The organism is Halarchaeum grantii (assembly GCF_014647455.2).
GTDB classification, from domain to species: domain Archaea; phylum Halobacteriota; class Halobacteria; order Halobacteriales; family Halobacteriaceae; genus Halarchaeum; species Halarchaeum grantii.
On the sequence record NZ_BMPF01000003.1, the window covers coordinates 222019 to 276579 of the forward strand.

Here is a 54561-nt window from a genome sequence, read left to right on the forward strand (position 1 = left end):
TCGTCTACCTCGCGCTCGTCCTCGCCTCGGCCCGTCTGCGCGCGAAGGCCCGGGGCGTCGTCGCCAGCCTCGCGTGAGGAAGCAACTCCGAAACGCGTTAGTAATCCCCACACCTCTCTCGAACGGAAATGAGTGAGACAGTGCGAGTCGGAATCGTCGGCTGCGGCGGCATGGGACGGACGCACGCACACAACGCCCGCGAGCACGGCCATCACGTCGTCGCCGGCGCGGACGTCGTCGAGGACGTGCGCAACGCGTTCACCGACCAGTTCGACGCGGCGGGTTACGCGAACCACGAGCGGATGTACGACGCCGAGGACCCCGACGCCGTCATCATCACGACGCCGAACAAGTTCCACGAACCGGCCGCCGTCGACGCCCTCGAGCGCGACATCGCGGTGCTCTGCGAGAAGCCGCTCGCGCACAACCTCGACTCCGCAGCACGCATCGTCGAGGCCGCCGAGGCGAGCGACGCGTTCTTCATGGTCGGCTTCCACAACCGCTTCACGACCCCGGCGGACGTCTTCACGACGCGCCGCGACGCCGGCGAGTTCGGCGACGTCGACCACGTCGAGGCGAACTACCTCCGCCGGCGCGGCATCCCCGGCCTCGGCTCGTGGTTCACGAACCGCGAGCTCTCCGGCGGCGGCGCGCTCATCGATCTCGGCGTCCACGCCATCGACCTCGCGCTCTACCTCGCGGACTACCCCGAGGTCGTCGAGGTGTCGGGCGTGACGCGCGCCGAGTTCGGCACGCGCGACGAGTACGCCGACCCGGACGGCTGGGCGGGCAACTGGGACACGAGCGAGGGCGGCTTCGACGTCGACGACTCCGTCAGCGCCTTCATCCGCTGCGCGGACGACACCACCATCTCGCTCGAGGTCTCGTGGGCGGCGAACCGCGAGCCCACCCACGAGTTCCACGTCTGGGGCACCGACGCCGGCGCGCAGTTCGAGCTCGGCGAGGAGGACCTCACGCTCCTCTCCTGCACCACCGAGGGCACCGACCAGTACGTCGACACCACGCTCGACGGCGAGATCGAGCCGAGCGGGCACGCCGCCGAGGACGAGCTCTTCCTCGACGCCGTCGCCGCCGGCGAGGACCCCGAAATCAACACGCCCGAGCAGGGCCTGCAGGTCCAGCGCGTCATCGACGCCATCTACCGCTCCAGCGAGGAGGGCGGCGCCGTCCGCCTCGACTGAGGAAGGGGCCGAGCCGTCGGCGGACGCACGCCTTATCACTCGCTCGCCCGTACGCGAGCGCATGACCGAAGTCACCGTCGAGGCCGTCGAGTCCGTGGGCGAGCAGACCGTCGCCCTCGCGCTCTCGACGCCCGACGCGTTCGACGCCGCGCCCGGCCAGTTCGTCCTCGTCCGCAAGGACGCCGACGGGGACGCCGGCTACTACACTATCTCCTCGCCCGACGTCGAGGGCACCTTCGAGATAACCGTGGGCTACCCCGAGGGCGAGTCCGCCGAGGAGTCGCTGGGGACGTGGCTCGCCGACCGCGCGGTCGGCGACACCGTCGACGTCGAGGGCCCGCTCGGGCACGTCCAGTACCGCGGCGAGGGCGATGTCGTCGTCTACGCCGCCGGACCGGGTATCGGGCCCGCCGTCGGCATCGCCGAGCGCGCCATCGACGCGGGCAACGCCGCCACTGTCGTCTATCGCGGCGAGAACCCGCCCCACGAAGCGCGCCTCGCCGCGCTCCGTGAGGCCGGCGCGACCGTCGCCGTCGTCGATGCACTCGACGGCGAGCACCTCACGGGGGAGACGGCGAACGTCTACGTCTTCGGCTTCGACGAGTTCGTCGAGGAGGCGAAGGCCGTCCTTGAGGCGGACGGCCGCGACCCGAGCGAGGCCGCCATCGAGAGCTTCGGACCGGCCTGAGCGCCGCCCCGCAGCGACGGTACTTTCGGCCCGCCTAAAATTCGAAATCCATATACGACTGATTAGGAATACCTGAACCATGGACGAAACAGGCGGCCGGCTGTCGCGGCGCGACTACCTCGTCGGTACGGGCGCGCTCGTCGGGAGCGGCCTCGTCGCCGGCTGTTCGGGCGACACCGGCGACGCGTCGAGCACGACGGGCACCGCGACCACGACGACCACGACGACGAGCGACGGCGCCTACACCGTCTCGATGTCGCCCGTCGGCGACGTCGAGTTCGACGAGGTGCCGACGAGCGTCTTCACGATGTACAACCAGTATCAGGACATGCTCGTCGCGCTCGGCCACGAGGACGCCATCAACTCGATGTTCGTCCCGGAGATGGCGGGGACGACGATGAACCGCTACTACGAGCGCCTCGAGGGCGTCTCCTTCGACTGGGAGGGGCTCCCGAACCCCTACGACAACTTCTCGAAGGAGTTCTTCTACAGCCTCGACAGCGACCTCCACCTCCTCGGGCCCGCGTGGGCGAGCACGCAGAAGAACTGGAGCGAGAGCGACGTCGCGGACGTCGCCGAGAACGTCGGGCCGTTCTTCGGGAACTTCTACAGCGGCACGCACGCGAACCCGCCCGAGGCCTACCGCGACGGCTACGAGTACTACACGCTCTGGGAGATCTTCGGGAAGGTCGCGCAGGTCTTCCAGGAACAGGAGCGCTACGCCGCCCTCCAGTCCGTCTACGACGACCTCATCGCGCACATCGACGCGAACCTCCCGCCGGAGGACGAGCGCCCCACGGCCGTTCGGGTCACCCTCGGCGACGGCCAGTTCTGGACCTACCACCTCAACCGCCCCGGCTTCTGGCTCGCCGACACCCGCCCGCTCGCCGCCAACGACGCCTTCGGGAGCGAGGAGTGGGACGGCCTCTGGGGCTCCGTCGGCTACGAGACGATGGCCGACGCCGACCCCGACGTCATCCTCCACCTCTGGGGGATGACGCCGCGCTACGACATGGCGAACGTCCGCGAGCAGCTGCGCTCGCACGAGGTCGGCCAGACGCTCTCGGCCGTCCAGAACGACCGCGTCTACGCACAGGGGATGCGCTATCAGGGCCCGCTGATGAACCTCTTCCAGATCGAGATGACCGCCAAACAGCTCTACCCCGAAATCTTCGGCGAGTGGCCGGGCTACACGAGCGGCCAGCCCTACCCCGAGATTCCCGCCGACGAACGGCTCTTCGACCGCGAGCGCGTCGCCAGCATCGTCACCGGGAACTGACCCGGCGGCGGTTCTCGGCGTCGAGGGACACGCGTTCGCCGTCCACACTCGCGTGGCGTCCACGCCGGGAACGAAAGCCGCAAGCCCCTCGCTCGCCAGCCGTCGTGTATGGACCTCGCGGTCAAGATTCTCTACCTGCTTGCGCTTCTCGGCGTCGGCTTCGGCGCCCGGCGCGCCGGCGTCCTCACCGCCGAGCGCGCCGACGCCCTCACGACGTTCGCGTTCTACGTCGCGCTCCCCGCGCTCGTCTTCGACTCGACGGCCGCGACCCCGCTCGAGGACGTGCTCTCCGTCGAGATGGTCGCCGCGTTCCTCGTCGTCCTCCTCGGCGTCGCCGGCATCGGCTGGCTCGTTCACCGGCGCATCCCGACGCGCGCCGCGCGCAGCGTCGCCATCGTCCAGTCCTACCACACGAACTTCGGGTTCCTCGGCCTCCCCATCGTCGCGATGACGCTCGGGAGCGCCGCCACCGCGAAAGCCGGCATCCTCCTCGGTATCGGCGCGCTCATCCAGATACCGATGACCGTCGTCCTCCTCACGTCCATGAACGACGCGGAGGCCTCCCTGCGCGACGAGCTCGCGGGCGTCGCGCGCAACCCCGTCATCGCCGCGCTCCTCCTCGGCCTCGGGTTCGCCGCGTTCGGCGTGCCGGTACCGGGGCCCGCGAGCACGGCGCTCGGGTGGGTGTCGACGCTCGCGCTCCCCGCCGCGCTCCTCTCCGTCGGCGCCTCGCTCACCCTCTCGCTCGACGGCGTCGACGTCCCCACCGTCGGGAGCGTCGTCGCCCTCAAAGTCCTCCTCATGCCGCTGCTCGGCCTCGCCGCGCTCTCCCTCCTCACGAGCGACATCGCGACCGTACAGGCCGGGTCCGTGATGCTCGCGATGCCGACCGCCGTCTCGACGTTCATCTACGCGAACGAACTCGGCGGCGACGCCCGCCTCGCCTCCACGAACGTCTTCGTCACCACCGTCTGCTCGCTCGGCGTCGTCTTCGTCATCCTCCGACTGCTCGTTTAGCGCCGCTCGACGCGCAGGGCGAACGAGCCGTCGCCGTCGACGCGCAGCGTCACCTCCTCGACGCAGCGCTCGTACTCGTTCGCGTGCCGCCCCGAGCGGCGGACGCGCGTGCGCTCGGCGAGAAAGCCCGCGTCCGTGAGCGCCTCGAGCTTCCGGTAGACCGTTGAGAGCGGGATGTCACAGCGCTCCGCGAGCTCCGACGCGGAGCGGGCGTCCGCGCTCGTCGCCTCGATGATCGCCTGACAGTCGGCGTCGTCGAGGACGTCGAGGACGTCCTGCACGGCCGCCGGGTCCGTCACGGCCGCGTCGTCGGGCGTGGCTGGCTGGCGGTGCTGCGAGCGAACGGCATCCGTCGCGGACTGGCTCATACTCCAGTGTAGTGGAGCCAGAGCCACCAGTCTGCGCCACCGCTATCCGGGGTGGTTTATATGCTGACGGGGGAGAGGCGGTCTACGGGTCGTCGAGGGCGTCCTCCGAGACGGCGCTCGAGCAAAACGGGCAGCCGCTCGCGAGGATGGCAGCGCGCGTCGCGGCGGTGAGCGGGATGGAGGCGGCGCACTCCGAGCAGGTGAACGTCCGGGTCTCGGCGTGACTCATACCCGTGGGTACGACAGGCAGGACTAAAGCGACCGCGTCCGTTCTTAGCCGGTGAAAACGCCGCTAATACTCGCGCGCACATCACCGCACTCAAGTCGCTGCTCGCGCAACCACTAGCGGACGATGGGGTCGGGAATCCGCGCGACGGTGTCGTTCGACGCGCCAGCCGGCTGTGCGCTCGCGGCGTTCTCCGAGCGGGCGGACGCGCCGATCACGCACGTCTCGACGAGCGTCGCGGTCGAGGGCGCCGCGAGCGTCACCGAGTTCCTCGCTGCCACCGACGCGATTCCGGACGGCGTCGAGGCCGAGCGCGTCTTCTCCTACGGTACCCAACACGCCTATCGGATCACGCACGACGACGACGCGGACTGCCCGTGCGAGCGCCTCGGCGCGTTCGGCTGTCCCGTCCACCGCTACGTCGCCGACTCCGGCGACGTCACGCTCGACTTCCACGCCGCCGACTTCGCGACGCTCCAGGACGCGATGGCCGACCTCCGCGAGCGCTTCAGCGTCGACGTCCAGCGCCTCCTCCAACCGCCCCTCGAGGGAGACCCCGAGGAGCGCGTGTTCGTCAACCCCGGCCGGCTCACCGCCCGCCAGCGCGAAGTGCTCGAAACGGCCTACGACCGGGGCTACTTCGAGCGCCCGCGTCGCTCGAACGCCACCGAGCTCGCCGCCGACCTCGGTATCGCGCAGTCGACGTTCACCGAGCACCTCGTCGCCGCACAGGCCAAGCTCCTCGAGGACGTCCTCGGGGAGTGAGGCCTCGGCGGGCCGAGGGGAACGTCTTAAGACGGCACGTACGCTCTGTCCGAACACGATCATGGTACTCGCCGAAGAGACCGCGATGAGTGAGGGGGAGACGGACGCCTTCCTCGGGGAGATGGAGACGGGCGTCCTCTCGCTGGCGAAGACGGACGAGCCGTACGCGATCCCGGTCTCCTACGGCTACGACGCCGACGAGCGCACCGTCTACCTCCGACTCGTCTCGACGCCGGAGAGCGAGAAACGCCAGTTCCTCGCGTCCGCGCCGCGCGCGCGCCTCGTCGTCTACGAGGAGGCCGACGGCGGAACGACCTACCGGAGCGCCGTCGCCGCCGGCACGCTCGAGGAGATCGACCCGTCGACGCTGTCCCCCGAGCAGATCACGCAGTACGGCCGCGCGAAGCGTCCGCTCTTCGAGATCTGGGGCGGGTCGAAGCGCGACCTCGACATCCAGCTCTACGCGCTGAAGCCCGACGAGTTGAGCGGCCGCCACACCGAGATCGACCGCGAGGAGTGACCGCTCAGCCGTCGACGAAGTCCTCGGCCGTGACGGCCGTCGAGCAGATCGGACAGCCGTTCGTCAGGATGGCGTCGCGCATCGGGTCGTTGACCTCGATGTGCTGGCCGCAATCGGGACAGTCGAACTCGTATTCTTGCATTCGTACTCTCCGGGTCGGGCGGCGACGGGCGGTCGGGACGCCGCGATACTCGCACTCACCCGGTCTCGAACTATCAGACTGTCGGTTGTCGATGTCGGGGGTGGTTCTCAGCGCGCTGGAACCGAACCGCCACCCTATGATGTGGGCGCGTGAACACGTTCGGCCGTATGCCGACGCCACCGCCGGACGCGGACGACGCCGCGCGGACGCACGCCACGTGTGCGACCGGCCTGCTCGCGCACGTCGAGGCGACCGAGGACGGCCCCGACGCCTGCACGCTCTTCCCCGCCGACCCCGACGACCCGCTCACCGAGTGGCTCTCCGCCTAGGAGGGGCCGTACGTCGCGCTCGCGGCGATGCGGTAGGCGCGCCCGGTTCTCGCAACGTGAGGACCGTCTAGTCGGTATATCCCCCCTGCCCGCCTCGTCTCACATGTAAGGTGTTACAGAAATGGCAGCCAAATTCGAAACCGGCGTGAACGAACTCGAGAGCAGGGTGGGCGGCGTGACCGTCCACGCGAAAGTGCACAGTCTGTCGGCGTGGTTCGTGCTCGCGCTCCGACTCATGATGGGATTCGCGTTCGCGTACTCGGGGTTCACGAAGCTCGTGGCCGCGGAGCCGTTCGGGGCGGGCGGCTACCTCGCGAACGTCGCGGCGGCGAACGGGAACCCGCTCGCGCCCGTCTTCGCGTGGATGGGCGCGACGCCGTGGTTCGTCGAGTTCGCGAGCGTCGCCGTCCCGTGGGGTGAACTCCTCATCGGCCTCGGCCTCCTCGTCGGCCTCATGACGCGCCTCGCCGCGTTCTTCGGCGCGCTCATGATGCTCATGTTCTACTTCGGGAACTGGGAGGTCGCCCACGGGGTCATCAACGGCGACTTCGCGTACATGCTCGTCTTCCTCTCCGTCGCCGCGTTCGCGGGCGGGCGCATCCTCGGCCTCGACCGGTACGTCGAGAACTACGACGTCGACGGCGAGACGCTCGTCGAGCGGTATCCCGCGCTGGCCTACGTCCTCGGCTGAGCCGGGTTCTTTCTCCCTCCGTCGCGCGTGCCGTCGGATAAGACGTACCGAAACGAATTAGCGAATCGCACTGGTAGAGAGTAGCATGGACGATGGGCCGCTCATCGAGATGACCGACGCGAGCGAGGGCGCGGACAGTCCTTGGTTGGGCGTCGTGTTCTTCCTCCTGTTCCTCGCGCTCCTCGTGCTCCTCTACGCGCTTTGAGTCCCGAGGCCTACAGGTCGCGTTCGAACTCGTGCTCCGCGCCGCTCGCGACTTCGCGGAACCCGACGGACTCGTAGAGACGCCGCGCGGCGTGGTTGCGTCGCTCGACGGTGAGCCAGACGCGCTCGATGCCGCGTTCGCGCCCGTACTCGAGCGCGGTTTCGACGAGATGCGTGCCGATCGTGGCGCGCTGGTAGTCGTGGGCGACGAAGATCGCGAGTTCGGCGCGCCCGTCCCCGATGGGGAGGAGCGCGACGTGGCCGACGACGGCGTCGCCGTGCCACGCGAGCACGTGCAGGCCGTCGTCGAGGAGGTCGTCGAGCCACGCGCGCAGCCGCGAGTCGGTGGCGGGTGGGAGACCCTGCGCGCGGTCCGTCGGCTCGAACGACGCGTACATCTCGGCGAGCGCGTCGCCCTCGCCCACGTACGTCCGGAGGGCGATGCGGCGGCCGTCGGCGTCCGTGAACCGCACGGGGAGCGCCGGACGCGGCTCGCCGCCGGAGTCGGGTTCGCCGTCGGTTGACACGGGAGACATCACGCGTCCACCTACGCGACCACCGGTGAAAGGACCGCCACCAGTTCCCGGTTTCCGAGAACCGGACGCGGCGCGCGGCGGGAGACGCCGTTCCCGTCGCGACCGGTGGCGCGAGCGAAACCGGCGAGACGTGTCGCGGACGGCCGGTACGTTCTTGCCGGAAAGTCGCATACGGTTGACCGTCCGATGCACGCGATGGGGGAGATTTCGATCTGCTACGTATCGAGCGACGAGTCGGCTGGGGGGCCGACACTCGACGACCTCGACGCCGCGCGCGCGACGCCGGCGGACGTTCCCGTCGACGACGTCGACGCGGTCGTCGCGGACCCGCGACTGGCGGAGACGGACGCGCTCGGGGCGTTGCTCGAGCGGGCGCCGGAGACGCCGTGCGTCGTCGCCGACGCGGACGCCGACCCGCGCGACGTCGAACTCGCGGTTCGAACGGCGGTCCGCGAGGAGTGGACGGGCTACCCGGTTCCGATCGGCGAGTCCGAGCGCCTCGAGCGCCTCGCCGAGTACGACTTCGAGCAGCCGATGTTGAGCGCGCACCTCGACGGGTTGACGACGACGGCGCGCGAGTGCGTGGACGCGCAGGTCGGCTTCGTCGGCGTCGTCGCCGAGCAGGAGGAGGAGTTCCTCACGGCGCAGGGCGTCGAGTGGGAGACGCTCGAGCGCACGGACGCGGTCTGCTCACACGGGATCGTCGGCGACGGCCCGCTCGTCATCGACGACCTCGCTTCGGACCCGCGCGTGAGCTACGAGGCGATCACCGACGAGTACGAGTTCGAGTTCTACGCGGGCGCCCCGCTGACGTCGCCGGACGGCGAGTCGCTCGGGATGCTCTGCGTGATGGACGAAGAGACGCCGGCGTTCGACGAGGAGGACGAGCAGGCCCTCGAGTGGCTCGCCGAGCAGGTGACGCGGTACGTCGAACGGTACGGCCGCGCGAGCTGAGGGCGCGCTACTCGACGTCGAGTTCGAACTGCTCGTTCTCGGCGGCGGCGTTCAGCACGACGGACGTCGAGGAGCCCGTGATGTCGCCGTCGGAGAGTATCTCCTTGATGCGCGCGTTCATCTCGTCCGTGTCGCGGAACTTCCCGATAGCGATGATGTCGAACTCGCCGGTGACCTCGTAGACGGAGGTGAGCTCCTTGATCTCGGTGAGGTGGGCGGTGACGTCCGGGATGGCAGATCCCTCGACGTTGAGCTGGAGGACGGCGGTCACGTCGTAGCCGAGGCGGTCGTAGTCGATGATCGGCGTGTAGCCGGTGACGACGCCCTCCTCTTCGAGGTCCTTCAGGTGATTCGAGACGGTGGTGACGGAGACGTCGAGTTCCTCGGCGAGCGTGCGCAGACTCGCGCGCCCGTTCCCGAGCATCGCGTTGATCAGCTCCGTATCAATATTATCGTATGCCATTATATCCCCTTATCGACTACCGATGTGATTGATTCGTATTGAACTTTCGCTCTTGGACTGACGCGCGTCCGGAAGGAGCGCGTCGTCGCTCGAAAAGTGACCGGTCGGTCGCGATCAGAACCCCCAGACGACGGGGAGCCAGAACGCGACCGTCAGTGCGAGCGCGATTGCGCCGACGAGCGAGACCCAGACACCGGTGCGCGCCATCTGCGGGATGGTGAGGTAGCCGCTAGCGAAGACGACGGCGTTCGGCGGCGTCCCCACAGGGAGGACGAACGCGAACGACGCCGCGAACGCCGCGGTCGTCATCAGCGTCACCGGCGAGACGCCGAGCGAGGGGCCGAGGCTCAGCATCACGGGCATGAAGAGCGTCGCCGTGGCCGTGTTCGAGGTGACGTTCGTGAGCGCGAGGACGACGATGCCGACGAGGAACACGAGCGCGAGGAGATCGAGACCGCCGAGTCCGGCGAGCGCGCCCGCGACGACGTGATCGAGGCCGCTCCGCTGGAAGGCGCTCGCGATCGCGAAGCCGGCACCGAGGAGGAGGAGGACGCCCCACGGGACGCGGGTCGTGTCCTCCCACGCGAGGAGGAACTGGCGCTTCGAGAGGTCGACGGGGACGACGAACGTGAGGACGCCACCGACGACCGCGATGCCGGCGTCGGTGAGCAGGGGCGCGGCGTCCGCGAGGACGAACGGCCGGAGGAGCCAGCCGGCGGCGACGAGGCAGAACACGCCGAGGACGCGACGCTCGCCGCGAGACATCGCCCCCAGTTCGCCGAGTTGCCCTTCGACGGCGGCGACGTCCGCCGGGCCGAGGTCGAGTTCGGGGCGTTCGAGGCGGAGGAGGAGGAGCCACGTCGCGACGAGCATGACGGCGGCGAGCGGGACGCCGGCGAGCATCCAGTCGAGGAAGCCGATTTCGACGCCGAGGGCGGACTCGGCGACGCCGACGAGGACGGCGTTCGGCGGGCTTCCGATGACGGTGGCGATTCCGCCGATGGCGCACGCGTACGCGATACCGAGCATGAGCGCGCGCCCGAACGCGGTCTGCGGGAGCGAGTCGGGGTCGGCCTCGATACCGGGAACGATACCGCCCTCGACGGACGCTTCGGGGCTCGGCGACTGGAGCTGTGAGATGACGGACGCCGCGATGGGCACCATCAGCATCGCGGCGGCGGTGTTCGAGATCCACATGGAGAGGACGGCGGCGGCGAGCATGAACCCGAGGAGCAAGCGCGCGCTCCCGACGCCGACGGCGGTGACGACGGCGAGCGAGACGCGCCGGTGGAGGTCCCAGCGCTCGACGGCGAGCGCGATGCAGAAGCCCCCGAGCAACAGGAAGACGACCGGGTCGGCGTACGAGGTGGACACCGTACCAATCGGTGCTGCGCCGACGACCGGGAAGAGAGCGAGCGGGAGGAGGCTCGTCGCGGGAATCGGGATGGCCTCCGTGACCCACCAGACGACGATCCAACCGGTGACCGCGAGGACGGCGCTCGCGTCCGCCGACACCTCAACCGGGTTCGTCGCGTACAGGAGGGCGAAGCAGAGCGGGCCGGCGAACAGGCCGAGCGTCCGGTACGGCGGGAGGCGAGCGACGGAGTCGCGGAGCGTCGTGCGCACGTGTCGTCAGCCGAGACGCGGCGACACCTCTTAACGTGATGGGACGGCGAACGCGGCGTTAGTGGTCGCTCGCGTCGCCGTGGTCGTGCGCCATCTCGCCGTCGTCGCCGGTGGCGTGGAGCCAGTAGAGGACGGCGAACGCGACGACCGCAAGCGCGTTCAGCACGGCCTTGTAGTTGAGCTCGATCTGGATCTCGGTGATGCGCACGGTCGCGGGGTCGGGGACGAACGTGATGCCGGTGGCGGCGTGGAGGGCGACGAAGACGACGTGAACCAGCACGCCCGTGACGACGGCGCAGGCGAAGATGGTCACGGAGAGGATGGCCGCGAACGTCCCGCCGTAGTACTCCCGGTAGGCCTGCATGATCGGCGGGATGATGAGGTCGGCGTAGATGTAGGAGAGCACGCCGCCGAACGGGAGGCCCTCGGTGTAGAGGAGCGCGCCGAAGGGGACGTTGCCGACGGAGCAGACGAACGTCACGATGCCGACGACGGCGCCGACGACCGCCATCGCGACGACGTAGAGGGCGTCCACGCCGAAGAGGTGGGCGTCGAAGACGGCCGTCCAGACGGACTGCGGGACGAAGCCCGCGAGGATGCCGGCGAAGACGAAGCCGAGCGCGATCTCGTCGTAGAGCATCCCCCACTCCTTGTGCTGTTTGTCCGCGAGGTCGCGCCACCCCGCGAGGCTGGTGGCGCGCTCGCGAATCGTCGTGTTCGCCGTCTCGGGGTTCCACGACTCCATGCAGGACGCCGAGCAGAAGTAGTAGGTGGTGCCCTCGACCTCGCGGGTGTACGCCGTCTCCTCGGGGTCGACGTCCATCCCGCAGTTCGGGCACTCGACGGTGTCGTCGTCCGCCGTCGCGTGCTCGCGCGCGGTTTCGAGGATCTCGTCCGGGACGAGGTAGCGAAAGACCGCCGCCATCAGGACGATGAGGACGAGCCCGCCCAGGAAGTCCGCGAGGACGAACTGCCAGCCGAGGAGGAGCCAGATGACGAAGCCGATCTCGATGACGAGGTTCGTCGACGCGAACATGAACGCGCCGAGGGACGCGCCCGCGCTCGCGCCCTTCTTGTAGAGGTTCTTCGCGGTCGCGATCGCGGAGTAACTACACGAGGAGGAGACGAACCCGAAGAAGGTGCCGAGCGCGAGCGCGCGCGGCCCGTCGCTATCGAGGTGGTCGGCGATGTCCTCGGCGTCCACCCACGCTTCGACGCCGCCCGCGATGGCGAAGCCGAGGACGAGCGCCCACCACGTGACCCACACCATCGACGCGGTCGTCCGCGCGGCCTCGACCGCACCGGTGAGGAGGAAGGCGTCGAGCGGTTTCGTCGTCGTCACCGCGCCGACGACGACGGTGAGTCCGGCGAGGCCGGCGAGTATCAGGTAGTCGCGTGTATCCATGGATTCCCCTGTGGTGGTGGCTACTCACGGACCGTTCAGATGGGTTTCGGCCGTCACAGAAAAGCGAGAACGGCCGCGAGCTTTGGAGTCGAAAGCGGGCGTGCGATTCAGGCCGAGAGCTCGTAGCCGGCCTCCGAGACGGCGTCGGCGACGGCGTCGTCGTCGGGCGCCCCCTCGACGACGAGCGTGTCGGCCTCGTTGTCCGCGGCCGCGGATTCGACGCCGTCGAGCGCACCCACGGCGTCCTCGACGCTCTGCTCGCAGTGCTCGCACGACATGCCGGTGACGGTGTACGTTTCGCTCATCGCACTCGTACGAAGGAGGGGCTCGTTTACCGCGTTTGCGCTTCGGACTCCGAAGCGAGCACCGGCGACGAGCCGGTGTATCGAAAGCGGAGGTGGCCCCGTCCACAAACACCGTCGCGTTCGTCGTGGACTGGAGCGCCGCCGGCGACGGCGAGAGCGGGCCGCGAAGCGCGTCGAGACGTTCGTCGCCGTCGCCGGACGGTACTCGGGGCGCTCGGCGTTGGCGCCGATGCCGGCGCTACCGCTCGCTCGTCGAAAGAACCGAGAAATCGTGTGGCGCGAGAGCGGGAGTTACTCGACGTCGACGACTTCGATGTCGAAGACGAGCGTCTCGCCGGCGAGCTCGGGGTTGAAGTCGACCTTCACGACGTCGTCGTCGACGTGCGTGACCGTGCCGCGCTGGCCGTTCTGCGCCTGCAGCTGGTCGCCCTCCTCGGGGCGCTGGCCGAGCATCTCGACGAGCTGCTCGGTCTCGAACTCCTGCACGCGCTCGTCGGTGCGCTCGCCGTACGCCTTCTCCGGCGGGATCTCGAGCGTGTCCGACTCGCCGGCGTCGAGGCCGACGAGACCGTCCTCCATCCCCTCGATGACCTCGCCCGCGCCGACTTCGGCGGTCAGCGGCTCGTAATCGCGGCGGTCGTCCGCGATACCCTCCTCCTCGGCGACGTCCTCGCGCGAGGTGTCGAAGGCCGTGCCGTCCTGCAGTCGTCCCGTGTACTCGAAGGTTACCGTGTCGCCATCAGAAATCGTCATACGCTATCGAGACGCCGAAGACGGATAAGACGTCGCATCGCGGGACGTCGGCGCAACGCTCGCCGCGACGCCAGCGCTAACAACGGGGGCGAGCGCACCCGTGCGTATGAGCGCTGCAGACGTCGCCGCCATCGAGCGGCTCAAGCACCAGTACTGCTACCGAATCGACGACGGCGACTACGCCGAATGGGCGACGCTCTTCACGGAGGACGGCCGCTTCGTGATGGACGACGGCACCACCTACGAGGGCCGCGACGAACTCGAAGCGTTCGGCGCGGACGTCTTCGACGACGTCTACGACGAGACCGCACACGTCGTCACGAACGCCGTCGTCGACGTCGACGGGGACACCGCCACCGGGCGGTGGTACCTCGAACTCTACCACGAGACGCCGGACGGCGAGCGCGGCGTCCAACAGGCCACCTACCGCGACAGCTTCGAGCGCGTCGACGGCGAGTGGCGCATCGCGGACGTCGACCTCACGTACGGCGTCGGGCTCTAGAAGGACTCCTGGGAGTCGCGCGCCGGGTTCGACGAGCGGTCGTCGTAGTCGGTGCGCCCGACGTGCTCCTCGCCGAGATTCGCGAGCACCGCGTGGTGGAGGTCGCGCGCGGAGGCGAACGAAGACTCGTCGGTGCGCGCGAGCACCGACTCGAGCGACACCGACGTGCCGTCGTCCGCGCCCACCTCGACGTCGCCCACCGCCTCGACGACGGTCGCCCGCTCGGCCGGGAAGTGACACGACTCCGCGACGCGCTCGTAGATGTCGGCTGGCTCGAGTGGCATCGTGGTTCGTCTCGACGTTGTGTCGCACCACAGATAGGTCTTGAGGCCGCCGCGCCGGGCTTCGTCCGTCGCAGTCACCGCGCTCCTCCTCAGCGCACTAGTGTGGCCCCAACCCGACTGGTGGTCGTCTGTAACTGCGGACCCTCCGGTCTTACTGCTCATCATCTGATTGCTTCAACCCGACTAGGGTTCGTCTGTAACCATAGCCGTTTCGCCGGCCGTGGCGGTGCTTCGCGGGGGATGTGCTTGAATATTTTCGTCGACCCGCGATAGTGGCCGGTCCCCCGGGGGGTCGATGGTGCGGCGTTAGCGCGGGGTGAGGCCGACGCCGTCGGCGAGGAGGCGGTGCGAGCGGAGGGCGTCGTCGTGGTCGGCGACGGCGTGCTGGATCATCACTTCCTCGACGCCGAGGCGGTCGGCGAGTTGGTCGAGGAGGCCGGCGAGCGTCTCGGGGCTGCCGGAGATGGCGCGCGGCCACTCGCCCTCGTCGAGCGTCGCGGGCGTCGGGTCGGGGACGCCGCCGAGTTCCTCGATGGCGGCCTCAACGGAGGTGATTCGGGCGGTTTCGCCGCGAGCGATGCGCGCGAACGTGGCTTCGGCGACGGCGCGGAGGCGGGCGGCTTCCTCGTCGCTGGGGGCGCAGACGGCGTTCAGCGCGACCATCGCCTCGAGCGCGTCGACGCCGCCGGCGAGCGCGGAGGCCTCGAAGTGCGCGCGGTAGGTCTCGACGGCGCGCTCGGCGAACTCGGGGCGGATGAACGCCGCGAAGCAGTACGGGAGACCGAGCTCGCCGGCGAGTTTCGCGCTGGAGGGGCTAGAGCCGAGCGCCCACGGTTTCGGTGGCGTGGCGTCCGAGCGCGGGATGGCGAGGTCGGCGTAGGGATGGCCGTCGGGGTAGTCGTCGTGGAGGTGGCTGGCGACGGCTTCGAGTTTCTCGCGGTGGTCGGCGTCGGGGTTCTCGACGCGCCGGTCGGTGCCGAGCGCGCTGTCGACGGCGGGCGAGCCGTTCGCGCGCCCGAGGCCGGCGTCGATGCGGCCGGGCGCGAGCGCGTCGAGCGCGCCGAACTGCTCGGCGACCTTGAACGGCCGGTAGTGGTTGAGGAGGACGGCGCCGCTCCCGAGGCGGATCGAGTCGGTTTCGGCGGCGAGGTGGCCGAGCAGGACCTCGGGGGTGGTGCCGGCGAGCGCGTCGCCGTTCCCGTGGTGCTCGGCGACCCAGTAGCGCGCGTATCCGAGTCGCTCGGCCTGCTGGGCGGATTCGACGGTGTTCGCGTAGGCGTCGCTCGCGGTGCCCTCGGCGGGGACGGGCGAGAGATCGACGGCGGACAACTCCATACGTCGACTCGGTGGCGTGCGGGGATACGGGTTGGTTTCCCGGCACGGCTCTCGGCGGGGTCGCGTGAGCGAGGGCACTCGCCACAATCACAACTACCTTTGTACGTCGTCCCGGAGTAGTCGATATTCAGGTGGATTCCGTGACCGAGAAACGCGAATACACGGGCGACTATCCCGACAAGACGCTGTACATTCCCGGCCCGACCGAAGTCCGCGAGGACGTCATCGAGGAGATGGCCCAGCCGATGTTCGGCCACCGGATGGACCGGATGACCGACCTCTACACGACCATCGTCGAGGACACGAAGGAGTTCCTCGGCACCGAGAACGACGTCGTCGTCCTCACGGCGTCGGGCACGGAGTTCTGGGAGGCCTCGACGCTGAACCTCGTCGACGAGAACATCCTCGTGCCGACCTGCGGGAGCTTCAGCGAGCGGCACGCGAACGTCGCCGAGCGCCTCGGGAAGGACGTCGACCGCCTCGAGTACGACTGGGGCGACGCGGTGAAACCCGAGGACATCCGCCGGCACCTCGAGCAGAGCGAGAAGCACTACGACGTCGTCGCGTGCGTGATGAACGAGTCCTCGACGGGCGTTCGCAACCCCATCGAGGAGGTGGGTGACGTCCTGCAGGACTACCCGGACACCTACTTCGTCGTCGACGCCGTCTCCGCCCTCGGCGGGGATTACGTGGACATCGACGCGCACGGCATCGACGTCATCTTCGCCTCGACGCAGAAGGCGTTCGCGATGCCGCCCGGTCTCGCGGTCTGCGCGGTCAGCGAGGAGGCCTACGAGCGCGAACTCGAGAAGGACGAGGCGTCGTGGTACGGCGGCTTCCAGCGCTCGCTCGACTACTACGACCGGAAGGGCCAGACGCACTCGACGCCCGCGATTCCCGTGATGCTCGCCTATCGCAAGCAGATGAAGTACATGCTGGAGGAGGGCCACGAGGGCCGCGACGCGCGCCACCGCGAGATGGCCGAGTACACGCGCGAGTGGGCGCGCGAGCACTTCGACATGTTCCCGGAGGCGGGCTACGAGTCACAGACGGTCTCCTGCATCGAGAACACGCAGGGGATCGACGTCGCGGCGACCATCGAGGAAGTGAGCGAGGAGTACGACTTCGTCTTCTCGAACGGCTACGGCTCCCAGCTCGGCGAGGAGACGTTCCGAATCGGCCACATGGGCGAGCACGACGTCGAGAGCATCCGGGCGCTCACGGACGCCATCGAGGACGTCGCGGACCTCTGAGCCGGCGGCCACTCGGTTCTCGGTCGGGGACGGCGACGAGGAGCGCAGTGGCGCGGCTCCCCGTGCGTGAAACGATACCGTGGCGTGCGTGTCGCCCTCGGTGGGCGGACGCGGGAGAAGGCGGCGCGGGTTAGCTGGAGTTCGCGGAGCGCGTGGACTCCTCGGTCTCGACGTCGCTCGCGTCTGCGTCGGAGCCCTCGCGGATGTCCTCGAGTTCCTGGTCGATCTCCTCGCGGCCGCGCTGGAACTCGCCCATCGCCTGCCCCGTCGAGCGCGCGAGCTTCGGAATCTTGCTCGCGCCGAAGAGCAGTACGGCGATGAGGAGGACGATCGCTAGCTCCATCCCGCCGGGCATCCCACCGATGAACAGCACGCCATCAGGTAACATGATACTCCTCTGTAGTCCGCTGGTAGTTATAGGCCTTTTCCCTCCACAGAGCGGCGTCGCGTCGTCACGTGCCCGTGGACGCTCTCGCCTCGGCTGACACCCGAGGCGACCCGCGAGCGCGGTTGCGAAAGGCTTGTACCGCCATCGGGCGAAACGCGAGCAATGGCGAGCGAGAACGACGAGCCGACGGTTCCGGTACACTGCGAGGCCTGTGAGACGACGAACCGCGTGGCGCTCTCCGATGTCGCGGCGTCCGTCGAGCGGCACAACGAGCGCGTCCACGACGGCGAGGAAATCGCGACCGTCGACCCCGACGTCGCGGACCGGCTCGCCGACCTCGTCGCCGCCGACCTCGGCCTCCTCGAGGAGTGAGGGGAGCGCGGGTCGGGACGGCGAGCGGGCGCGCGACCGTCGCGACCCGCGCGCCGGGTGTCGCGTCCTCGACGCGCCGGGCGAGGTCGGCGTCGCGTCGCGGCACCCGTACCTATCCGTCTCGCCGTGGAACGTCCGCGTCATGAGCAAGGCGAGCGACCTCCGCGACCTCTTGGCCGACGGCGACACGCTCACGATCATCTGTCACAACAACCCGGACCCGGACTGCCTCGCGAGCGCGCTCGCGCTCGGGCGTATCGCGGCCGCCGTCGGCATCGACGACCGGCGCATCCTCTACAGCGGCGACGTCTCCCACCAGCAGAACCGGGCGTTCGTGAACCTCCTCGACATCGACCTCCAGCCGTTCGACCCCACGCTCGTTCGCGACCGCGAGCCGGGGTCGCTGCTCGCGTTCGTCGACCACGCGGTGCCGGGCGCGAACAACCGCGTCCCCGAGGGAACGCCCGTCGACGTTGTCATCGACCACCATCCGGCGGACGAGATCGAGGCGCGCTTCGTCGACCACCGCGAGTCGGCGGGCGCCACCGCGACGATCCTCACGGAGTACGTCCGCGAGCTCGCGGTCGAGACGGACGCCGCGCTCGCGACCGCGTTGCTGTTCGCGATCCGCCGCGAGACGCTCGGCTTCCTCCGTGGCGTGACGCGCGCGGAGTACGATGCCGCCGGCTACCTCCACGAGCACGCGAACGACGACCTGCTCGCGCGACTGTCGACGCCGTCAGTCTCGGGGGCGACGCTCGACGCGATCGCCACCGCGATCCAGAACCGGACGGTTCGCGGCGCCGCGCTCATCTCGCACGTCGGCCGGACGACCGACCGCGACTCGCTCCCGCAGGCCGCCGACTACCTCGCGACGCTCGAAGGCGTCGAGACGGCGGTCGTCTTCGGTATCGTCGAGGCGAGCATCCACGTCAGCGCGCGCTCGACCGATCCGCGCGTCCACATCGGTGACGCGCTCGCGGAGGCGTTCGCGGGCGTCGGGAGCGCGGGCGGCCACCGCGAGATGGCGGGCGGGGAGGTGCCGCTCGGCATCTTTGCGGATTACACGACCGACGACACCCAACTGCTCGCCATCGTCGAGCAGATCGTGACCGCGCGCCTCGTCGCCGGCCTCAACCTCACCGAGGGGGAGGCGGGAGACGAGGAGTAGCGCGCCACCCGGGTACGTCGCACGGCGAGACCCGGTGTCGGTCGGCGATTCAGACACGGACGACGGCCGCGCGGACGCCTGAACGCGCGAGCGGCCCCGAGGCTTTTGTCGCTGTTCTCGGTAGGTGCAGTCGATGACTCCGCTCGAGGTCGTCCTGCGACTGCTCGCCGGCGTCGGACTCATCCTCGCGAACGGCTTCTTCGTCGCCATCGAGTTCGGGTTGACGCGCGCCCGGCAGTTCAGCGAGTCCGAGTTCGTCGACGGCGATTCCGCGCTCGAGCGTGCGTGGGCGATGACGAACGATCTCGAGATCTACCTCACGACCTGTCAGGTCGGAATCACGGCGTCGAGCATCGCGGTCGGTATCGTCGCCGAACCCGCGCTCGCCGCGCTCTTCGAGCCGTACTTCGCGGGCACCGCGCTCGCGTCCGTCGGCGCCGGCGCGGTCCTCGCGTTCGCCATCATCAACCTCCTCCACCTCACGCACGGCGAGCAGACGCCGACCTACCTCGGCGTCGAGCGCTCGCGGACCGTCTGTCGGTACGGCGCGACGCCGCTCTACTGGTTCAACCGGCTCATCTCGCCGCTGATCACGCTCGGTGACGCCATCGCGAAGGGGACGCTGAAGCTCTTCGGCGTCGAGATGACGGGCGCGTGGCTCGAAACCGAGGAGGACGTCCTCGAGTCGCGCGCCGACCTCCGCAACCGCCTCGACTCGCTCCTCACGCGCGGCGAACTCCCGGAGGAGCGCCGTGAGGAGGTGATGAACGCGCTCGACGCGGACGAGCTCGAGATCGGCGAAATCATGGTGCCGGCCGACGACATCGTCGCCATCTCGGTCTCCGCACCCGTCGAGGAGAACCTCGAGCGCATCCGAAGCAGCCCGCACACGCGCTTCCCCGTCGTCGGTGACGACCTCACGGACTTCCGGGGCATCGTCTACTCGCCCTCCATCATCGACCACTACGAGGGGCTCACGGAGGGGACGACGTCCTTCGAGGGGATCGCGGCGCCGCCGATGACGCTCGCGGCGGACACGAGCGTCAGCGACGCCTTCGACCAGTTCCAGGCGGAGGATCAGGAGATCGCGCTCGTCCTCCGGGACGGCGAGGTCGTCGGCCTCCTCACCGCGACGGACGCGCTCGAAACCGTCATGGGGAACCTCGAGGACCCGCTCGACTGACGGGTCCGGGTCGCGTCGACGACGGCGTACACGTCGTGCACACCTGTTCGGTCGTTGACGCTAACCCGCCGGCGACGAGCGCGTTACGACGGATGCCCCGCAATTCACCCAGCCGCCGCGTCCTCGCCATCGGACTCGTCGGCGTCCTCCTCCTCGCCGGTTGCTCGACGCTCCCGACCGGCGGTCTCTCGGACGCCGACGCCGTCGGCGAGCACGTCCAGCAGCGCTACGACCGCATCGACTCCTACACCGCGACCGTCACGAAGACCGTGGAGACGCCGACGACGAGTGCGTCCGTCCGCGCGACCCTCGACGTCGAAACCGGCGAGCGCATGCGCCTCACCTACGAGTCGGGCGCGCGCGCCGGCACCACGGAGACCGTCGATCTCGCGGCGAGCGACGCCGCGCGCCCCGTCCTCTCGACCGGCCTCGAGCGCGCTGGCGACGGCCAACGCGCGTCCTACGGCGCGCTCGCGGAGACGCTCGTCCGCACGAGCAACGTCACGCTCGAGCGCACGACGGTCCTCGACGGCCACCGGACGGCCGTCGTCTCGCTCGACCCCGCGTCGGACGCGAACGCGTCGACGAGCGTCGAGCGCCGCGTCTGGATCGACACCGAGCGTCGCCTCCCGCTGAAGGTCGAGACGACGTGGACAGGCGCGGACGGCGCGACGACGACGGAGACCGTCCGCTACGCGAACGTCACTGTCCACGAGCACGACGCGGCGTCGGGCGAGACGGGTGAGGCGACCGCATGAATCGGCGCCTCTCGACCGCCGGACGACTCGTCGTCGTCGCCGCCGTCGTCGGTTTGCTCGTCGGCGCGGTCGTCGCGCCGACCGTCTGGGACCGCACGACCGGCCCGGACGGCTCCGTCGCCGTCATCGAGATGCACAGCACCATCACCACGGAGACCGCGAGCGGCGTCGTCGACAACCTCCGCGACGCCCGACAAAACGACTCGATCGACGCGGTCGTCCTCGACGTCGACAGCCCCGGCGGTTCGGCGGCCGCGAGCGAACAGCTCTACCTCGCCGTCAAGCGCACCCAGCAGGTGATGCCGGTCGTCGTGAGCGTCACCGGGATGGCGGCCTCCGGGAGCTACTACATGAGCGCGCCGGCGGACGCGATCTACGTCACGCCCGCGAGCAGCGTCGGGAGCGTCGGCGTCCGCGCCACCCTCCCGAGCGAGGGCGTACCGACCGGCGAAGTCGTCACCGGCCCCGACAAGGGCTCGACCGGGACGCAGACCGAAGTCAGACAGCGCGTCGAGTCCCTGCGGCGCGCGTTCGTCGGGAGCGTGATGGCCGAGCGGAACGACTCCATCGCGCTCACGCGCGCCGAGCTCTCGCACGCGAAGGTCTACTCGGGCGTTCGCGGCGTCGAACTCGGCCTCGCGGACTCCGTCGGCGGCGTCGACACCGCCATCGGCGACGCAGCCGGTCGCGCCGGCCTCGGCGACTACGCGGTCGTCCGCATGGAGTCACCGCAGCCCGACGTGCTGAGCCAGCTCGGACTCGGCGCCGACACAGGGTCGGAACGCGGCGCTGGCACGCACGCGACGTTCGGGTACAGCGGCACCGACACGGTCCACTACCTGATGCTCCACGGGTCGCTCGAAACCCCCGACACGGAGGTGTCCATCAATGCAAGCCAGTGATCTCCGCACGCTCGTCGTACCGTTCGCCGCCGCCGTCATGCTCGTCGTCGCCGTGACCGCCGGCGCGGGCGTCGTCGCCGACTACGCCGACGGCCCGCGTTCGACGCAGCCGGACGCGCCCGCGTACGACGCGGCGACGCTCCTCGCCGACCCGGTCGCCGACGACGGCACCGTCCCGACGCCGGACGCGAGCGAGTCGAAGACCGTCGTCGTGGACGTGAGCCACGGGAACGCCGTGAGCCGAAGCACGCTCCAGCCGCTCGTGAACGCGCTCGTCGCGGGCGGCCACGACGTCCGCTTCTACGGCGGTGGCTCCTCGCCGGTCGGCTACGCGAGCAGCGAGGGGTCGGCGTTCGCGCGGACGCTGCAGGACGCCGACGCGCTCGTCGTCGCGAACCCCGCGAGCGCGTACAGCGGCGACGAAGTCGACACCGTCGAGGAGTTCTCGGACGCGGGTGGGCGCGTCCTCCTGCTCGCGGACACCCCCTCGAGCGCGACGAGCGCGACGTCGCTCCTCGGGCTCTCCACCGGCACGTCGAGCAGCGCGAGCGGCCAGCCCGACGACGTCGCCGCGCGCTTCGGCCTCACCTTCGACGCCGGCTACCTCTACGACATGACGGAGAACGCGAACAACTTCCAGTACGTCTACGGGACGCCGAGCGGCGGGAGCGAGTTCGCCGGCGACGCCGAGCGCGTCGTCTTCGACGCCGCCGTCCCGGTCGTCGCCGACGACGACGTGACGACGGCCGTCGCCGTCGAGGACGCGAGCTACTCGACCACCCGGAAGGACGGCACTTACTCGGTCGTCGTCCGCGACGGGAACGTCGTCGCGGTCGGCGACACGTGGGCGTTCTCGCCGGACGGCGCGACCGTCGCCGACAACGAGGTGCTCGTCGGCGACACCGCCGAGTTCCTCGTCTCCGGCTCGAAGACGCCGGGCGCCCCGCAGACGGGGTCGCCGGGTTCGACCGGCGGGACGACGCTCCCGACCGGTGGCTCGACGGGCGCGAGCGCGACCGCCTGACGCCGCGCGCGCCGCCTCTCTCGACCCGGGCCGAGACTTTACGGGGGCCGCTGACCCAGTTTTCCTCAGATGCCTTCCGCCCTCCGCGACGGCCGCCGCGTCGCGCTGAACCGCCCGCGCGTCTTCGCGTTCGCGGGCGGCGCGCTCCTCGCCGAGTGCGCCCTCCGACTCGCGCTCGCCGTCGCCCATCCCGTCCTCGCCGTCGTCTGCCCGCCCGTGGTCGCCGTCCCGGTGCTCGGCGCGGTCGCACCCACCGTCCGCGCCGCCGTCGTCGACGCGGACGCGACCCCGGACTGGCGCGTTCCCGACCGCCTCCGCGAGCGCGGCCCGCGCCTCCTCGCGCTCGCCGTCGGCTGTCACGCCGTCGCGCTCGCGCTCGGCGCCGCCGCGTTCCTCGTCCTCGACACGCCCGTCCGATACGCCGTCTACGCCGCCGGCGGCTCCGTCTCGAAGACGGTCGTCCACGTCGCGCCGCTCGTCGGCATCGCCACCGGCGCGTTCGTCGCGTGGGGCGCGCTCGCGCCCGCCATCGGGCGCGCCGCCGCCGGCGCTCCTCTCCGAGCGAGCGTCCGCGCCCCGCTATGCGCGCTCGCGGACCGGCGTCGGAGCGCCGCCGCGCTCGGCCTGCAAGCGGCGTGCGCTCTCGTCGCGCTCTGCGTGGCCGCCGCCGTCCTCCTGCTCGCTGACGCGCGCTACCCGACGCGGGACGCGGCGCTCCTCGCGCTCCTGACGCTGGTGTTCGTCGTGGCGGGGACGCTCGTCCTCCTCGCCACGCTGACGTACCCGATGCACGTCGCGCTCGCCGTCGGGTCCGAGCGGGTGGGTGCCGTCCCGGTTCGGCGCGTCGCGCTCGCCGCGCTCGTCGTCTCCGGCCTCGTCGTCGGCGCGGGCGCGATACGGGTGAGCGAGACGCGCCCCGGCGTGGGGAGCGCGGACGCGACGCTGCCGGCGAACGCGACGGACGCGTACGCCGTGGCGCGCGAGCGGACGGTCACCGGGAGCTATCGCACCGTCGCGACGGAGATACGCGACGGCGAGCGCGTCGTCGCCACGGCCGCCGTCGAGCGCGACGACCGCCGCGTCTACGTGGCGCTTCGTTACGACGACCGGACGCGGTCGGGGTACGCGGACAGCTGCGTCACCTACCGCCTCGCCGGCTTCGACCCGGCGCTGTTCGCGCTCGGCGAGCGCCGCGTCGACGGCGGCGTCGCGGTGGCGCTCCCCGGCTACTGGCAGCTGACGGACGGCGATGCCGTCACGGGCCCGGCGGGCTACGGCCTCCCCGAGGCCGACACGGGGGCGTGGACGACGGTTCGCGAGGCGAACGGGACGCGGACGCTCGAACTGCGCGGGGGGCCGGCGGTGTTCGACGCCCTCCAGCGCGGCGAGGCGTCGAGCGTGAACGCGTCGACCGCGCGGGTACGAGTGCGCGTCGACGAGGCGCGCGGCGTCGTCCTCGGCGGGCGCGCGCGCCTGAACGCGACGCTCGGTGACGGCGAGACCCGACTCGTCAGGAACCTCACGTACGCCGTCGAAACGGGCGACGGGGTGGCGGTCGACCGGCCGGACGCGCTCGGGTCGCGCTCGCTCGGCGCGTGGACGTGGGACGTCTTCGCGTACTGACGCGACGGCCGCCCCGACGGGACGAGCACGCCACAGCAGTGCGCGAGAAGGTCCCACGAGTGGGAGACGCGAGCACACGGGGTCGCCGTACCGAAGGCTTTTGACTGAATAGTTAGTAAGGACGAGCATCCAGATGCGTATTATCGCTGTCACTGCGCTCTCCGATATCGCCGTCGCGTGCGACACCGCGCCATCGGTGGGGGTGTGGGGCTGATGGGCGTCCGCCGGCAGGTCGAGCGGCTGTTCAAGGGCCCCGAGGAGTTCGACCTCACGTCCGGGAGCATCGGGAAGCCGCTGTTCTTCCTCTCGCTCCCCATCGTCGTCACGAACCTCTTCCAGACCGCGTACAACCTCGCGGACACCTTCTGGCTCGGCCAGTACAGCACGGACGCGCTCGCCGCCATCAGCTTCGCGTTCCCGATGGTCTTCCTCCTCATCTCGCTGGGCCTCGGCATCTCCGTCGCCGGGAGCGTCCTCGTCGCGCAGTTCACGGGCGCGGGCGCGGAGCGCGACGCCGAGTACGCCGCCTCGCAGACCGTCACGTTCGCCGGCCTCGCCTCCATCCTCCTGGGCGGCATCGGCTACTTCCTCGTCAACGACTTCCTCATGCTGATGGGGGCGTCCACGGACGTCCTCCCGATGGCGACGAGTTACATGGAGGTCATCTCGCTCGGCCTCCTCTTCATGTTCGGCTTCGCCGTCTTCATCTCGCTCATGCGCGGCTACGGCGACACCATCACGCCGATGCTGGTCATGTTCGGCTCCGTCGTCCTCAACATCGTCATCGACCCGTTCCTCATCTTCGGCTGGACGGTCGTCGAGAACGCCCCCCTCGTCGGCACGCTCGCGTTCCCCGAGCTCGGCATTCAGGGCGCGGCTATCGCTACCGTCTTCTCGCGCGCGCTCGCGCTCGTCGTCGGCCTCGCGATCATGTTCCGGGGGACGCGCGGCGTCCAGATCAACCTCCGCGACATGGCGCCCGACCTCACCTACCTCCGCCGCCTCGCGCGCATCGGCGTCCCCGCGTCCATCGAGGGGACGGGGCGCGCGCTCTCGATGAACCTCCTCCTCTTCATCGTCGCGTTCTTCCCGGACGCCGTCGTCGCCGCCTACGGCATCGGGACGCGCGTCTTCTCCGTCATCTTCCTCCCGGCTATCGCCGTCGCGCGCGGCGTGGAGACGATGACCGGCCAGAACGTCGGCGCGGAGAAACCCGAGCGCGCCGAGCAGGCCGCGGACCTCGCGGCGAAAGTGCTCTTCTGTGTGCTCAGCGCCGCCGGCGTCCTCGTGTTGCTCGCCGCAGAACCGATCGCGAGCGTCTTCACCACCGACCCCGCCGTCGTCGACATCTCCGTCGAATTCCTCCGCTACGTCGCGCTCACGTTCGGCTTCATCGGCGTGATGCGCGCGTACACCGGGAGCTTCCGTGGGTCCGGCAAGACGCTCACCGCCGCCGCCATCTCCGTCGTGATGCTCGCCGTCGTGCGCTTCCCCGTCGCGTGGTTCGGCGCGGAGTCCATCGGCGAGACCGGTATCTGGGTCGCGTTCGCCGTCTCGAACGTCCTCGGCGCGCTCCTCGCGTACGCGTGGTACAAGCGCGGGACGTGGCGTGACAGCGACCTCACGGAGGACCGCGTCGACGTCGAGGACGCGAGCGGCGCGGTGAGCGACGACTGACGGACGCAGGCCGACTACGCCGCGTCGCCGCTCGTCGGACGGTCGCGTGCGTACTGCACGAGGAGGCCGAGCGTCGCGAGCGCGACGAGGACGGCGAAGACGAGGACGGCGCCCGCGAGCGGCGCGAAACCACCGGAGAGCTGTTCGCGCACGAAGTTCGCGGCGAGCGCGCCCGTGACGACGAGGAGCGCGATGCCGCCGAGGTTCGCAGCCGCCGAGTTCGACTCGGGGACGGCGTCGGAGTTGAGGAGGTAGAGGACGACCGCGATGGCGAACGGCGTGCCGACGGTGCCGAGCGCGAGCACGAGCACGAGCTGGCCGAGCACCGCCCCGCCGACGAACGCGCCGGGCGCGGAGAGCAGCGCGACGGCGGCGAGCAGGCCGCGATAGCGGGCGTCGGAGACGTCCGTCTCCCACCCGAGTTTGTCCGCGAGGACGAACGGCGGGACGATGGTGTTCCCGCCGAGCGTGGAGACGGCCGCACCGCCGAGTCCGAGGAGGAAGAGCCACTGGGCGTTCGCGCCGACGAGCGGGCCGAGGGCTTGAGCGGCGCCGACGGTGCCGAGGCTCGGGTCGGTGAGGACGCTCGCGGCGACGAGGAAGATGGCGACGCTGTAGACGCCGAACGCGCCGAGCATGGAGACGCCGACGTCGAAGGTCGCGAGGCCGTAGTCCTCACGCGTCCAGTCGCGCGCACGCATCGTGTAGGAGTGCATCGTGATGAGCGTGACGTGGACGGCCCCACCGAGGATACCGGCGGCGACGAGCGCGCTGTTCGCGGGGAGCGTGGGGACGAGGCCGGCGGCCGCCGCGCCGGGGTCGACGGGGACGACGAGGAGCGACGCGGCGAACGCGAGGACGACGCCGGCGACGAGGAGTTTCGCGACGAGTTCGAGGAGGCGGTAGCCGCGGCCGGCGAGCCCGAGCGCGAGGACGAGCGCCCAGACGACGCCCCACACCCACGCGGGCGTGCCGGTGATGGTGGCGGAGACGCTGGCGACGGTCTTCATGATGACGAGTTGGGCGACGCCGGCGGCGAGGACGACGTCGACGACGAGGAGCCACGCCCACCACTCGCCGAGGTGGTCTTCGACGACGCCGACGACGCCGCGTTCGGTGAGGAGGCCGAGGCGCATCGCGAGGTACTGGGAGAGCGCGCCGGCGACGGCCGAGAGGACGACGACCCAGAGGAGGGCGTAGTCGTAGCTCGCGCCGGCCGTCAGCAGACTCGCCATCGACGCGGGGCCGGCGGCGATGGCGCCCGCGACCCACGACGGCCCCATCTCGGAGAGGTACTCGCGGACGCGGCCGCCCGAGACGGCGGTGATGTCGTGGCGCTCACTCATCCGGTCGGCCCCCGTGAGCGGCGTGCGAGCGGATACGTGAGCGCGCGAGCGCGAGCGAGGACGCGGCGGGCGGCGAGCGGCCGGGCCTCACCGGCCGCCGCGTGCGGAAGGCGCGAGACCGGCCGCGTCCGTTCCGAGTCGGGTCGTCGGTGGCGACGAACTGCATACCACGAGGTTTTACTCTCCAGTAATAAGGCGTGTGAATTCGGGACGGCCGTCCCGTGCCTACTCGGTGTTCACGAGGAGCGTCCCCGCTGCGAGGAGGACGGCGCCGACGAGGAAGCCGGAAGTGAGCCGTTCGCCGAGGAACGCGACGCCGAGGAGGACGCCGACGACCGGTTGCGCGAAGAAGAACACCGCGACGGTGCTCGCGTCCGCGTACTCCATGCCCTTGTACCAGCAGTACCACGCGAGCGCGGTGCTGAAGACGCCGAGGTAGATGACGGCGCCGACGACCGGGAGTGTGAGCGGGACGGTGGCGAACGCGCCCGGAGAGAGGGCGTACTCGAAGGGGACGAACGCGCCGAAGAGCGGCACGGAGAGGACGGTGGCGTAGGTCGCCGTCTCGAGCGCGGAGTAGCGCCGGACGAGCGGTTTCGCGTAGACGGTGAACGCCGCGAAGCAGAGCGCGGACGCCAGCAGGAGGCCGACGCCGAGGAGCGTGCCGTCCGCGAGCGACGCGAGGTCGTACTGGCCGGCGAGGACGACGAGCGCGCCGACGGCGGCGAGCGCCGCGCCGCCCGCCTTCCGCGCGGTGAGGCGCTCGCCGAGGGCGCCGACGCCGAGCGCGAGCACGAAGAGCGGCGTCGAGACCGTGAGGAGCGAGCCCTGACTCGCGTTCGTCAGGTCGGTGCCGACGAACTGCGTCGTGAGCGCGCCCGTGACGAAGACGGCGAGCGCCGCGAAGCGCCGCCACTCGGCGCGCGAGAAGGAGCGCGCGGGCGTCGACACGCGGACGACGGCGTAGAGCGTCGCCGCGCCGAGCACCACCCGCAGGAACGCGAGCGTCAGCGGCGGCACGGCGTCGAATCCCCACTTGCTGACGACGTACATACCGCCCCAGAGCGCGGCGGCGACGAGCGGTGCGGCGGCGAGGAGTCGCTCCCGGTCCATCACGTGGACGGGAGGACGCCGCCCTGATGAGTTGTCGGGTTCGCCACCGACTCGCCCCCCGCGAGGGACGTGGTACGCGTCGCCACCCGGTGCTCCCGGCGGCCGCCCTCGGTCGACTGCACGAACCGTCGTTAGACGCCCGATATACGTGACCGAAGCGTGACGGTTCGGTTTATTTCCATCTATAATCGTCGAATCGTTTGGTAGGGTGGCTCTTTAGGGGGATATATTCGGATGGTGTGTGTATGATTCCCCCAATAGCGAATCGGTTCGTCGCCGGGGAGGAACCGGAGGCGGCGCTCGCGCACGTCGCCGAGGTCAACGACCGTGGCGTCGGCGGCATCCTCAACCTGCTCGGCGAGCACTACGACGACCGGCCGGACGCGGACGCGGACGCGGACGCCTACTGCCGGCTCGTCGACGGGATCGCCGAGCGCGGCCTCGACGCGAGCGTCTCCGTGAAGCCCTCGCAGATCGGGATCGACCTGCCGACGACGGCGTTCGAGGAGAACCTCGCGCGCATCGTCGACCGCGCCATCGAGCGCGACGTCTTCGTCTGGGTGGACATGGAGGACCACGAGACGACCGACCAGACGCTCGACGCGGTCTGCGAGCAGGCCGAGCGCCACCCGCACGGCGTCGGGCTCGCGATTCAGGCGAACCTCAAGCGGACCGAGGCGGACTTGGCGCGGCTCGCGGACGTCCCGGCGGCCGTCCGCCTCGTGAAGGGCGCGTACGACGAACCCGCCGCGATCGCCTACCGCGAGCAGGAGACGGTCGACGAGAAGTACCGGGAGTACCTCGAGTTCCTCTTCCGGGAGTTCGACGAGGGCGTCGCGGTCGGCAGTCACGACCCCGCGATGCTCGAGTACGCGCGGGAGCTCCACGAGGAGTACGGGACGCCCTTCGAAATCCAGATGCTCATGGGCGTCCGCGAGGACGCCCAGTTCGACCTCGCCGAGGAGTACGACGTCTACCAGTACGCCCCCTACGGGCCGAAGTGGTTCCAGTACTTCTACCGGCGGGTCCGAGAGCGCAAGAAGAACGCCCTCTTCGCGTTGCGCGCCGTCGTCGGCGTGTAGGGGGGCGCTCGTCGCCGTGCGGACCGCCCACGCGAACAGCTATCGGTAGACGTTCGTGCAGTTAAATCCCAATTATCCAGTTTTAAAGACATAAAATGAACTATTGTCCAAAACATTTATAGACATATGGTGCAGAACGGTGAACGATGCCAGACGGAAACTCGACCAACCTGTTGTACCTGTTCGGGCCGTTCGTGGTGTACTTGGTGATGCTCGTCGTCTACTACGTCTGGGAGGGGAGACGCGAGCGTCGCCTCCACGAGAAGTACGAGACGGAGGGCGAACATGCCTAGCGGGATCGCGGGCTCGGCGGGCACGTGGGTGCTCGGCACCTTCGCCGCCTACCTCCTCATCCTGCTCGGCATCGGCCTCTACTCCTCGCAGCTGATGGACACCGTCGACGACTACGTCATCGGCGGCCGCGAGGTCGGTCCCGTCGTCACCGGCTTCTCCGAGCGCGCCTCCGAGATGAGCGGGTGGCTCACCCTCGGCGTCCCCGGCGACGCCTACAACACCGGCGTCATGGCGTTCTACAACGCGCTCGGCATGATCCCCGCCGACCTCTTCGCGTGGGCGGGCATGGCCAAGCGCCTCCGCAAGTACTCCGAGATCGTCCGGGCGGTCACGCTCCCGACGTTCTTCGCGACGCGCCTCCAGGACGACACCGGCCTCGTGAAGGGCGTCTCCGCCGTGATGCTCATGCTCTTCGAGGGCGGCTACGTCGGCGCGCAGATCGTCGCCGCCGGCACCCTCCTACAGGTCCTCACCGGCGTCTCCCCGCTCGTGGGAATCCTCGCCGGCGGCGTCATCGTCGTCGGTTACACCATGCTGGGCGGGTACTTCGCCGTCGCGTGGTCCGACTACTTCCAGGGCGCCATCATACTCGCCGCCTTCATCCTCCTGCCCGTCCTCGCGTTCACCTCCTACGGGCTCCCCTTCGACGACCTCGCCGCGATGGGCGGCGGTCTCTCCAGCGTCACCGCGGGGATGACCGGCTGGGCCGCCGTCTTCGGCATCATCAGCTACGCCGCCATCGGGCTCGGCATCCCCGGCAACCCGCACGTGATGGTTCGCTTCATGGGCATCGACGAAGTCGAGAACATCCGTCTCGCCGCCGTCGTCGCCCAGCTCTTCATGTTCGTCGCCTACATCGGCGCCGGCTTCGTCGGCCTCTACGGTCTCGTCGTCTTCGGCGGCGGCATCTCGAACACGGACAACGTCATGCCGATGCTCACCATCGACCTCTTCCCCGGCTGGCTCGCCGGCATCATCCTCGCCGCCGCGCTCGCCGCGATGATGTCGAGTGCGGACTCACAGCTCCTCGTCGCCACCAGCGCCGTCGTCGAGGACGTCTACCACGGCTTCATCGACCCCGACGCCGGCCAGGAGAAGCTCGTGCGCTACTCCCAGCTCGTCACGCTCGCGCTCGGCGCCGGCAGCATCATGTTCGCCTACCTCGCCAAGGACACCCCGATCTACACGCTCGTCCTCGACTACGCGTGGGGCGGCCTCGGCGCCGCCATCGGGCCGACGCTCATCGCCGCCCTCTGGTGGAAGCGCGTCACCGCGAAGGGCGCCGTCGCGAGCATGCTCGTCGGCTCCTCGACGATGATCCTCTGGACGCAGCTCTCGACGCTCCTCGGTGCGCTCGGCCTGAGCGGCCTCACCGAGGGCTCGGGCTTCGTCGCGAGCTTCCTCGGCGTCTACGGGCTCTTCCCCGCGTTCATCCTCTCCACGCTCGTCCTCGTCGTCGTCTCCCTCCTCACCCGACCCCCGGAGGGCGTCGACGAGCACTTCGACATCTTCGATAAGCCGCTCTCGACCGTCATCGAGGAGGACACCCCCGACTACGCGACCGACGGCGGCCGCGACTACGCCCCGAAGGCCGTCACCGAGACCGACACCATCCGCGCGCACGTCGACGCCGCGGACTACTGGGAGGAGTGAAGATGGCCGCGAACCCGACCGACTCGGACGCCCGCGCACCCGACGCCCGCACGGGTACGCGTCGCGAGTCCGCGACTCTCGACGTCATCCCGCCGCAGGTCGAGCGCGACGACGTCGAGGCCGACGGCCGCGTCGGCGCCGTCGCCTACCCGTATCGGATCTACGAGGCGAGCGCCACCGTCGGACGTGCGTTCCTCTCGGACCGCGAGGTGACGTACGTCGCGAGCGTCGACCGCGCGCGCCGCCTCGTCCTCCGCGCGGACGTCGTCCCCGACGTCGACTCCCGCGACGTCGCGGACGTGCTCGTGCTCCCCGCCGACCTCCCGGCAGAGCTCTGCCGCGAGCGCGCCCACGACACCGTCTTCGGCTGGACGACGCGGAAGTTCGCGCTCGCGAGCGCCCCGGACATCACGTTCGAGCGTCACGTCGACGCCCGCAAGCTCTTCTGGCTCGCGGAGCGCGACGGCGGCGATGTCATCGTCGACAGCGTCACCGGCGACGAATCGCGTCTCGACGCCTGAACGGCCCGCGGTTTTTCACAGTGAGAATCAGAAGTCGAGGAGCGTCCCCTCGGCCTTGCGCAGGTGCTCGAGGAGCGTCGTCTTCGAGATGTCGAGTTCGTCCGCGAGCTCGCGCGTCGAGACCTCGCGCGGCCACTCGTAGTAGCCGCGTTCGCGCGCGAGCTCGAAGACCTCGCGCTGACTCGGCGTGAGCTTATCGAGGAGGCGCGTCTGGCGCGCGTCCGTGCCCGCCGTCGAGACGCTCGCGACCTCGATGTCCGCGCCCGTGCGCTCGCGTATCTCGTCGATCTCCGCCTCGATCTCCGAGCGCTCGCCCGCGTAGCAGACGTGCCACGACTCGCGGCCGTCCTCGATGCGCCCGGGCGCGTTGTGGACGAAGCCGCGTTCGAGGAGCTGCGGGCAGATCATGTCGCTCGGGTCGTACTCGAGGAAGAACTCCCGGGAAACGGAGCCGGGGGTGACGCGGCGCGTGTCGAAGCGCGTCTGGAGTTCGTTCAGGCTCCCGGTGAGCGGGGAGTCCTCGATGTCCGCGAGGAGCGCCTCGACCTCCGACTCGCTCTCCCCGAACGCCGTGAAGACGCCGCGCGCCGTCGCGTCCCCGCCGACGGGGTTGTCGTAGATGGCGTGCGCGAGCACGCCCCCGGGGAGGCGATCGGTCGCGCGGATCGCCCAGCACTCCGGGTGCCACAGGTCGAGTGTGAGATGCGTTCCCGTTCCCGCCGTTGCCTGACTCATAGTGTGACGATACCTCTGGGTTCCTTTTGGCAAACGATACCATAAGGCTGTCTTTCGGACGCCTCCGAGCAGGCGGGCACGCGGCACGGGCGGCGAGCGGGCGAAAAGGAGGGAAAGACGGGAGAGCGAGGCGAACGGAGCGGGAACGACGAGCGAACCGGAAGAACGTGGCGAAGCGGGAGAACCGACGCGGGTGGCGGTTATTCGTCGTCGGTCTTGATGTCGGCGGAGAGGCCCTGGGCCATCTCGATGTCCTTCGAGTTGTTGAGCGTCCACGCCGTGCGCTCGGTGACGGCCTCGATGGCTTCGCGCGCGGACGCGGGCCCGGAGCCGGACTTCTTCACGCCGCCGAAGGGGAGGTGGACCTCCGCGCCGATGCAGGGGAGGTTGCCGTAGGAGAGGCCGACCTCCGCGTGGTCGCGGTAGTAGTTGATCTGGCGGTAGTCCTCGCTGACGATGGCGCCGGCGAGGCCGTAGTCGACGGCGTTGTGGATTTCGAGCGCGCGCTCGATGTCGCCGGAGTAGGGGATGAGCGCGACGTGCGGGCCGAAGACTTCCTCTTCGATGCAGCGCAGTTCGGCGTCGTAGTCGGCCTCGTAGACGAACGGCCCGACCCAGAAGCCCTCCTCGTGGCCGTCGGGGATCTCCTCGGCGTCGAGGTCCTCGCGGTCGACGAGGACGTCCACGCCCTCCTCGCGGGCGAGCTGGTTGTAGTCGTGGAACTTCTCGACCTGATCGGCGTCCGCGAGCGGGCCCATGAAGGTGTTCTCGTCGAGCGGGTCGCCGACCGCGACGTCCTCGGCGAGGTCGACGAAGCGCGACTTGAACTCATCGTAGACGTCCTCGTGGACGATGAGGCGCTCGGCGGAGACGCAGCGCTGGCCCGTCGTCTTGAACGAGGACATGAGCGCGGAGTGGACGGCGATGTCGAGGTCGGCCTCCTCGGTGACGACGACCGCGTTCTTCCCGCCCATCTCGAGGGCGACGTCGCGGCCGGGGACGCCGCCGAGTTTCTCCGCGATGGAGTGGCCGACCTCCGCGCTCCCCGTGAAGAGCACGGTGTCGACGGTGTCGTTCTCGACGATTGCGTTCCCGGCGTCGCCGTACCCCTGCACCATGTTGAACACGCCGTCGGGGATGCCGGTGTCGTCGAACATCTCGGCGATTATCTGCCCGCAGTACGGCGTCTGCTCGGCGGGCTTCCACACGACCGTGTTGCCCTCAACGAGCGAGAGCGCCATGTGCCAGAACGGAATGGCGACCGGGAAGTTCCACGGCGTGATACAGCCGATGACGCCGCGAGGCTTGCGGCGCATGTAGGCGTCCTTGCTCGGGATTTCGGAGGGGACGACGTCGCCGTGCGGGTGGCGGGCGTTCCCGGCCGCCCACTCGACCATGTGCCACGCCTCGGTGACGTCCGCCTTCCCCTCGCTGATCTCCTTCCCGCACTCCTGTGAGACGGTCCGCCCGAGCTCCTCGTGGCGGTCCTTCAGCTCCTCGTAGATCTCCCAGAGGTACTCCGCGCGGTCCACGTAGGAGAGCGCGCGCCACTCCTCCTGTGCGTCCTCGGCGGCCTCGACGGCCGCCGCGACGTCCGCCGGCGTCCCGCGCTGGAACTCGCCGAGCGTCTCGCGCGTCGCCGGCGAGCGACTCTCGAACGTCTCCTCGCCCTCACCGGACCGCCATTCGCCGTCGATGTAGTGCTCGTGAACGGGCATACGTGCTGAAAGGGCGGACAGCCACTAAAGTGCCCACCCGACCGTAGTCGGGTCGATGCTGGTATATTTCCGCCGCCACCGGACGGCGCGGTCGAGTGAGAGTTTTACGCCCGGCGCACGCACGCTCGACGCATGAGCATCACCGGCGGTAGTGACGGCGGCGAGATGACGCTCGCGTTCTCGCTGGCGGCCATCCAGCGCCTCGCGGACCCGAAGGCGGCCCTCGAGGACGCGCGGCGGTGGAGTCGGCACGTCGGCGTCGTCGACCACGACCGAGGCGGCGTCGAGCGCGTCGTCGAGGCGGACGACCTCCCGCAGGACTACGACCTCGGCGAGCTCGACATCTGGCTCGCGCTCGAGGGCATCCGCGACGACGCGGACACCGCGCGCTACGTCTACGTCGCCACCACCGAGGACGACCGGCGGCCCGCCGACTTCCTCGACTGGGAGTTCCAACTCGTCGGGGACGCCGCCGAGCGGGCGGGATGGCCGCTCGTAGAGGACGAAACGGCGTGAGCGCCGCGCGAATCAGACGGTGTGGTAGCCACCGTCCACGTAGAGCAGGTGGCCGGTGACGTAGTCGGCGTCGTCGCCCGCGAGGAAGAGATAGGCGCCCGCGAGGTCCTCGGGCGTCCCCAGTCGGTCCATCGGGATGTCCGAGCCGACCGTCGTCGCGTCGAGGTCCGGGAGGTCGGCGTCGTCAACGATGAAGGACTCCTCGCGCTCGCCGCCGATGTCGGGGTTCCCCTCGCCGAACGACGTCTCGATGATGCCGGGCGCGACGGCGTTCACGCGGATGCCGTGCGGCGCGAGCTCCGCCGCCGCGACCCGCGTGAGCATCATCACCGCGCCCTTCGAGGCGTCGTACATCGAGTGGCCGACCTGCGCGTACTCGGAGCTCACCGACGCCGTGTTCACGATGGCGCCCTTGACGCCGCGATCGAGCATGTCGCGCGCGGCCGCCCGACAGCCCGCGAAGACGCCGCGAGCGTTTATCGCCATCACTTGGTCGAACGCCGCCGTCTCCGTCTCGGTGAGCGAGGCGTGGCGGTAGATCCCGGCGTTGTTCACCATGACGTCCACGCCGCCGAACTCGCGCGCGCCCTCGACGACCGCCGCGACCGCGTCCGCGTCGGAGACGTCCGTCTCCACGAACTCCGCGCGACCGCCCGCCTCCTCGATGGCTTCGTGCGTCGGCGTCGAGAGACCGTCCTCCTTCGGGACCTCGCGGAGGTCCGCGTTGATGACGGTCGCGCCCGCCTCGCCGAAGCGGAGCGCGACCTCGCGGCCGATTCCGGAGGTCGCACCAGTCACGATCACGGTGTCGTCCGAGTAGTCGTGGGACGTCGTACCCATACATGCCGTCGTGTGACCGGGCACTTAGCCGTTCGGTCGGCGGGGCCGCCGCGGCGCCCCTCACTCCGCGCGCGGAAAGACGAGTTCGAACGCCGCCCCCTCCTCCGGCCCGCCGGGGTCGGCGTCGCGGACGTCGACCGCGCCGCCGTAGGCCGCCATCATCTCCGTCACGAGGTAGAGCCCGAAGCCGTTCCCCGGTTCGCTGAGTTCGGAGACCCCCTTCCGGAGGACGGACGCCTTCTCCTCGTCCGGGATGCCGGGGCCGTTGTCGGCGACGTGCACGCAGAGCGCGTCGCGCTCGGCCGTTTCCGCCCCGTCGTCCAACTGTCCGCCCGTCCGCGCGTCGCCGCTCGCCGCGTCGGCGTCCACCGCACAGGTCGTCTCCGTCACCCACACCTCGACGCGCGGCGTCTCCGCGTCGTTGTGGACGACGGCGTTCTCGAGGACGTTCTCGAGGACCTCGCTGACGAGGTCGTCCCCGACCACCGTCGCCTCGGCGTCCGGGAGGTCGTGCGTCTCGAAGACCGCGGCCGGGTGGGAGTCGGCGACGCGCGCGACCGCCGCCTCGAGTTCCGCCCGGAGCGACACCGGGTACGTCTCGTGCTCCGACTCGTTCACGACCGCGTCCATGAACGTCCGCATCGTGCCGATGAGCGAGGAGAGGTCGTCGGCGCGACGGGAGATCGTCTCCACGTGCTCGCGGGATTCCGGGTCGTCGATTCGGTCCTCGAGGATGTCGGTGCGGGCGCCGACGAGGTTCAGCCCGTTCAGGATGTTGTGTCGGAGGATGCGGTTCATGAACTCGAGGCGCTCGCGCTCGTGTTCGAGTTCGCGCTCGCGCTCGCGCTGCTCGGTCATGTCCTCGACCACCTTCGTGTAGCCGACGTGCGCGCCGTCGGCGTCGTGACGCGCCGCGATCGTTACGTCCGCCCAGAAGCGCGTGCCGTCCTGCCGGACGCGCCACCCCTCGTCGTTGGCCTGCCCGGTCTCGGCGGCCTCCGCGAGCAGCGACTCGGGTATCCCCGCCTCGACGCGCTCCTCGGGGTAGAAGACGGAGAAGTGCTCGCCGACGATCTCCGACTGCTCGTAGCCCTTTATCCGCGCCGCACCGGGGTTCCACGACGTGACGTGCCCGCCCTCGTCGAGCGTGAGGATGGCGTAGTCGTCGACGCTGTCGACGAACTCCTCGAACTTCGCCTCCTCCTCGCGGAGGTCGCGACGGCGCGCTTCGAGGAGTTGCGTGCGCTCGAGCTCGTAGCCGATCCAGCTCCCCATCAGCTCGACCATCGTGAGCTGCCAGTCGTCGAACGCGTCGGCTTCCGCCCGGTCGAGGAAGCAGAGCGTCCCGTAGAGCGTGCCGTCCGCGTAGACCGGCGTCCCGACGTACGACTCGAAGCCGGCGTCCGTCCCGTACGCCTTCTCCGCGACGTCGAGCGGCCGCGTGCCGAACTGGATCGTGCGCTCGGCGGCGACCGTGTGCCGGCAGTGCGTCTCCGCGAGCGGGAGGGTCTCGCCGGCCGCGACGTCGCCGGCCTCGGACTGGGCGACCTCGACGTGGTAGGCGTCCGCGTCGGCGTCGATGCGGGCGAACGAGCCGTAGTCGGCGTCGAGGAGCTCGCGACCCACCCCGATGAGGGCGTCGACCTGTTCCTCGAAGGTGAGCGACGCGTCCGAGATCGCCTCGTAGAGCTCGCGGAGCTTGCGCTCGCGGAGGTCGAGTTCGCGCTCGCGGCGCTTCACCGCCGTGACGTCCGTGTAGTGCTCGATGCGCCCGCCCGCGTAGAGCCCGCTCTCGATCGGCTGACTCGAGTGTTTGAGCCAGCGCTCCTCGCGCTCCGGCCCGCCGAGCAGGTGGCACTCGAACTCCGCCGCGCCGGCGTCGGGCGCGTACGTCTCGAGCACGCGCTCGCGGAACGCCGACGGCTCCTCGAAGCGCGCCGCGATGGACTCCTCGACGAGGGCGGGCTTGTGCCGGCCGACGACGTCCGCGCGTTCGGTTCCGAAGTACTCCGCAACCGCCTCGTTGACCCAGACGACGTCGAACTCCTCGTCGAGGATGAACGTCGCGACCTCGGAGGTGTCGAGGACGTCGTCGGTGAGCGTCCGATACTCCTCGCGGCTCCGCGCGAGGTCGTCGCGAGCGATGCGCTGGCGCGCGCTGTAGACGCCGACGCCGAACGCGAGCGCGGCGCCGAAGACGACCCCGTCGAGCGCGAGCACGAGCGGCTTGAGGGCGCGCATCGCCCAGAGTTGGAGCACGACGACGAGCGCGTAGAGGCCGGCGAGCACCGCGGTGATCCCGACCGTCCACTTCGCGACCGTCGCCGTGTAGGCGTCCGCCCAGTCGCGCCGGCGGAGCCAGACGCCGCCCCAGACGAGGCCGAGCGCGAGCAGGACGAGGGGGGCGTTCTCCACGGCCGTCGCCGTCACCCCCCACGAGAGGGTGGTGACGTCGTCCCACGCGTCGTAGAGGGGCACGAGGAGGGCGAGAACGCCCAGCAGGGAGACCGCGATCCACGAATGCGCGCTCGCCCGCGCCCGAAGCCCGCCGTTCATGCCCTCGGCTTCGAGTCACCACCGGTTAAGCGCGATGCCCGATTCGGAGGCGACGGGTCGAGCGGCGCCCGAGTCACTGCCGGCCGGAGCGGCCGTGAGTCAGCGCGACTCCTCTTCGTTCGCGTCCATCCCGAGTTCCTCGCGCGCGAGCTCGATGCCCTGCGTGACCTGCGTCTCGGTCACGCTCGTTCGCTTGCTTATCTGCGCCGCCACGTCGTCCTCGTAGCCGTCGATGGCGTCGAGGAGCGTGCGGAGTGCGTCCGTGAGCTGCATGTCGCGTCGTCGGCGCCGCGCGCGTGAAAAAGTGACGGCACGCCCGCCGTCGTCCCTCGACGACGGCGTCGGTCCCGCGGGACGGCGACGGCCACCCACCGTTATTTGCGCGGGGGGCGAACTCCCGACGTGATGTACGAGCGAATCCTACTCGCCACGGACGGGACGGTCGCCTCCGAGAACGCCGAGTCGCACGCGATCGAGCTCGCGGCGGCCCACGACGCGACGCTGCACGTCCTCTACGTCGTCGACGAGGACGTCTATCAGGCCTACAGCGGCGACGAGTACGTGGACGAGGCCGAAGGCCCCGAGCACGGGCTGGCGGAGCACGGCGGCGAGGCCATCGCGGCGGTGCGCGAGGCCGCCGGGGAAGCGGGCGTCGACGTCGTGGAGGCGCTCGAGCGCGGCGAGCCCGCGAACACCATCGTGGACTACGCGGAGGAGGCGGACGCCGACGTGCTCGTCCTCGGGACGAAGCGGCGCCCCGACGAGTACCGCGCGCTCATCGGGAGCATCACGGACCGCGTCCTCCGCCTGAGCACGCGCCCGGCGGTCGTGGTGAAGACGGAGACCGAGGAGTAAGCGAGCGGGGTTTCGAGTCGGGGAGAGCACCGCGCGTCAGTCGGACTCGAAGCCGCGCGGGGCGTCCTCGAACTCGACGCCGAGGGCGTCGTCGCGGCGGCCGGCGGGGAGGCGCTCGCGGAGGGCGGCCGCGAGCGCGTCGACGTCGATGTCGGCGTCGACGGAGTCGCTCCCGAGGACGGCGAAGCCGGCGAAGACGACGAGGAAGCCGACGACGGTGAGCGTCGTGACGGTCTCGCCGAGGAGCGCCCACCCGCCGGCGGTGGCGACGACGGGCACGAGGTAGAAGACGAGGTTCGCGCGGATGGCGCCCGTCGTGTCGAGGAGACCGAAGTAGGCGATGTAGGCGATGGCGCCGGCGAAGACGCCGACGTACGCGAGCGCGAGGAGCGCCTGCGGCGTCCACGCGACAGCGGCGAGCGACTCCCCGCTCGCGAGGCTGAGGCCGTGACAGAGGAGCGCGCCGATGGGGAGCCCCCACGCGGTCCGCACGCTACTGGAGAGGTCGCTGTCCGCCCAGCGGATGAGGACGCTCCCGAGCGCGCCGGCGATGGCGCCCGCGAAGACGAGGAGCTTGCCGGGGCCGCCCGCGAGGAAGCTCGCGGGGTCGGGGTTGACGACGAGGCCGACGCCGAGCAGGCCGACGAGGAGGCCGACGGCGCCGCGCCGCGAGAGGCGTTCCTCGGCGAGGAGGAGGCCCGCGAAGACGGGCGTGAGGATGGGGTTGAGGCTGAAGACGACGGCGGCCACGGCGCTCGAGGCGTACTGCTGGCCGACGAAGAGGAGGGCGTTCGTGAGGCCGATGGAGAGCGCGCCGGTGGCGAGGATGCCCGCGAGGTCGCCGCGCGTGCGCGGCACGAGGGCGTCGCGGTGCGCGTAGACGACGTAGGAGGCGAGCGCGACGGCGGCGACATCGAAGCGGAACGCGACGAAGAGTAGAGGCGGGAAGAACGCGAGGCCGAACTTGGTGGCGACGAACGTCCCACCGAAGAGGAGGCTCGCGGCACCGAACGCGGCGAGCGTGCGCGTAGAAGCGGTCATACTCCTAGGGAGGGGACACGGCGGGATAGGTCCGCTCAGAAAACGTTGTGCGCGGAGAAACGCGTGCGCGACGCGCCGGCCGCTCACGCCGTGAAAGGATTTCACGGTGCGAAAGCGGTTTAGGGCGACGGGGAGGAGGATGGCGTATGGAGTCAGCGCTGGAGGACGTGGAGTTCCTCGCTCGCTCGCCGAACCGCGTCGAGGTGCTGTGTCTCCTCGCGGGCGGGCGCCACACGCGCACCGCGCTCGCCGAGGAGACGGGCGCCTCGCAGGCGACGCTCGGGCGCATCCTCACCGACTTCCAGGAGCGCGCGTGGGTCAGGCGCGCCGGGAGCGAGTACGTCGCGACGGCCACCGGCCGCCTCGTCGCCAGCGCCCTCAGCGACCTCCTCGACAGCCTCGAGACGGAGCGCGAACTCCGCGATATCGTCGACTACCTCCCGACGCACGCGATGGACTTCGACCTCGGCCATCTGCAGGACGCCACCATCACGTTCCCGAGCGAGACGCGCCCGGACGCGCCCGTGAAGCGCGTCGTCGACCTCATCAGGGACGCCGAGGACGTGACGGTGTTCTCCCACGCGTTCAACGAGCGGAGCCTCGCGGCCGTCCACGACCGCGTTACCGCCGGCGACGCCACCTTCCGCGCGGTGTTCTCCGAGCACGCCGTCGACGCGCTCGCGGACGCTCCGGACCTCCGCGCGCGCCTCGAGGGCCTGCTCGCGCACGACGCCGCCGACGCCCGCGTCCACGGGGAGGGCATCCCGCTCGCCGTCACCATCGCCGACGAGACGGTCCACATGCTGTTGCGCGACGAGAACGGCGTCCTGCAGGCCTCGCTCGACACCGACGACGACGCCGTGCGCGCGTGGGCGAGCGACACCTTCGACCACTACTGGCGGAGCGCCGCCCCGCTCGAAAAGTCGGCCCTCGAGTAGGGCGCGACACCCGTCAGTCGTCCGCGACGGTCGCGTCGGCCGCGTCGTCGTCGACCTGCGCCTCCCAGAGGTCCGCGTACCCGCCCGCGTTGGCGAGGAGCGTCTCGTGCGTGCCGGTCTCGGTCACGCGACCGTCCTCCATGACGACGATGCGGTCGGCGTCCCGAATCGTCGAGAGGCGGTGCGCGATGACGAACGCCGTGCGGTCCTCGATGAGGCGCTCGAGGCTCTCCTGAATGAGCTCCTCCGTCTCCGTGTCGACGTCGGAGGTGGCTTCGTCGAAGACGATGATGGCGGGGTCGTTGAGGAGGGCGCGCGCGATGGCGAGGCGCTGGCGCTGGCCGCCGGAGAGCTTCACGCCGCGCTCGCCGACGAGCGTGTCGTATCCCTCGGGGAGGTCGGTGATGAACGCGTGGGCCTCGGCGGCCGTCGCGGCCTCCACGACCGCCTCGCGCGCGTCCGCGTCCACGTCCTCCCCGTGCCACTCGGCGTCGAGGACGTCCGCGTCGCCGTACGCGATGTTCTCCGCGACCGTCCCCGAGAAGAGGTAGGGGTTCTGCTCGACGACCGCGATCTCCGAGCGGAGCGCCGCGAGGTCGTACTCGCGGACGTCCGTCCCGTCGACGCGCACCGCGCCCCGGTCGGGGTCGTGGAAGCGCGGGAGGAGCTTCAGGAGCGTGGACTTGCCGGCGCCCGAGGTGCCGGCGAGGCCGACGGTCGCGCCCGCCGGAACGTCGAGGGAGACGTCCCGGAGCACCGGGCGCTCGTCGTAGGCGAACGTCACGTCGTCGTACGCGACGTCGCCCTCGACCGAGTCGGGGCGGTAGGGGTCGTCGGGTTCGGTGATCGTCGGCTCGCGCCCGAGCACGCCAAAGACGCGCTCCGCGCTCGACTTCGCGAGCTGGTACTTGTTCGCGGACTTGCCGACGCGGCGCATCGGCGAGTAGAGCCGGCGGAGGTAGAGGAAGAAGAGCGCGAACGCCCCGGCGGAGAGCGCGCCGGGCGCACCCGTGACGATGTCCGTCCCGCCGATGTAGAGTACGAGCACGAAGACGACGCCGGTGAGGAGGCGGAGGCCCGCGAAGAACGCGCGACGGACGCGCAGCGCCGCGACCTTCTCGTCGTGGTAGGCCTGCGACTGGGCGGCGACGCGTTCGCGCTCGAAGTCGTAGCGCTCGAAGGCCTTGATGACGGCGGCGCCCCCGAGGTTGTTCTCGAGGCGCGTGTTGAGGCGCGCGACCGTCTCGCGGATCGACGTGTAGCGGGGCTCGATCCACGTCAGGAAGCGCCCGCTCGCGAGGCCGATGATGGGGACGGGCGCGAGCGCGATCAGCGCGAGCTTCGGCGAGTAGAGCCAGAGGATGGCGCCGATGCCGCCGACGGTCGCGATGACGCGGATGAGCTGGCGGAACTCCGTGTTCAGGAACTTCTCGAGGCGGTTGATGTCGCTGTTGAGAATCGACATCATCCCCCCGGTCTGGTGGTCGACGAAGAAGTCCATCGAGAGGTGCTGGAGGTGGTCGTAGGTGTCGTCGCGCAGGTCGCGCTGGACCTTCTGCGCGGTCGACTGGAGGAGGTATCTGGAGGCGAAGCGCGTCACCGAGCGGACGAGGTACGCGAGGACGGCGACGGTGACGAGGCGTTCGAGCAGGGCGAGGCGGGCGGCCTCGGTCGTAATGGAGGCGGCGGGCAGGAGACCGGCGTCCGCGAGGAGGCCGGGGGTGCCGGACCCGAGGACGACGCGGTCGATCGCCGCCGCGACGACGATCGGCGGGACGAGGCGCGCGAAGCGCGTGCAGAACGACGCGAGTACGCCGGCGGTGAGGCGCTTCCAGTAGGGGCGCGCGTACGCGAGGAGGCTGCGCATCGGGTGGCCGTCGACGTTCTCGCGGACGTGCTCGAAGCCACCGTGTTCGTCTGCCATGTACTCGTCGTGTCGGCGTCGCGCGCCAAAAGCCCGGGGCTTCCGGTACCGTGCGCGGCGACGCCTATTTCGCCTCGCGCGCGGAAGGGCGCGTATGGACACGCTCACGGACGCGACGGTGCTCGTCACGGGCGGCGCGGGATTCATCGGGAGCCACCTCGTCGAGTCGGTCGCGCCCGAGAACGACGTCCGCGTCCTCGACGACTTCTCGAACGGGGCGCGCGAGAACGTCCCGGACGGCGTCGCGGTCATCGAGGGCGACGTCCGCGACGCGGACGCGCTCGCCGAGGCGATGGCCGGCGTGGACGTCGTCTTCCACGAGGCCGCCATCGTCAGCGTCGAGCGCTCCGTCGACGCGCCCGAGGAGACGCACGCCGTGAACGTCGACGCGACGCTCTCCGTCCTCGAACGCGCGCGCGCCGAGGACGCCCGCGTCGTCGTCGCGTCCAGCGCCGCCATCTACGGCGCGCCCGAGACGACGCCCATCACCGAGAACGCACGAAAAGAGCCGAGGTCGCCCTACGGCCTCGAGAAGCTCAGCGTCGACCACTACTGCCGGCTCTACCACGACCTCTACGGCCTCGACACCGTCGCGTTGCGCTACTTCAACGTCTACGGGCCGCGACAGTCGAGCGGGCCGTACGCCGGCGTCATCACGAGCTTCGTCGAGCAGGCCCGCGCGGGCGGCCCCCTGCGCGTGCAGGGCGACGGGACGCAGACGCGGGACTTCGTCCACGTCTCCGACGTCGTGCGGGCGAACCGCCTCGCCGCCACCACCGAGCACACGGGCGAGGCGTTCAACGTCGGCACCGGCCGCGCGGTCGAGATCCGCCAGCTCGCGACGCTGATTCGCGACGTCGTCGACCCGGCCGTCAGCGTCGAGTTCGGCGACGCCCGAGCGGGCGACGTCCGCGCGAGCGTCGCGGACGTCTCGAAGGCCCGCGAGCGGCTCGGCTACGACCCCGCCGTCGCGCTCGCGGACGGCCTCGCCGACCTCGTCGCGTGAGGCGAGTGGCCGACCTCACATCGTCTCGGCGATATAGGCGTCGATCGCCGTGACGCGCTCCGGCCGGTAGGTCCAGAACCCGTGCCACTCGTTTCGTCCCGTCTCGTACGCGACGAGCGCGGCGTGCTCGCCGTCGTCGTCCGCCGGGACGTGCACGACGAACCACGCCCGCCGGAAGTCCTCGCCGTACCCGCCGTGCATCGTCACGCCGAGGTCGCGCGGCGGCGTCCAGTCCGGGATGCCGTAGACGTGCGTGTCGACGCCCGCGTCCGAGACGAGCGCGTAGACGTCGCGCGTCCCGCGCTCGTCGTCGAGGCGGGAGAGGCGCTGGAAGGACGACCGGAGCGTTCCCCCGCCCGCCGTCCACGCGAGGTGCTCGACGTGTCGCGAGACCGTGACCAGCAGGAGCTTCTCCGTGTGCGATGCGGGGAAGCCGCGGAGCGAGAAGGGGACGTCGTCGAGGCCGTCGAGAACCGCCGGGAGGTCGACGTCGGGGAGCGAGCGCGCGCCCGACGTGTAGAGGTCGGAGTTCACGGTGAGGACGCAGTCCCGGAGCGCGGACAGCGGCGACGTGGCGACGATGTCGCTGTCGATGACGAGCGCCACCGTGTTCGCGTCGACGTCGCCGAGCTCGCGCTCGGACACCGTCACCGGCTGGTCGGCGAACAGCCCCTCGAGCATCGACTGCACCGGGCGCGGGGCGTCCCGGTTCACCACCACGAGGGCGTGCTCGGCGGGGTCGACTTCCGGGACGAACGACGCGATCGTGTCGGGCATGCTACGTCACGTCCACGCCCGTTATCTCGAAGCGCGCGCCGCCCTCGGGGCCGTCCGTCACGTCGACGCGCCAGCCGTGACCGCCGACGATTTCGCGGACGATGTGGAGGCCGAAGCCGGAGCCGCTCTCGACGGTGGAGACGCCGCGCTCGAAGACCTCCTCGCGGAGGTCGGCGGGGATGCCGGGGCCGTCGTCCGTCACGGCGAAGCCGCCCTCAAGCGCCGTGACGCGAACGGTCACGTCCGGCCCGCCGTGCTCGATGGCGTTCGAGAAGAGGTTCTCGAGGAGCTGCTGGAGGCGGGCCGGGTCGGCGACGACGGTCCCGAGGTCGTCACCGACGGCGAGCGCGGCCGACGACCCGTCCTCGACGGTCGCCCACGCGCGCTCGACGGCCTCTCGGAGCGGGACCGGCTCGGTCTCACCGATCTCCTCGCCCTCGCGAGCGAGGTAGAGCAGGTCGTCGATCAGCCGCCCCATCCGCTCGTGGGCGTCCCGAACGCGGTCGAACTGCTCGGGGTCGCCGTCCTCGCGCGCGAGCTCGAGATAGCCCTGCGCCACGGAGAGCGGGCTTCGGAGGTCGTGGCTCACCATCGACGCGAACTCCTCGAGGCGTTCGTTCTGCGCCTCGAGCTCCGCCGTGACCTGATCGCGTTCGAGCTCGTAGCTCACCCACTGCGCGAGCAGCTCGACGAACGTCCGCTCGGCCTCGGAGAAGGCGTTCGCGCGCGGCTCGGTGCCCGCGAAGCAGAACGTCCCGTAGAGCTCGCCGTTGACGAGGATCTTCGACCCGACGTAACACCCGAGTTCGAAGCGCTCGTACGCGGGGTCGTCCGAGAGCCCCTCGGCGACGGCGTTCTGCACGGTGACGAGCTCCGCGCGCGTGACCGTCTCCCGGCAGTAGGCCTCCGAGAGCGGGCACGACTCGCCCGGCTGGAGGAGTTCGTGGTCGCCACACGCCGCGACGATGTGCTGGGTGTCCCCGTCGATCTCCGTGAGGAAGCCGTACGGGACGCCGAGGAACTCGCGGCCGACGTCGAGGAGCCGGCGGATCTTCGTCTCGAAGCCCATCTCACGCGTGGCGATTATCTCGTAGATCTCGCGGAGGGTGTCGCGCTCGGTCAGCAGCTGCTCCTCGAGGCGCTCGCGCTCGGTGACGTCGCGGAGCACGGAGAGGTGCTCGCCGGGCGCGATTTCGGCCGTCGCCGCGTACTCGACCGCGCGGCGCTCGCCGTCCGGTCGCAGGAGCGGGAACGTCCCCCGGTCGAGGCCGCCCCGCTTGAACCCCTCCCACTCGGTCGCGAAGTCGTAGTCCGCGGGGGCGAAGTCGGAGACGTGCGAGCCGAGCAGTTCCGCGCGCGGGAGGCCGAACAGTTCGACCGCGCTCCGGTTGGCCTCGACGTACGTCCCGTCGTCGTCCGCGATCACCATCGCGTCCATCGCCTGCTCGAACGCGGTCCGATAGCGCACGCGCTCGTGAGTGTCGGACACCCGCTCGGCGAGCGCGCGGACGATGCCCACGGTCGCGTCCCGGCCGCCCCACGAGACGGCGCGGCGCGTCACTTCCGCGGGGAACGCCGTGCCGTCGAGCGCGCGAATCGTGCGGCGCTCCCACGTGACGCTCGCCTCGGTCGCGTGCTCGTCGGCAGCGTCGGCTGACCCGAGGAGCGCGGTCATGGAGCGACCGCGGAGGGCGTCGGCGTCGGCGGCGCCAAATTGGTCGACGGCGGCGGCGTTCGCGAAGACGCAGTCGCCGTCGACGCCGACGAGTATCGCGTCCGGTGAGGCCTCGAGGACGGTCCGTGCGACGTCCGGGGACGCCGCGGTCTGCGGCCGCGCCCGGTACTGGTCGACGGCGGCGCGGACGCGCCGCGCGAGGGTCGCGTACGGGTCGTCGTTCGCGTCCCTGCGGACGTAGTCGGTCGCCCCCGCCGAAATCGCGTCGCTGGCGACCGCCTCGCTGCCGCCGGCGGTGAAGAGGACGAACGGGAGGTCCGGGTGGGTCGCGCGGACGGCTTCGAGAAACTCGATCCCGTCCATCCCCGGCATGTCGAAGCCGCTGACGACGCAGTCGACGTCGCCCGCCTCGAGTCGCGTCAGGCCCGCCCTCGCGCTCGTGGCGACGGTCGTGGTGATGCGGTCGTCGGCGCGTGCGACGCGCTCGCCGACGAGAGCGGCCATATCGGGCTCGCCGTCCACACAGAGCACCGATATCGGTCCGCTCCGGTCAGTCATGCCACGACGTAGCGTCGCGTGGCTAATACCTGTTGTGCCCTCGACAACGGCGTCCCAAGGCGTTTTGTGCCACCGCACGGAAGCCGCCGACGTGTCCCCGACCAGACAGTCCCTCCACGACGCGGACCCGAGCGCGCGCCGTGCGCTCCGCGCCGCGCTCTCGCTGCTCCCGTCCGCGCCCGGTATCGTCGTCGCCTACGCCGGTCTCGCGGTCGTCACCGTCGTCTCGAACACCCTCGGTAACCTCGTTTCGGCGGTCGTCCTCGGTGCCGCCATCGTCCTCGCTGCGGGCGCGCTCGGCCTCGACACCGACGCCCGTAACTCCCTCGGCGTCCGGCTCCTGCTCGCGGTCATCGCCGCCATCGTCGCCGGGATCGCGATCATCATCGGCTTCGTCTTCCTCGTCCTCCCCGGCGTCTACCTCGCCGTCCGCCTCGTCGTCGCCGCCGTCGTCCTCGAGGACTGCGGGCCGCTCGAAGCGCTCGGCCGGAGCCTCGAGTCGACGGCGGGAGAGGGCTGGACGGTGTTCGGCGTCTGGCTCGCCACGACCCTCCTCAACGCGGCCGTCGCGGGCGCCGTCACCCTCCTCCTGCTCGGCGGCGTCCCCGCCCTCGACACGCGCGCCGGTCTCGTCGCGCTCCAGAACGCCCTCCCGCTCGCCGCCGCGCTCGGCACGTTCGTCTCCGGCCCCGTCACCGCCGCCTCGGACGCCGTCCTCTACGGCTGGTTCGCGGACGCGATGCCGGACGAGGACGCGTCGAACGCGGCCACGAGCGGCGTGCGAGCGCCCTGATCAGGCCGCGTCGTCGAGCACCGCGTTCGCCTCCGCGAACACCGCGTCGGCGCGCTCGTCGCTCCGCGCTTCGGCGGTGACGCGAACCATGGGCTCCGTGCCGCTCGGCCGGAGGAGGAACCACGCATCGCCGAGGTCGACGCGGACGCCGTCGAGCGCGTCCACCTCGTCGTACGCCTCCGAAACCGCCTCACGAACGCGCGCCATCACGGCGGTCTTGTCGGCGACCGCGCGGGTGTCGCGGCGGATCGGATACGATCCGAGCGCGGCGAGTCGGTCGTCGAGGCCGGGGCCGTTCGCGACGAGTTCGACGAGCTTCGCGGCGGCGAGCGGGCCGTCCGGGCAGAGCGTCTCCCCCGGGAATATCCACGCCCCGCTGGGTTCGCCGCCGAAGACGACGTCGTCCGCGACGGCGCGCTCGGCGACGTAGACGTCGCCGACGCGGGTGTGCACGAGCGCCGCGCCCACCTCCGCGAGCGCGTCGTCGACGAGGAGGCTGGTGTCGACGGGCGCGGCGACCCGGTCGCCCTCGCCGGCGAACGCCTGCGCGAACACCGCGAGGAGCGCGTCCCCGGCGACGAACGCGCCGTCGCCCGTGACCGCCATCATGCGGTCCGCGTCGCCGTCGTGCGCGATGCCGAGGTCGGCGTCCGAGGCCGCGACGAGGTCGCAGAGCGACTCGCAGTTCGCCGCCGTCGGCTCGCTCGGCCGCCCCGGGAAGCGCCCGTCCGGGTTCGCGTTCAGCGTCTCCACCGCGCAGCCGAGTTCGATGAGGGCGTCGACGGACGCCGCGCCCGCGCCGTTCCCGAGGTCGACGACGACCGTGGGCGCGTCGTCGGGGTCGACGTCGACCGCGTCGACGATGGCGTCGACGTGGCGCTCGCGCGCACCGGGGCGGTCGCGGCGCGCGCCCGTGGCGTCCCAGTCGGCGTAATCGAACGACTCGGCGACGAGGCGGTCCGTGAGCGCGTCCTGCATCGGCGAGTCGAACGCCTGCCCGGAGGGCTGCCAGAGCTTCAGGCCATTGTACTCCGGGGGGTTGTGCGAGGCGGTGACGGCGACGCCGGCGTCCGCGCCCTCCCACGCGACGCTCCGCGCGACCGTCGGCGTCGCGGCCGGCCCGAGGTCGACGACCGCACAGCCGCACTCCGCGAGGCCGGCAGCGAGCGCGTCCGACAGAAACGTCCCGCTCGGGCGCGGGTCGCGCCCCACCACCACCGTCTCGGCGTCGGCGGCGAGCGCGCGCCCGACGTTCAGCGCGAGGTCGGCCGTGAGGCCGTCGCCGACGCGCTCGCGGATCCCGCTCGTTCCGAAGTACTCCCGGCGTTCCATGCGGCTACCGAGGGAGCGCGGGCACCTATGCGTTTGCCCATCAGGCTTTTCGCCGCCGCCACGAATGGTTCGGTAGTGACGTCCTCCCTGCGACGACGCATCGCAGTACTCGTCGTTGCGTGCCTCGGACTGGTGCTTCTCGGGCCGCCGGTCTTCGACATCCTCGACGACTGGCTCCGCCCGCCGTTCAAGCCGCTGTGGACGACGCTGATCGAGAACGGGGTCGGCGTCGTGCTCGCCGGCACGCTCCTCGCCGGGAGCCTCTGGCTCTACCGGCGCGACTGGGAGGACGAGTACGTCTCGAGCGCCGCCGTCTGGGTGCTCGTCGTCGTCGTCGGCCACGCCCTCGTCATGGGGTGGATACTCTACGTGCAGGTCGTCCTCCAGAACGACATCAAACCCTACGTCATCGCGATGGACAGCATCGTCCTGAGCGCCGACGTCGCGCTCGCCGTCGGCATCTACAACGCCCGGAGCAAGCGCACCCGCGACACGCTCGAACGCGAGCGCGATCGACTCGCCGCGCTCTACGAGAACTCGGACGACCCCATCGCGACCGTCCGCGTGAGCGACGGAGCCGTCGAGACGGCCAACGAGGCGTTCCGCGAGCGATTCGGCGACGACGCCGCGCCGATACTCGACGCCGCGCCGCGCCCGATCCCGGACGGCGGCGCCGCCGTCCACGCGGTGAGCGACGGGACGGTCGAGTACGAGTGGGGCGGCCGCGACGGCGACCACGACTACCTCGTCAGCGTCACGCCGATCCACGAGGCGGACGGCCGGTCGCGGCACGCGCACGTCCGCGTCGCCGACATCACCGAGCAGAAGGCGCTCGCGCGCGAGCAGGAGGCCCGCGAGCGCCTCGAACACCTCCACCGCGTCGCCTCCGACCTCGCGTCCGCCGACGACGAGCGCGACGCGTTCGACCGGACGCTGAACGCGCTGCGCGCGACGATCGACTTCGACGCGGCGTGCATCGTCGTCGACGGCGAGGTGGTGGCGAGTCGCGGGACGACGGCGGTCGTGGACAGCGACGGCATCGACCGCGTGCAACCGGGTGTGGTCCCGACCGACGGCGGCGCGCTCACGCGGACGACCGAGGACGGCCGGCGCACCCTCACCGTCCCCATCGGGGACGACGCCGTCCTGCAGGCCGCGCTCGACGAGGGCTCGTTCCGCGAGTCGCAGGTGACGGCCGCCGAACTCCTCGGGACGCATCTGCGCGAGACGCGGCGCCGACTCGCCCGCGAGGACCGCCTGCGCGACCAGCGCGAGCGCCTCGAACTCCTCAACCGGACGTTCCGCCACGACCTCCTCAACGACGTGAACGTCATCTCGGCGCGCGCGACGCTCCTCGAGGAGTTCGTCGACACGGGCGGCGAGCGCTACCTCGAGACGATCGGCGAGCGCGCCGACGACATGGACGAGCGCATTCAGACGATGCGCTCGCTGATGCAGGCCGTCGAGGGCGACGACCACGACCTCGTTCCCGTCCCGCTCGCGGAGACCGTGAAGGGCGAGGTCGATCAGGCGCGCGACGCGTACCCGAGCGCGGCCTTCGAAGTGGAGACGCCGCTCCCGTCGCTGACCGTGCGCGCGGACGAACTGCTCGGCGACGTCTTCGAGAACCTGTTCGCGAACGCCGTCGAGCACAACGACGCGGACGCCCCGCACGTCCGGGTGTCGGCGGAACGCGACGGCGACGACGTCGTCGTCACCGTCGCCGACAACGGCCCCGGCGTCCCCCCGGAGCGCCGGGACGAGATCTTCGAGCTCGGCGAGAAGGGCGAGGAGAGCGGCGGGACGGGGGTCGGCCTCAACATCTGCGAGCGCGTCGTCGCGTCCTACGGCGGCGCACTCGACGTCGGCGACGCCGACCTCGGCGGCGCGGCGTTCACCGTCCGCCTCCCCGCCGCGACGTAGCGCGGTCACCGGCAGGGTTTTGCCGCCACCGTGGGACGTCTCGGGCATGCTCTCGCGGCGCCGCGCCCTCCTCGTCCTCGCGTCCCTCGGCGTCGTCGCCGTCGCCGGCCTCCTCGGCGCGCTCGCCGCTCTCGAGGTGTTCGCGCTTCCGACGGCGATCCGCTCGGGGTACGCGCTCGGCGGCGCGCTCCTCGCGTGCGTGGCGTATGCCGCGACGCGGCGCCGCCACGCCGGCCGCAACGCGCTCCTCCCCGCCTCGGTCGCCTCGAAACTCGTCGTCGCGCTCGGCGCGGCCTGCGCGTTCGCCGTCGTCGAACTCGACGCACGCGTCCTCCCGGTCGCCGCCTTTCTCCTCGTCGCGTACGCCCTCGTCGCCGACCAGCTCGCCGGCGACCCCGAACCGGCGTCGGTGCTCCTCGCGCTCGCGACGTGCTTCTTCGTCCCGGCCTACGCGAAATACCGCACCACGGGGTTCTACTTCGGCGGCACCGATACGTTCGCGCACGTCGACGCGCTCCGCCGCCTCCTCGCGACCGGCGCGAGCGCATCGATCCCCTACGGCTACGACCTCTTCCCCGTCTTCCACGTCTATACGGGGACGGTCGCGCTCTTCTCCGGCCTCGGTTTCTACGACGCCATCGTCCTCACGGGAATCGTCGCCTACACCGCGCTCGTGCCCGTCGTCTACCTCGTCGGTGTCCGCCTCCTCGGCGACTCGCGAACCGCGCTCTGCGTCGCCGCCGCGTTCACCGTCCTCGACCTCCCCGCCTACTACGCGGTCTACTTCTTCCCGCAGTCGTTCACGCTCGGCCTCCTCCTCGTCGGCTTCTACGCCGTCCTCGCGCTCCGGGCGAGCCGACACACGAGTCGCGTCCGCGAGCACGCCGCCTACGCGGTCGCCCTCGTCGCGACGCTCGTCCTCACCCACCACCTCACGTACGTCCTCCTCGGCGGCGTCCTGCTCGGCCTCGCCGTCGTCGCCGCCCTCCGCGCGCGCCTCCCCCGACTCGTCGGCTGGGACGCCCTCGCGAGCGAGCGCGGCGCGTGGCGCCGCCTCCGGTTCCGCTTCCCGGTCTACCTCGGCGTCCTCGCCGTCCTCGCCTACCTCGTCTACTCGCCGAGCCTCATCCTCTACGCCATCGTCGGCCTCACCGCCCAGATATTCACGGACACCGTCACTGCCGCCGTCTCCGTCGTCTTCACCTACGGCGTGACGCTCCCCGCCGACTCCGTGGCGCGCGCGGTCGGCTGGCTCGCGACGCCCGTCGGGGTCTACTACACGCTCGGCTGTGGCGTCCTCCTCCTCGGCGCCTACGAGTTCCTCGACCGCGCGGAGTCCTACGCGCGCGCCGCGACCGTCCTCGTCGGTGCCACCGGGTTCGCCGTGCTCCTCCTCCCGCTCCCGGTCAGCCTCCCGCAGGGCGAGCGCCTCCAGTTCGTCGTCGTCCTCCTCGCCGTCCTCCCGTTCGGCCTCGGCATCGCGCGCCTCCTCCGCGCGCCGCGCCGCCACGCGCCCGTCGTCCTCGCCGTCGCCGTCGTGGTCGTCGCCGCCTTCGGCGCGAGCGGTGCGTTCACGCGCGCGACCGCCGACGACCTCGGCCACGACGCCGGCGTCTACGTCGAACAGCGAAGCGTCCAAGTGGCGATGAGCGACGCCGAGTACGCCGCCGTCGGCGACGCCGCGCGCTTCCTCGCGCGCCATACGCCGCCGAACGCCACCGCGAGTTCGGACGTCGTCACGCGGCGCGCGTTCGCGTCCGTCCCCGGCTCCGGCGGCGGCGTCGAGGGGGTGAACGCGAGCGCGCGCGGCGTCACCGCGCCCGCCGGCTACGTCGTCACGCGCGAGGTGTGGACGGACTCCTTCGTCCCGACGGCGGAGAGCGACGTCGCCGTCTCCGCGAAACTCCAGTGGTACACCGTCTCCGACGCGCGCTATCGCGTGAGCGTCGCGACGCACGACCGGGTGTTCAGCGCCGCCGGCACGAGCGTCCTCCGAGGGCGAGGCGGCTATCGGCTGTTCGGGAACGGCACCGTCCCGGTGACGGGCGGGCCGGGCGGCTAGCTAGGGGATACGTGACGGCGGCGCGCCGCTCAGAGCGGGAGGTACGTCCGCAGGAACCCGAGGAGGGCGTAGGGATGGGGCGTGATGCGGAGCGCGCGCAGGAAGTACTCGCGGGCGCGCGCCGCCTCGCCGGCGGCCGCGTGCGCCCGCCCGACGTCCGCGTACACCTGCGTGTAGTAGGTGGGGAGGTAGGGCTGGGCGTCGGGGACGCGCTCGCTCACCCGGTAGCCGAAGCGCTTGGACTGCGTGAGGTACGCCTCGGCGTCGATGCCGCGACCCGTGACGCTCCCCGCGTGGTCGCGGTGCGTCGTGAGGTCCGGTCGGAGGCAGACGCCGGCCTCCGTCGCGGCCTCGAGGACGTAGAGGAGGTCCTCGCCGCGCGAGAGGTCGCGGTCGAACGTCGCCGTGACGCGCGCGGTGTCGACGAGCACGGAGGACATCAGGGTCGTGAGGTCGCCGACGAAGACGTCGTGGACGAAGTCGTCCATCGTCCGCGGGTCGCCCTCGACGCAGAGGCCGACGCCCGCGTCCGCCATCGCGTCGAGTTGGCGCTCGAGTTTCTCCGCGTGCCACGTGTCGTCCGCGTCGAGGAAGGCGACGTGGCGGTGCGCGGCGCGCTCGATGCCCTCGTTGCGCGCGGCCGCCGGCCCCTCATCGCCCTCGACGACGACGAGTTCCGTCTCGACGGACTGGGAGTCGACGGAGGCCGTCGCCTCCTCGAGCATCCACGCCGGCGTGTACTCCTCGCTGTACGGGACGACGACGGAGACGGGCGGGTAGTCGGACACGAGCGTTCGCGTGAGGGGAGGGCAGGACGCCACTTAGTCGCTCGCACCCGCCGTCGCGCTCGCCGCGTGGACGCTCTGGCGCGACACGACGCTCACTCTCGTCGTCTTCGCCCTCGCGGCGCTCGCCCTCCTCAAACCGTTCTATCCGAACTTCCGCCGCCGCCGCTCGCCGGAGGTCGGCGGCGAGGAGGGAGGTTAAGCTCGGAGCGCCGCGCGAATCCCGCCGAGCGTCCACCACGCGAGGCGCGCGAGGTTCCCCGGGTCGGCGAGCGCGCGCGCGTCGAGATAGCGCGCGGCCTCGCGGAAGCGGCCCTCGTGGAGGTAGTGGCCGACGAGACCCATCCGGTGGACGCGCTCGACGTCGACGCCGCGCTCGCGGAGGGCGGCGACGAGGCCGGCGTTGCGGTCGAGGTAGCGCCGGTCGTTGCGCGCGTAGGCGTCGGCGGGCGCGTCCCCGGAGTAGTGGACGAGCGCGAGCCGCTCGGGGACGTGCGCGAGGTTGCCGCGCGCGAGCACCCGGAGGACGAGGTCCCAGTCCTCGTAGATGCTGAGGCCCTCGTCGAAGCGCAC

General features: G+C 70.7%; 58 protein-coding genes (2 of these 58 cut by a window edge). 31 read left to right on the top strand and 27 right to left on the bottom strand.

Annotated features, from left to right (window positions below):
* The 5 genes from IEY12_RS11045 to IEY12_RS11065 all read left to right on the top strand — a co-directional run.
* On the top strand, positions 1–77 hold the final stretch of the coding sequence (locus IEY12_RS11045) for an oligosaccharide flippase family protein (RefSeq protein ID WP_188883775.1). The gene continues 1462 nt to the left of window position 1, outside the view; the window shows 77 of its 1539 coding nt (coding positions 1463–1539); its start codon lies off the left edge, out of view; it ends in the stop codon at positions 75–77.
* Between the two features lie 51 nt (positions 78–128).
* Entirely contained in the window at positions 129–1202 is a 1074-nt protein-coding gene (locus IEY12_RS11050) for a Gfo/Idh/MocA family protein (RefSeq protein ID WP_188883776.1), read from the top strand.
* A gap of 61 nt (positions 1203–1263) precedes the next feature.
* Positions 1264–1890, top strand: coding sequence for a ferredoxin--NADP reductase (locus IEY12_RS11055; protein WP_188883777.1), 627 nt, complete (start codon positions 1264–1266; stop codon positions 1888–1890).
* A gap of 79 nt (positions 1891–1969) precedes the next feature.
* Positions 1970–3169, top strand: coding sequence for an ABC transporter substrate-binding protein (locus tag IEY12_RS11060; protein WP_188883778.1), 1200 nt, complete (start codon positions 1970–1972; stop codon positions 3167–3169).
* A 108-nt stretch (positions 3170–3277) separates the two neighbouring features.
* Positions 3278–4186, top strand: coding sequence for an AEC family transporter (locus IEY12_RS11065; RefSeq protein ID WP_188883779.1), 909 nt, complete (start codon positions 3278–3280; stop codon positions 4184–4186).
* Here the strand turns inward: IEY12_RS11065 and IEY12_RS11070 are convergent.
* Entirely contained in the window at positions 4183–4554 is a 372-nt protein-coding gene (locus IEY12_RS11070) for a winged helix-turn-helix domain-containing protein (RefSeq protein WP_188883780.1), read from the bottom strand. The two genes, IEY12_RS11065 and IEY12_RS11070, sit on opposite strands and share 4 nt — an antisense overlap.
* Positions 4555–4636: 82 nt before the next feature.
* Positions 4637–4783, bottom strand: a complete 147-nt coding sequence (locus IEY12_RS11075; RefSeq protein WP_188883781.1) for a DUF7560 family zinc ribbon protein — start codon at positions 4781–4783, stop codon at positions 4637–4639.
* A gap of 123 nt (positions 4784–4906) precedes the next feature.
* On the opposite strand from IEY12_RS11075, the gene IEY12_RS11080 reads away from it, so the two are divergent.
* Positions 4907–5545, top strand: coding sequence for a helix-turn-helix domain-containing protein (locus tag IEY12_RS11080; protein ID WP_188883782.1), 639 nt, complete (start codon positions 4907–4909; stop codon positions 5543–5545).
* Positions 5546–5606: 61 nt separating this feature from the next.
* Entirely contained in the window at positions 5607–6065 is a 459-nt protein-coding gene (locus IEY12_RS11085; protein ID WP_188883783.1) for a pyridoxamine 5'-phosphate oxidase family protein, read from the top strand.
* 4 nt (positions 6066–6069) lie between these two features.
* Here IEY12_RS11085 and IEY12_RS11090 read toward each other — a convergent pair whose 3' ends face one another.
* The gene (locus tag IEY12_RS11090) at positions 6070–6207 is read right to left on the bottom strand and encodes a DUF7560 family zinc ribbon protein (RefSeq protein ID WP_188883784.1); all 138 of its coding nucleotides are present in this window, start codon (positions 6205–6207) and stop codon (positions 6070–6072) included.
* Positions 6208–6374: 167 nt separating this feature from the next.
* Here IEY12_RS11090 and IEY12_RS11095 point away from each other — a divergent pair, with 167 nt between their 5' ends.
* A complete protein-coding gene (locus tag IEY12_RS11095) occupies positions 6375–6536 on the top strand; it encodes a DUF7511 domain-containing protein (RefSeq protein ID WP_188883785.1) in 162 nt (53 codons plus the stop codon).
* Between the two features lie 121 nt (positions 6537–6657).
* Entirely contained in the window at positions 6658–7227 is a 570-nt protein-coding gene (locus tag IEY12_RS11100) for a DoxX family membrane protein (protein WP_188883786.1), read from the top strand.
* 215 nt (positions 7228–7442) lie between these two features.
* On the opposite strand, the gene IEY12_RS11105 is transcribed toward IEY12_RS11100, so the two are convergent.
* A complete protein-coding gene (locus IEY12_RS11105) occupies positions 7443–7958 on the bottom strand; it encodes a GNAT family N-acetyltransferase (protein ID WP_425433168.1) in 516 nt (171 codons plus the stop codon).
* Between the two features lie 195 nt (positions 7959–8153).
* Between IEY12_RS11105 and IEY12_RS11110 the strand changes: the two genes are divergently transcribed.
* Complete coding sequence (locus IEY12_RS11110) at positions 8154–8921, top strand: GAF domain-containing protein (protein WP_188883788.1); 768 nt, start codon at positions 8154–8156, stop codon at positions 8919–8921.
* A 7-nt stretch (positions 8922–8928) separates the two neighbouring features.
* Here the strand turns inward: IEY12_RS11110 and lrp are convergent, their stop codons facing one another.
* The 5 genes from lrp to IEY12_RS11135 form a co-directional block, all read right to left on the bottom strand.
* A complete protein-coding gene (gene lrp / locus IEY12_RS11115; RefSeq protein WP_123077596.1) occupies positions 8929–9384 on the bottom strand; it encodes an HTH-type transcriptional regulator Lrp in 456 nt (151 codons plus the stop codon).
* Positions 9385–9498: 114 nt separating this feature from the next.
* A complete protein-coding gene (locus IEY12_RS11120; protein ID WP_188883789.1) occupies positions 9499–11010 on the bottom strand; it encodes an SLC13 family permease in 1512 nt (503 codons plus the stop codon).
* A 58-nt stretch (positions 11011–11068) separates the two neighbouring features.
* Positions 11069–12415, bottom strand: a complete 1347-nt coding sequence (locus IEY12_RS11125; RefSeq protein ID WP_188883790.1) for a permease — start codon at positions 12413–12415, stop codon at positions 11069–11071.
* A gap of 107 nt (positions 12416–12522) precedes the next feature.
* Positions 12523–12720 (bottom strand): heavy-metal-associated domain-containing protein, encoded by a 198-nt coding sequence (locus IEY12_RS11130; RefSeq protein WP_188883791.1) that lies wholly within the window; start codon positions 12718–12720, stop codon positions 12523–12525.
* Positions 12721–13011: 291 nt separating this feature from the next.
* Positions 13012–13473, bottom strand: coding sequence for an FKBP-type peptidyl-prolyl cis-trans isomerase (locus IEY12_RS11135; RefSeq protein WP_188883792.1), 462 nt, complete (start codon positions 13471–13473; stop codon positions 13012–13014).
* Positions 13474–13579: 106 nt separating this feature from the next.
* Between IEY12_RS11135 and IEY12_RS11140 the strand changes: the two genes are divergently transcribed.
* Positions 13580–13975 (top strand): nuclear transport factor 2 family protein, encoded by a 396-nt coding sequence (locus IEY12_RS11140; RefSeq protein WP_188883793.1) that lies wholly within the window; start codon positions 13580–13582, stop codon positions 13973–13975.
* Here the strand turns inward: IEY12_RS11140 and IEY12_RS11145 are convergent.
* Both IEY12_RS11145 and IEY12_RS11150 read right to left on the bottom strand, forming a co-directional pair.
* Complete coding sequence (locus IEY12_RS11145) at positions 13972–14259, bottom strand: DUF5789 family protein (protein WP_188883794.1); 288 nt, start codon at positions 14257–14259, stop codon at positions 13972–13974. The genes IEY12_RS11140 and IEY12_RS11145 overlap by 4 nt on opposite strands.
* A 306-nt stretch (positions 14260–14565) precedes the next feature.
* Complete coding sequence (locus IEY12_RS11150; protein ID WP_188883795.1) at positions 14566–15594, bottom strand: LLM class flavin-dependent oxidoreductase; 1029 nt, start codon at positions 15592–15594, stop codon at positions 14566–14568.
* 140 nt (positions 15595–15734) lie between these two features.
* Here IEY12_RS11150 and IEY12_RS11155 point away from each other — a divergent pair, with 140 nt between their 5' ends.
* Positions 15735–16847, top strand: a complete 1113-nt coding sequence (locus IEY12_RS11155; protein ID WP_188884017.1) for a pyridoxal-phosphate-dependent aminotransferase family protein — start codon at positions 15735–15737, stop codon at positions 16845–16847.
* A 130-nt stretch (positions 16848–16977) separates the two neighbouring features.
* Here the strand turns inward: IEY12_RS11155 and IEY12_RS11160 are convergent, their stop codons facing one another.
* Complete coding sequence (locus IEY12_RS11160) at positions 16978–17202, bottom strand: Sec-independent protein translocase subunit TatA/TatB (RefSeq protein ID WP_188884018.1); 225 nt, start codon at positions 17200–17202, stop codon at positions 16978–16980.
* A gap of 195 nt (positions 17203–17397) precedes the next feature.
* On the opposite strand from IEY12_RS11160, the gene IEY12_RS11165 reads away from it, so the two are divergent.
* The 8 genes from IEY12_RS11165 (at position 17398) to IEY12_RS11200 (ending at position 25945) form a co-directional block, all read left to right on the top strand.
* Positions 17398–17607, top strand: a complete 210-nt coding sequence (locus IEY12_RS11165; protein WP_123077578.1) for a DUF8149 family protein — start codon at positions 17398–17400, stop codon at positions 17605–17607.
* A 142-nt stretch (positions 17608–17749) separates the two neighbouring features.
* Complete coding sequence (locus tag IEY12_RS11170) at positions 17750–18778, top strand: DHH family phosphoesterase (RefSeq protein WP_188883796.1); 1029 nt, start codon at positions 17750–17752, stop codon at positions 18776–18778.
* Between the two features lie 133 nt (positions 18779–18911).
* Positions 18912–19961: a CNNM domain-containing protein gene (locus IEY12_RS11175; protein WP_188883797.1), complete on the top strand. Its 1050-nt coding sequence runs from the start codon at positions 18912–18914 to the stop codon at positions 19959–19961.
* A gap of 92 nt (positions 19962–20053) precedes the next feature.
* Positions 20054–20719, top strand: a complete 666-nt coding sequence (locus IEY12_RS11180) for a LolA family protein (protein WP_188883798.1) — start codon at positions 20054–20056, stop codon at positions 20717–20719.
* Positions 20716–21621, top strand: coding sequence for a S49 family peptidase (locus IEY12_RS11185; RefSeq protein ID WP_188883799.1), 906 nt, complete (start codon positions 20716–20718; stop codon positions 21619–21621). Before IEY12_RS11180 ends, IEY12_RS11185 begins: the two co-directional genes overlap by 4 nt.
* Positions 21608–22645, top strand: coding sequence for a DUF4350 domain-containing protein (locus tag IEY12_RS11190; RefSeq protein ID WP_188883800.1), 1038 nt, complete (start codon positions 21608–21610; stop codon positions 22643–22645). Before IEY12_RS11185 ends, IEY12_RS11190 begins: the two co-directional genes overlap by 14 nt.
* A gap of 69 nt (positions 22646–22714) precedes the next feature.
* Positions 22715–24268, top strand: coding sequence for a hypothetical protein (locus tag IEY12_RS11195; RefSeq protein WP_188883801.1), 1554 nt, complete (start codon positions 22715–22717; stop codon positions 24266–24268).
* 213 nt (positions 24269–24481) lie between these two features.
* On the top strand, positions 24482–25945 hold the full coding sequence (locus IEY12_RS11200; protein ID WP_188883802.1) for an MATE family efflux transporter: 1464 nt from the start codon (positions 24482–24484) through the stop codon (positions 25943–25945).
* 14 nt (positions 25946–25959) lie between these two features.
* Here IEY12_RS11200 and IEY12_RS11205 read toward each other — a convergent pair whose 3' ends face one another.
* The 3 genes from IEY12_RS11205 to IEY12_RS15880 form a co-directional block, all read right to left on the bottom strand.
* A complete protein-coding gene (locus tag IEY12_RS11205) occupies positions 25960–27291 on the bottom strand; it encodes an NRAMP family divalent metal transporter (protein ID WP_188883803.1) in 1332 nt (443 codons plus the stop codon).
* 225 nt (positions 27292–27516) lie between these two features.
* On the bottom strand, positions 27517–28404 hold the full coding sequence (locus IEY12_RS11210) for a DMT family transporter (RefSeq protein WP_188883804.1): 888 nt from the start codon (positions 28402–28404) through the stop codon (positions 27517–27519).
* Complete coding sequence (locus tag IEY12_RS15880; protein WP_268246004.1) at positions 28404–28526, bottom strand: hypothetical protein; 123 nt, start codon at positions 28524–28526, stop codon at positions 28404–28406. Before IEY12_RS15880 ends, IEY12_RS11210 begins: the two co-directional genes overlap by 1 nt.
* A gap of 123 nt (positions 28527–28649) precedes the next feature.
* Here IEY12_RS15880 and IEY12_RS11215 point away from each other — a divergent pair, with 123 nt between their 5' ends.
* From IEY12_RS11215 to IEY12_RS11230, 4 genes are all read left to right on the top strand, one after another.
* A complete protein-coding gene (locus tag IEY12_RS11215) occupies positions 28650–29486 on the top strand; it encodes a proline dehydrogenase family protein (protein ID WP_188883805.1) in 837 nt (278 codons plus the stop codon).
* 146 nt (positions 29487–29632) lie between these two features.
* A complete protein-coding gene (locus IEY12_RS11220) occupies positions 29633–29779 on the top strand; it encodes a hypothetical protein (protein WP_176969883.1) in 147 nt (48 codons plus the stop codon).
* Positions 29772–31433, top strand: coding sequence for a sodium/proline symporter (locus IEY12_RS11225; RefSeq protein ID WP_188883806.1), 1662 nt, complete (start codon positions 29772–29774; stop codon positions 31431–31433). Before IEY12_RS11220 ends, IEY12_RS11225 begins: the two co-directional genes overlap by 8 nt.
* 2 nt (positions 31434–31435) lie before the next feature.
* Positions 31436–31954 (top strand): hypothetical protein, encoded by a 519-nt coding sequence (locus tag IEY12_RS11230; protein ID WP_188883807.1) that lies wholly within the window; start codon positions 31436–31438, stop codon positions 31952–31954.
* A gap of 27 nt (positions 31955–31981) precedes the next feature.
* On the opposite strand, the gene IEY12_RS11235 is transcribed toward IEY12_RS11230, so the two are convergent.
* The gene (locus IEY12_RS11235) at positions 31982–32689 is read right to left on the bottom strand and encodes a helix-turn-helix domain-containing protein (RefSeq protein WP_188883808.1); all 708 of its coding nucleotides are present in this window, start codon (positions 32687–32689) and stop codon (positions 31982–31984) included.
* A gap of 200 nt (positions 32690–32889) precedes the next feature.
* A complete protein-coding gene (locus tag IEY12_RS11240; protein ID WP_188883809.1) occupies positions 32890–34407 on the bottom strand; it encodes an aldehyde dehydrogenase family protein in 1518 nt (505 codons plus the stop codon).
* Between the two features lie 132 nt (positions 34408–34539).
* On the opposite strand from IEY12_RS11240, the gene IEY12_RS11245 reads away from it, so the two are divergent.
* Positions 34540–34923: a DUF7124 domain-containing protein gene (locus tag IEY12_RS11245; RefSeq protein WP_188883810.1), complete on the top strand. Its 384-nt coding sequence runs from the start codon at positions 34540–34542 to the stop codon at positions 34921–34923.
* A 12-nt stretch (positions 34924–34935) separates the two neighbouring features.
* Here IEY12_RS11245 and IEY12_RS11250 read toward each other — a convergent pair whose 3' ends face one another.
* The 3 genes from IEY12_RS11250 to IEY12_RS11260 all read right to left on the bottom strand — a co-directional run bounded on the left by IEY12_RS11250 (position 34936) and on the right by IEY12_RS11260 (position 38592).
* The gene (locus IEY12_RS11250) at positions 34936–35763 is read right to left on the bottom strand and encodes an SDR family NAD(P)-dependent oxidoreductase (protein WP_188883811.1); all 828 of its coding nucleotides are present in this window, start codon (positions 35761–35763) and stop codon (positions 34936–34938) included.
* A 60-nt stretch (positions 35764–35823) separates the two neighbouring features.
* On the bottom strand, positions 35824–38319 hold the full coding sequence (locus tag IEY12_RS11255; RefSeq protein ID WP_188883812.1) for a PAS domain S-box protein: 2496 nt from the start codon (positions 38317–38319) through the stop codon (positions 35824–35826).
* 99 nt (positions 38320–38418) lie between these two features.
* Positions 38419–38592: a hypothetical protein gene (locus IEY12_RS11260; protein ID WP_188883813.1), complete on the bottom strand. Its 174-nt coding sequence runs from the start codon at positions 38590–38592 to the stop codon at positions 38419–38421.
* 132 nt (positions 38593–38724) lie between these two features.
* On the opposite strand from IEY12_RS11260, the gene IEY12_RS11265 reads away from it, so the two are divergent.
* Positions 38725–39174 (top strand): universal stress protein, encoded by a 450-nt coding sequence (locus IEY12_RS11265; protein ID WP_188883814.1) that lies wholly within the window; start codon positions 38725–38727, stop codon positions 39172–39174.
* Between the two features lie 36 nt (positions 39175–39210).
* Here the strand turns inward: IEY12_RS11265 and IEY12_RS11270 are convergent, their stop codons facing one another.
* Positions 39211–40215 carry a DMT family transporter gene (locus tag IEY12_RS11270; protein ID WP_188883815.1) on the bottom strand — a complete coding sequence of 335 codons (1005 nt, stop codon included), beginning with the start codon at positions 40213–40215 and terminating at the stop codon, positions 39211–39213.
* A gap of 146 nt (positions 40216–40361) precedes the next feature.
* On the opposite strand from IEY12_RS11270, the gene IEY12_RS11275 reads away from it, so the two are divergent.
* Positions 40362–41153, top strand: a complete 792-nt coding sequence (locus tag IEY12_RS11275; RefSeq protein ID WP_188883816.1) for a helix-turn-helix transcriptional regulator — start codon at positions 40362–40364, stop codon at positions 41151–41153.
* Between the two features lie 13 nt (positions 41154–41166).
* On the opposite strand, the gene IEY12_RS11280 is transcribed toward IEY12_RS11275, so the two are convergent.
* Positions 41167–43077, bottom strand: a complete 1911-nt coding sequence (locus IEY12_RS11280; RefSeq protein ID WP_188883817.1) for an ABC transporter ATP-binding protein — start codon at positions 43075–43077, stop codon at positions 41167–41169.
* Between the two features lie 94 nt (positions 43078–43171).
* On the opposite strand from IEY12_RS11280, the gene IEY12_RS11285 reads away from it, so the two are divergent.
* A complete protein-coding gene (locus tag IEY12_RS11285) occupies positions 43172–44083 on the top strand; it encodes an NAD-dependent epimerase/dehydratase family protein (RefSeq protein ID WP_188883818.1) in 912 nt (303 codons plus the stop codon).
* Positions 44084–44098: 15 nt separating this feature from the next.
* On the opposite strand, the gene IEY12_RS11290 is transcribed toward IEY12_RS11285, so the two are convergent.
* Together IEY12_RS11290 and IEY12_RS11295 are read right to left on the bottom strand one after the other, a co-directional pair.
* The gene (locus IEY12_RS11290; protein ID WP_188883819.1) at positions 44099–44860 is read right to left on the bottom strand and encodes a histidine kinase; all 762 of its coding nucleotides are present in this window, start codon (positions 44858–44860) and stop codon (positions 44099–44101) included.
* Position 44861: 1 nt separating this feature from the next.
* On the bottom strand, positions 44862–47093 hold the full coding sequence (locus tag IEY12_RS11295) for a PAS domain S-box protein (RefSeq protein ID WP_188883820.1): 2232 nt from the start codon (positions 47091–47093) through the stop codon (positions 44862–44864).
* 91 nt (positions 47094–47184) lie between these two features.
* On the opposite strand from IEY12_RS11295, the gene IEY12_RS11300 reads away from it, so the two are divergent.
* On the top strand, positions 47185–47886 hold the full coding sequence (locus tag IEY12_RS11300) for a hypothetical protein (RefSeq protein ID WP_188883821.1): 702 nt from the start codon (positions 47185–47187) through the stop codon (positions 47884–47886).
* Here the strand turns inward: IEY12_RS11300 and glmM are convergent, their stop codons facing one another.
* Positions 47887–49218 (bottom strand): phosphoglucosamine mutase, encoded by a 1332-nt coding sequence (gene glmM, locus IEY12_RS11305; protein WP_188883822.1) that lies wholly within the window; start codon positions 49216–49218, stop codon positions 47887–47889.
* A gap of 75 nt (positions 49219–49293) precedes the next feature.
* Here glmM and IEY12_RS11310 point away from each other — a divergent pair, with 75 nt between their 5' ends.
* Positions 49294–51141, top strand: a complete 1848-nt coding sequence (locus tag IEY12_RS11310) for a sensor histidine kinase (RefSeq protein ID WP_188883823.1) — start codon at positions 49294–49296, stop codon at positions 51139–51141.
* A gap of 46 nt (positions 51142–51187) precedes the next feature.
* Positions 51188–53203 (top strand): hypothetical protein, encoded by a 2016-nt coding sequence (locus IEY12_RS11315; RefSeq protein ID WP_188883824.1) that lies wholly within the window; start codon positions 51188–51190, stop codon positions 53201–53203.
* Between the two features lie 29 nt (positions 53204–53232).
* On the opposite strand, the gene IEY12_RS11320 is transcribed toward IEY12_RS11315, so the two are convergent.
* Positions 53233–53991, bottom strand: coding sequence for a glycosyltransferase family 2 protein (locus IEY12_RS11320; RefSeq protein WP_229871198.1), 759 nt, complete (start codon positions 53989–53991; stop codon positions 53233–53235).
* Positions 53992–54186: 195 nt separating this feature from the next.
* Positions 54187–54561: the 3' end of a glycosyltransferase family 2 protein gene (locus IEY12_RS11325; RefSeq protein WP_188883825.1), read on the bottom strand. It continues 564 nt past the right edge of the window; the window shows 375 of its 939 coding nt (coding positions 565–939); its start codon lies off the right edge, out of view; the stop codon is at positions 54187–54189.

Coding starts and splice junctions, on each gene's coding strand:
- IEY12_RS11150 (WP_188883795.1), bottom strand. CDS start 15,594: ATGGAGTTGTCCGCCGTCGATCTCTCGCCCGTCCCCGCCGAGGGCACC.
- IEY12_RS11280 (WP_188883817.1), bottom strand. CDS start 43,077: ATGGCAGACGAACACGGTGGCTTCGAGCACGTCCGCGAGAACGTCGAC.
- IEY12_RS11220 (WP_176969883.1), top strand. CDS start 29,633: ATGCCAGACGGAAACTCGACCAACCTGTTGTACCTGTTCGGGCCGTTC.
- IEY12_RS11295 (WP_188883820.1), bottom strand. CDS start 47,093: ATGACTGACCGGAGCGGACCGATATCGGTGCTCTGTGTGGACGGCGAG.
- IEY12_RS11315 (WP_188883824.1), top strand. CDS start 51,188: ATGCTCTCGCGGCGCCGCGCCCTCCTCGTCCTCGCGTCCCTCGGCGTC.
- IEY12_RS11275 (WP_188883816.1), top strand. CDS start 40,362: ATGGAGTCAGCGCTGGAGGACGTGGAGTTCCTCGCTCGCTCGCCGAAC.
- IEY12_RS11070 (WP_188883780.1), bottom strand. CDS start 4,554: ATGAGCCAGTCCGCGACGGATGCCGTTCGCTCGCAGCACCGCCAGCCA.
- IEY12_RS11245 (WP_188883810.1), top strand. CDS start 34,540: ATGAGCATCACCGGCGGTAGTGACGGCGGCGAGATGACGCTCGCGTTC.
- IEY12_RS11050 (WP_188883776.1), top strand. CDS start 129: ATGAGTGAGACAGTGCGAGTCGGAATCGTCGGCTGCGGCGGCATGGGA.
- IEY12_RS11185 (WP_188883799.1), top strand. CDS start 20,716: ATGAATCGGCGCCTCTCGACCGCCGGACGACTCGTCGTCGTCGCCGCC.
- IEY12_RS11175 (WP_188883797.1), top strand. CDS start 18,912: ATGACTCCGCTCGAGGTCGTCCTGCGACTGCTCGCCGGCGTCGGACTC.
- IEY12_RS11225 (WP_188883806.1), top strand. CDS start 29,772: ATGCCTAGCGGGATCGCGGGCTCGGCGGGCACGTGGGTGCTCGGCACC.
- IEY12_RS11060 (WP_188883778.1), top strand. CDS start 1,970: ATGGACGAAACAGGCGGCCGGCTGTCGCGGCGCGACTACCTCGTCGGT.
- IEY12_RS11100 (WP_188883786.1), top strand. CDS start 6,658: ATGGCAGCCAAATTCGAAACCGGCGTGAACGAACTCGAGAGCAGGGTG.
- IEY12_RS11200 (WP_188883802.1), top strand. CDS start 24,482: ATGGGCGTCCGCCGGCAGGTCGAGCGGCTGTTCAAGGGCCCCGAGGAG.
- IEY12_RS11180 (WP_188883798.1), top strand. CDS start 20,054: ATGCCCCGCAATTCACCCAGCCGCCGCGTCCTCGCCATCGGACTCGTC.
- glmM (WP_188883822.1), bottom strand. CDS start 49,218: ATGGAACGCCGGGAGTACTTCGGAACGAGCGGGATCCGCGAGCGCGTC.
- IEY12_RS11250 (WP_188883811.1), bottom strand. CDS start 35,763: ATGGGTACGACGTCCCACGACTACTCGGACGACACCGTGATCGTGACT.
- IEY12_RS11065 (WP_188883779.1), top strand. CDS start 3,278: ATGGACCTCGCGGTCAAGATTCTCTACCTGCTTGCGCTTCTCGGCGTC.
- IEY12_RS11255 (WP_188883812.1), bottom strand. CDS start 38,319: ATGAACGGCGGGCTTCGGGCGCGGGCGAGCGCGCATTCGTGGATCGCG.
- IEY12_RS11095 (WP_188883785.1), top strand. CDS start 6,375: ATGCCGACGCCACCGCCGGACGCGGACGACGCCGCGCGGACGCACGCC.
- lrp (WP_123077596.1), bottom strand. CDS start 9,384: ATGGCATACGATAATATTGATACGGAGCTGATCAACGCGATGCTCGGG.
- IEY12_RS11140 (WP_188883793.1), top strand. CDS start 13,580: ATGAGCGCTGCAGACGTCGCCGCCATCGAGCGGCTCAAGCACCAGTAC.
- IEY12_RS11270 (WP_188883815.1), bottom strand. CDS start 40,215: ATGACCGCTTCTACGCGCACGCTCGCCGCGTTCGGTGCCGCGAGCCTC.
- IEY12_RS11170 (WP_188883796.1), top strand. CDS start 17,750: ATGAGCAAGGCGAGCGACCTCCGCGACCTCTTGGCCGACGGCGACACG.
- IEY12_RS11205 (WP_188883803.1), bottom strand. CDS start 27,291: ATGAGTGAGCGCCACGACATCACCGCCGTCTCGGGCGGCCGCGTCCGC.
- IEY12_RS11215 (WP_188883805.1), top strand. CDS start 28,650: ATGATTCCCCCAATAGCGAATCGGTTCGTCGCCGGGGAGGAACCGGAG.
- IEY12_RS11265 (WP_188883814.1), top strand. CDS start 38,725: ATGTACGAGCGAATCCTACTCGCCACGGACGGGACGGTCGCCTCCGAG.
- IEY12_RS11080 (WP_188883782.1), top strand. CDS start 4,907: ATGGGGTCGGGAATCCGCGCGACGGTGTCGTTCGACGCGCCAGCCGGC.
- IEY12_RS11230 (WP_188883807.1), top strand. CDS start 31,436: ATGGCCGCGAACCCGACCGACTCGGACGCCCGCGCACCCGACGCCCGC.
- IEY12_RS11235 (WP_188883808.1), bottom strand. CDS start 32,689: ATGAGTCAGGCAACGGCGGGAACGGGAACGCATCTCACACTCGACCTG.
- IEY12_RS11290 (WP_188883819.1), bottom strand. CDS start 44,860: ATGCCCGACACGATCGCGTCGTTCGTCCCGGAAGTCGACCCCGCCGAG.
- IEY12_RS11285 (WP_188883818.1), top strand. CDS start 43,172: ATGGACACGCTCACGGACGCGACGGTGCTCGTCACGGGCGGCGCGGGA.
- IEY12_RS11125 (WP_188883790.1), bottom strand. CDS start 12,415: ATGGATACACGCGACTACCTGATACTCGCCGGCCTCGCCGGACTCACC.
- IEY12_RS11110 (WP_188883788.1), top strand. CDS start 8,154: ATGCACGCGATGGGGGAGATTTCGATCTGCTACGTATCGAGCGACGAG.
- IEY12_RS11090 (WP_188883784.1), bottom strand. CDS start 6,207: ATGCAAGAATACGAGTTCGACTGTCCCGATTGCGGCCAGCACATCGAG.
- IEY12_RS11130 (WP_188883791.1), bottom strand. CDS start 12,720: ATGAGCGAAACGTACACCGTCACCGGCATGTCGTGCGAGCACTGCGAG.
- IEY12_RS11075 (WP_188883781.1), bottom strand. CDS start 4,783: ATGAGTCACGCCGAGACCCGGACGTTCACCTGCTCGGAGTGCGCCGCC.
- IEY12_RS11135 (WP_188883792.1), bottom strand. CDS start 13,473: ATGACGATTTCTGATGGCGACACGGTAACCTTCGAGTACACGGGACGA.
- IEY12_RS11260 (WP_188883813.1), bottom strand. CDS start 38,592: ATGCAGCTCACGGACGCACTCCGCACGCTCCTCGACGCCATCGACGGC.
- IEY12_RS11190 (WP_188883800.1), top strand. CDS start 21,608: ATGCAAGCCAGTGATCTCCGCACGCTCGTCGTACCGTTCGCCGCCGCC.
- IEY12_RS11160 (WP_188884018.1), bottom strand. CDS start 17,202: ATGCCCGGCGGGATGGAGCTAGCGATCGTCCTCCTCATCGCCGTACTG.
- IEY12_RS11145 (WP_188883794.1), bottom strand. CDS start 14,259: ATGCCACTCGAGCCAGCCGACATCTACGAGCGCGTCGCGGAGTCGTGT.
- IEY12_RS11085 (WP_188883783.1), top strand. CDS start 5,607: ATGGTACTCGCCGAAGAGACCGCGATGAGTGAGGGGGAGACGGACGCC.
- IEY12_RS11165 (WP_123077578.1), top strand. CDS start 17,398: ATGGCGAGCGAGAACGACGAGCCGACGGTTCCGGTACACTGCGAGGCC.
- IEY12_RS11195 (WP_188883801.1), top strand. CDS start 22,715: ATGCCTTCCGCCCTCCGCGACGGCCGCCGCGTCGCGCTGAACCGCCCG.
- IEY12_RS11055 (WP_188883777.1), top strand. CDS start 1,264: ATGACCGAAGTCACCGTCGAGGCCGTCGAGTCCGTGGGCGAGCAGACC.
- IEY12_RS11240 (WP_188883809.1), bottom strand. CDS start 34,407: ATGCCCGTTCACGAGCACTACATCGACGGCGAATGGCGGTCCGGTGAG.
- IEY12_RS11210 (WP_188883804.1), bottom strand. CDS start 28,404: ATGGACCGGGAGCGACTCCTCGCCGCCGCACCGCTCGTCGCCGCCGCG.